The organism is Chlamydia sp. 17-3921 (assembly GCF_902705545.1).
In the GTDB taxonomy this organism is placed as follows: Bacteria; Chlamydiota; Chlamydiia; order Chlamydiales; family Chlamydiaceae; genus Chlamydia.
In genome coordinates, this window is sequence record NZ_CACSHH010000006.1 from 1 (window position 1) to 42,449 (window position 42,449).

The window sequence follows — 42,449 nt, forward strand, 5'->3', positions numbered from 1 at the left end:
GATAAAACTTTCTTCTATAAATTTTTTATTTTTTCTTAGAATATTGTCAGTTTGTTTTTTAAGAAAATACGATTTTATTTTTGATTAAAAAATAAAAAAAACATGTTAATGTTAATAAAAAATAATATTGTCAATAAGTATTCAAGCATTATCATGATAAATAGCACTTCTATTTCAACGCTCTATAGAAAACTTCCTATTAATCTTCCTACATTAGTTCCTGTACAACAACCTCGACAATTGTTAGAGCAAATATTTCAATATGAAAAAACTACAATAGAACGTTTTGTTGTTTATCGATTATTGCAACTGTTAGAGCAAAAATCTGAAGAGCAGTATCGCCGTCTTCAAGAAAAATTACATAAATATGAAACTGAGCTACGAACTGTAACGAAGTTTACTCGAGCTATCCCACAACGCGAAAAACCTTTATCTTCCTCCCATTCAGCAATTTCTGCAACAGCGACAACTTCAACAGCAGGAACGTCTACTGATTCTGCTTCAGAAGTTACGTACTACAACGGAGCAAAACAGAACTGGGCAAAGAACCTTGTAGCTAACATAAACTTAGTTATGATACAGATCATGGCTCAAGTGAACTCTGCTTCTCCAAATAACAAAGAAACCTTTAATACTATAAATACAGAAGTGCAACGCTTAGTTGGTTTAGGAGTACATTTTACTGAAGAGGATTTTCAATCTCTTTATAATCTTCCTGAAAAGATTTTTACCGCTATACAAAGAGCTGATACCTTCCCTGGAGGTGTAAAAGCTCAGTTTACTAATGATTTATCTGAAAAATATGGTAATGAAGATTCTTTAGTACAGACTTTTGCAGATATTCGTATAGAAGGTCTTCGAGATATTTTAGCAGAAATAAAAACTAGGCTTACTACAGAACAATTTAAAATATTTCTCGATATAGAACGCAATTTGCTTACTTTATCAGATCATATGGCAAGTTTTTCAGATACAGATCTTCAATTAATAAAAGCTACTGGAGAAAGTTTAGCTGCTTTAATCAATGAATCAGAACTATCAAGGAATAATAAGACCTTTTTCTGTGAAGACATAACTGACTTATATAAGGATCAAGTAAATGCTCTTACCTCTTTTGATTCTGTAGTTGCTGCAAGCGTTTATGTGAACCAACACCAGGGAAGTGTATTTTCTCTTATAACAGATCTTATGGCGTCACTAATGGGTGCTTTTGCTCCCATTGACTTAAGTACTGCCTCTGTAGATGTTAGTAGTGCTTCTATTTCTGGAGTTTTGCAAACAGTTCGAGCTATTAATGCTCGTTTTAATGAATTAACTCCTCAGCAACAAGCATTGGTAAATGATGCGGTTAATTCTTTAAAAAGCTTTAAAACTGAGGAATATTTAGGTGCTGTTTGGGCTTATTTCATAGCGTCTACAGTTATAGCAATGAATGCTTCAGCAAGTATGGCAGAGGTCGGAGAAGCAATTAAAGCATCAGCAGCGGAATTAGATGGTTCGGCATTTGGCTTAGCTGCAAATATGAAAAAAACAATGGAAAACATTGTTACAGCAAACGGTCAATTTAAAGTCTCAGGATCTACGGATACATACACTATTTATAAGCAAATTCCAAAGGGAGTAGAACTTAATCAAATTTTGTTAAATTATGGAAACGTTGGATTTTTGCCAAATATCACTAAAGCAGCGCAAAATAATGCAGAAACTTCTGCTCGAGCTTATTTTGCATATAAAGCTTTAGCAGCTGTAGAGTCTGAAAAACTTCTTTCTAAAGTTGAAGAATTACAAAATGAGCAACGACAGTTTAACTCATTGAAAAAGGATGTTTATGCTCAACAGCTTGTTGCTCAAGCTAGTGAAGTGCGTGCTATGCCCCTTCCTTCAGCTGTTGCTTCAGTACTTATAGATCGCTATATGCCAAAAGAAGTCGAATTTTTGAATAGTATTTATGGAGAACTCTATTACAGTAATTTTGGTTCTACAATTGGCAATGCTATGATTGAGGCTATAGCCCAGTATGTTAATGGAGCTACCTATTTTAATTTTGCAAGTTACGTAGGACAACAACCAGCAGTTGGTGCCGGAGGTAAAGATACTTTTCCTGGATCTAAGGATAGTGCTCAAGCGAAATTAGATAGAGAAAGAGAACAAGCAGCTTTATATTTAACTGCGACAAGAAAAGCTATTAAAGTACTTCAAGAACAGAGAGCTAAAACTCTTGCTGATAATAAAATTACCAATGAGCAACGTTCTAAAATTTTAGATTCCTTACAATTGTATCAAGACAATTTAAATACAATATCAGGTTCTTTGGTGCTTTTACAAAACTATTTAGCGCCTCTAGAAATAGAATCCGGAACTATTGCTGGAACTTTTGTTGTTAAGAATGGACAAGATCAATGGCAATCGCGACTAGAAACATTAGAAGATGCTTTGGTTTCCGGTTTAGTCGGAAATGCTATTAATGGAGGAATGTTCGTATTACAAGCAACAGTGCAGGCTGATCAGCAAGGATTCGCAGATTTGGGTCAAAATTTCCAACTAGAGTTGCAGATGCATCTAACTTCTATGCAACAGGAGTGGACTGTTGTTGCGACGTCTTTGCAAGTCCTTAATCAAATGTATCTGAGTTTAGCACGAAGTCTTGTAGGTTAGTTTCTTTTTTTTTTGAGTTTTCAGACAATAAAAATTTTTGAAAATCGAAAAAATTGGCATAATTTTTGCTTCTTTTCTTTAAGAAAAGTTTCTTGGAGAATTTCTATGCATCCTTCGCCTCAAATACAACAGCAACTGGCCCGTTTAGAGTTTATTAACGATCAACTACGTACAGAATTAGAATATGTTAATGAACTTCTATGTACTTTAGGCTTTCCAGAAGGGGTTTCTACAATAAAGGCAATAGCACAAGAAGTTCTTTCTGATGAAGATTTTATAGATTAAGAGACTTCTAAATCTTGAATCGAAGCTTAATAAGAAAAAGAATCTCCTAGGTAATGTTGTTTTACCATGGGATTGGTAATCATTTGAGATGAAGATCCTTCGAAAAAGATTTTTCCGTCAATTATTAAATAACACCTGTCTGCTATTGAAAGTAATTCTTTAGCATTGTGGTCTGTGATAAGAATTCCTATGCCTCGACTAGCTAGAATTTTTATGAGATATTTAACATTTTGAATAACTAAAGGATCCACATTCGCAAAAGGTTCGTCAAGAAGAAGAACACTTGGATTTAAGGCTAAAACACAGGCAATTTCTAATCGGCGACGTTCTCCTCCAGATAAAGTGCCTGCTTTTTTATGAAGACATGAGGATAATTGTAAATCATCAACAAGAGTGTTCAAAAGATGAGATTGTTGTTTTCTAGCTTTATAGATAATTTCAAGAATGCAAACTAGGTTTTCCTTAATGGTAAGATCTTTAAAAATCGTTGGTTCTTGAGCGAGGTAGCCTATTCCTAATCTTGCTCGATAATCCATAGTTCTTCTTGTGACATCAACGTTTTTAAAAAGAATTTTTCCTGAATCAGGTCGTATTAATCCAACAGTAAGATAAAAAGCTGTCGTTTTTCCAGCTCCATTAGGCCCTAAAAGTCCGACGACTTCTCCTGGATTCACCTGAAAAGAGATGTCATTTGTTACAGGTTTTTTATTATATTTTTTAACAAGATTGCATACAGATAGTATGGGCATAGGTGTTTACTTTCTTAACAAAGATAAGGAAAGGGTTTTCATTCCTCCAGAAGCACTATCTTCTAAATTCGTAGATTTGTCTATTGGGTCTATACGAAACCGACAATCATATACATTTAATAGTCCATCTCGATAATTCAAAAGGCCAGAACTACCTTGAAATTTCATGATCTTATTTAAATCTTGAGTATAAATGTCTCCAGAAATTTTAGATAAAAGTTCTCTACAGGAATAATTGGAAGGGGTTAAATAAAGCTCCATACAGGATTTATCTACTCTGCAGCTGAAAAATTGCCGCTCTTCAGAACAAATTTGTTTATAAACTCCTAATTTCTTTATTTTTAAGAATGGAGGAGCTTCTTCAAAGTGTTTGTTTATACAGGAAATATTACAAATACGATCGACTTTGATAATAGCGAAGACAGTGCAACAAATTATAATAAGAATTCCTAAAGAGCAAAGAAAGCCATGAAATAAAAATTTTGTCATACAGAGATAAGATCCAAAGATTTCACACAAGTAAATAATTGATCCCAGATAGGTAATAAGGCTGCAAAAGTTTCAAGATCTAACATGGAAGCAGCATCACTTTTCGCTATAGCAGGTTGAGGATGTGTTTCTATGAACAAGCCGTGTATACCTGTTGCTAAGGCGGCTCTAGTAAGTGTTGGTATGAACTCTGTTTGTCCTCCACTTTGCGTCGTAAGAGCTCCAGGAAGTTGTACTGCATGAGTCCCATCAAAGATAACAGGAAATCCAGTTTTCCTTAAAACAGCTAAGGAACGCATATCTACGATAAGATTATTATAACCAAAGGAGCACCCTCTTTCTGTTAGCATAATTTTATCATTCCCTGTAGAAAGAATTTTATCTATAGGGCCATGCATGTCCCAAGGAGAAAGGAATTGCCCTTTTTTTAAATTTACAATTGCTCCAGTTCGTCCTGCTGCCAGAAGAAGATCTGTTTGTCTACAGAGAAAAGCAGGAATTTGTATGATATCACAAATTTCTGCGGCTTGTCGTGCTTCTTGAGAAGAGTGGACATCTGTGAGTATTTCTACTCGGAAAGAATCCTTAACTTTTGCAAGAATTTTCAATCCTTCTCGAATGCCAGGACCACGATATGAAGATAAGGAAGAGCGGTTAGCTTTGTCGTAGCTGCTTTTAAAAATCCAACGAATACGGTCTGCGTAGGGTATCAAAAGATCGTGAATTCGAGAAGCTGTTTCTAGAACTGCTTCTTCGCTCTCAATAACACAAGGACCAGCTATTAGGATCATTTTCTCTTCGAGCATGGTTTTCTCCATTTGCTACATCTAGAGGGGTACTATAGGTGTTTTTTAGAAACAAGTCTAATTTTTTAACGAGAGGAGAAAGGATAGAGAAAGAAAAAAGCTCCTTGAGGAACATTATGAATTATGAGATTCATCATAATTGACTTTTTTGTAGACAGGTTTATACTTGGCGGTAAAGTTTTTCCCTGTCTCATATAAGAACATGCTTTAGGTTATAAGTTTCCTTAGATCTGGACCGATAGCTCAGTGGATAGAGCATTCGCCTTCTAAGCGAATGGCCGCAGGTTCGAATCCTGCTCGGTCCGAAATTTTCCCTATATCTTTAATAATGATAGGAGAGAGAAAAGTTACTTTTCTTCCATAATTTCTAAGCTAACCTTAACATTGTTTCTACTCGCAACAGAAACTAATAAAGTTCGGATAGCTTTGATAGTTCGTCCCTCTTTCCCAATGATTTTTCCAATGTCAGGTTTAGCAACGTTGAGCTCGTAGATAATTGTATGCGTGCCTTGGACTTCTTTAATGTGAACTTCATCTGGACGATCGACAAGATTTTTGATTATGTAGGCTAAAAATTCTTTCATAAGGCAATCCTATAACTAAATTCGCGTTGTCTTTAGGAGAACGGTTAAAAAATCGAACTCAATAAATTAATTTTAATGTGTTTTTAAAAATAAAGAAACCGTTTCGCATGTTATTTTAAAAGTAAATCTAAGAATTTTTTATTTATAATAGTACTGTCTTGGAACTCTTTCAATATCAAGGTCTTCATATCATTGGGTGGAGCGACAGTTAGTTTAAGTGGTTTACGTGTTTCTGGGTGGATAAAATCCAAGCTATAGGCGTGCAGCTGTTGTTTGTCAAGGCCATAACCTCGGTTTGATGTAGAGGAACCGTAAACGGGATCTCCAAGGATAGGAGTGCATAAATGCTTCATGTGCACTCGGAGTTGATGAGTCCTTCCTGTTTCTGGAGATAGAAGAGTAAGGCTTAGTTTTCCATTATAAGCGAGGACTTGGCAGTGTGTGATGGCTTCTTTCCCTTCCGTTGTTACTGAGATCTCTTTGCGATGATATTGATGGCGGGCTAAGTTAGTAGAAATGGTCGTGTTTGGAGGCTTCCCAACACAAATGGCTAGGTATGTTTTCTTTAAGAGTTTTTTAGAGAAAAGTTCACCATAAATCTTTTTTGCTTGGCGAGTTTTTGCAGTAATGAGGAGTCCTGATGTATCTTTGTCTAAACGATGAATGATTCCTGGTCTCCAAGGTTCTTCTGGAAATTCTTCTTTTATTCGTTCTCCAATTTCATACAAAAGAGCATGAACAATTGTTCCACTGTAATGTCCTGGTGCGGGATGAACAACGATACCTTGAGGCTTATTTATCACTAGGATCATGGCATCTTCATAAATCTTTTGTAAAGGAATCGCTTCAGGAGTTAGATTCAACAAATCTTCTTGTTGCTGGATATGTATAGTAACAATATCGCCTTCAAGTAAGCGAGAAGATACTTTTGTATGAATGTTACCATTAATTAGTACCTTTTTATCTAAAATATGTTTTTGATAAAAGGCTCTGGAATATTCTGGATGAATGGTTGCTAAGTACTTATCTAGACGCATTGAAGAAGTTTCTTCAACAGTGAAAGAATATATTGATTCAGATTTCATTACGTATGTAATGCTTTTTTCTTAGTATATTTTAGTATTGTGAAAGTTTAGGTTTTAGAAACATTTTATAAGAGTAGATTTTTCTAGAAAATAAAATATATTAGTTTTTTATGGTTTCTTTCTTAAAAAGTTCTTCTAAAGATAGTATTTGAAATTGAGAACAAGCTAAAAGAAGAATAGGAGGATTTTGAGGATATAAAAAAGTTTGTACAAGAAGGCTTTTCATATTTCTTGTTGTTTGTTGCCATTGCTCAATAGGTAGGGGGAATGTGGGTAGCTCTTTTACTAAATAGATTGTTTGATTGTAGAGAAGAAGAAAAAGATATAGATCATTGTTGATAAATGATGCCCACCGTTTGGGAGAACAAAGAAAATGTTTAAGTATGGTTGACTGTAGAGAAGAGGCTAGAAAATAAGTAATTTGCATAATTATTCTTTATAAACAGCTCGCATTTTTTTAGATGCTTTTTGAGCCCGATCCATATCTTTATGAACAGTCCCAAAGCAAGAAATTAAAATAGAGTTAAGAAAATTGTCGTACATTTCTTGGCCTTTTTCTGCTCCCATTTTTTGAATAAGGGCTTGACGCAATTGATCAAGAGTTTTCACAGGTCCTTCGAAGGTCATGTGTGTTGGTACAAGATCATCAGGCATTTTTTGCTGAGCTTTATGTGCTGCCATAGTTTCTTTTTGTTTTGCATTGATGAAATGTGGTTCCATTACTTTGATCTCTCTTGATTCGATATAAATTTATTTTACTTAGAAAAGAAATATTTTTCTATCTTCGTTAGATGTCGTGATGTTTGTAATAATCTTTAAATTATTAAAGCTGTTTTCTTTTGTTTTTTAATTTTGTTATTTGTGTTTTTCGTTTTCCTAGAGCTCCATAGCGACTCAAGAGGTCTTTGAGATATTTAATGGTGTACTCTTTTATTCTTCCTAAGTCTTTTCTTACGGCTATTTGTTTTTTTTCTAAAGCCTTAAGTTCTTTAGCATAAACCTCTTCGCGAAAGCAAAGAATCTTACGAATAGTTAGAGAGCCTAATTGTGCGATATCCGCTTTTGTTGGTGTTGGTAAATCAGAGATCCAAGGAGATAAAACTGAGAGAATTGTTTTATGAATATTTTCTTGAGAGATTTTATTTTCTTGAGATAGTTTTTTTCTTACAAGGTCATAAAGTTTATGTTTAATAAAAAAATATTCTAGAGTTTTATGAAAATGTTCTTGTTCTAGTTGATCTGATAAAAGTTGTAGTTCTTTTTGCAGATATCCTTGTAAAGCTTCTGTGTGTAATTTCAATATTGTCGAAATAGTGCACTCTATAGGCTTATTATTGTAAATTGCTGTTGGTCTAGAAAAAAGCTCTACCTGACATTCTGTGTGTTCAAATAGTAAAGGAAGAATATCTTTTGCATGTACGCCTTTTGGTAATTTAATTTCTATGTGGGGAAGATCTGTAGAGAAGTCCTGAATGTTATCTATTTTAAAAACGCCTCGTTTTGCTGCATTTTCTATAGAGTGAATGAGAGATTCTGTTGTTGTTGAAGGACAGATTTCCTGAATCAACAAAGTTTTATCATCGATAATATTAATCGTTGCACGAAGAAGCACAGAACCTAGGCCATCTTGATAATTTGTTGGATCCATAGATCCTCCAGAAAGGAAATCTGGAAAAAGGGTAAAAGGACAATTTTTTAATATTTTAATTTGGGCTTGAAGTAATTCTACAAAGTTATGAGGAAAGATTTTTGTCGTCATTCCAACAGCAATGCCATCGACACCATGTAGTAATAATAGGGGAAGTTTTGATGGAAGAATATCCGGCTCTTTTTCTCTGCCATCATAAGAGTCGTGGACAGTCATTAAATCTGTATTGAAAAGGGTTTCTTTTGCAATAGGGCTAAGACGAGCCTCTATATAACGAGCTGCTGCATGGGGATCTCCTGTTAGAGGGTTCCCGAAATTTCCTTGAGTCTCGATGAGATAGCCCTTATTTGCAAGAACAACAAGAGCTTCTATAATGGGGGCATCTCCATGAGGATGAAGAGCCATTGTTCTCCCTGCAATATTAGCAACTTTATGCATTTTGCCATCATCCATGCGAAATAGAGTCCACAATAATCGGCGTTGTACAGGCTTTAGTCCATCGAGTACGTGAGGAATAGCTCTTTCTAAAATTACGTATGAAGCGTAATGCATAAAATGAATTTTAAAAAGTTGAGAGATGTCGCACATGTTTATAAATCTGTGATGAGGTTATCTAAAATGAACTGTTTTCTCTCTTTTGTATTTTTTCCCATGTAAAATTGTAGCATGGAAGAGAGTCCTTCTGGTTCTGTTATGGTGACGGGAGCTAGGCGTATGTCAGATCCTATGAAAGCTTTAAATTCTTTAGGAGAGATTTCTCCAAGACCTTTGAATCTTGTGATTTCTAGAGATTCTTTTTTTTCAAGGCATTGTATAGCGTTTGCTTTTTCTTGTTCTGAGTAACAGTAAAGAGTTTTTTCTTTATTACGCACTTTAAATAAGGGTGTTTCTAGAATAAAAAGATGTTGATCTTCTATAAGATGAAGGAAGGTTTTTAAGAAAAAGGTGATTAAAAGATTGCGGATATGCATTCCGTCTACGTCGGCATCTGTTGCTAGAATAATTTTATTATAACGCAATTGTTGAGGGCCATTTTTAGTAAAACCTAAAGCTGTTGCAAGATAGAATAGCTCGTCATTTTTATACATTTTTGCTTCTTCCAAAGAGAAGACGTTCATAGGTTTTCCTCGGAGGGAAAACACAGCTTGGGTATGAGGATCCCTAGAAGCTAGAATAGATGCTGAAGCGGATTCTCCTTCTGTTACAAATATAGATGTTGCATCTCTGTAAAGAGACATCTCATTATAATGGAATTTGCAATCTCGTAACTTTGGGATTTTATAATGAACCTTTTTTTGTTTCTCTTTTAACTCTTGTTTGATGAATTGAAGGCTTTTTCGTATTTTTTCATTAGTTTTTATTTTTTCTAACAATAACTTTGCGGTAAGTTTATTCTGACGTAGGGATGATACGATTCCTTCTTTGATTTCTTTGATCAAAGATGTTCGTATTTGGGTATTACTGAGTTTGTTTTTTGTTTGAGATTCAAAAATAGGAGAGGCAATTTTTATAGCTATGCATCCAGTAAGTCCTTCTCGAATGTCATTTGTTGTAAAGGTTTTTCCGAAAAATTCATTAATACCTTTCACAACAGCTTCTTTAAATGCACTTAAATGAGTCCCTCCATCTAGAGTTTCTTGACCGTTGACGAAAGAAAAATAACGTTCTCCATTATTTAAGTGTGTGAAAAGAAAGGAAAGGTTATCTCGTTGAAAAAAAATAGGAGAATATAGTGCTCCTTGAGGAACCTCTTCTTTAAAAAGGTCTTTAAGTCCTTCTTTGGAAGAAAAAGACTCATGATTGAAACTAATTTCTAATCCTGGGTTTAGGTAAGTATACTGACGAACCTTTTTTCTTAAAAAATCGTGATTAAAATGGAAATGTTCAAAGATACTTATATCTGGAGTAAAAGATATCTCAGTTCCATCAGGATCTTTTGTAGTCCCTTGTTGGGATTCCTGAAGAATCCCTTTGTGAAACCTTACGGAGTGATATTTTTTCTTGCGGACAGAACGAATAAAAAATTTATCTGCTAGAGCATTAACCGCTTTAAGACCTACTCCATTTAATCCTACAGAATAATGGAAAACATCCTGAGTATATTTTGCTCCTGTATTGATTTTAGAAACACAATCTATGAGCTTCCCTAGAGGGATTCCACGCCCTTGGTCTCGAATTGTAACACTATGCTCATTACAAACAATTTCTAAAGATTTTCCATAACCCATGATGAATTCATCAATAGCATTGTCAACAACTTCCTTAAACAGTGTGTAAATACCATCTTCTGGTTGAGACCCATCTCCTAATCTACCAATATACATCCCTGCTCGTAAGCGAATGTGATCTAAGGAGGCTAGAGAGATAATACTAGCTTCTGTGTATGCTGTCATGATTGTCTATGTTGGTCTTTTTGGAAATGTAATGTAAATGGTTAGATTTTGTATTTAAAAGATCGAAATGTTCTAACGTTTTGTTCTTAAGAATGAAGTGTCTTAGGCGAATCCTACTATATTTCCTTTTTCCGGTTCAAGTATTGAAGGCTAGAGTTTTCCCTGTCTGAAGAAGATCTTTTTGAAAGCATGAGTGCAATTTAATAGCATCTAATGTTCTATTCGTCTATATAGCAGTGGAGTTTTTGTTCGTAAGTTTTCTGTCTCTTAGTTTTTTAAAAACATCTAAATAGTGCTTATGGTATTGGGGGTTGTTGGAGTCAGTTATCGTGAGGCTGAATTAAAAGATCGAGAACGTGTTATTTTATTATTAGAAGCTTTAGAAACAGATCCTTGTTTGTTGCAAAGAGTTTTCGGTCCAAATAGTGCATTTATACTCTTGCTAACTTGTCATAGAGCAGAAATTTATTATTACTCTGAAAATCCTGAATTATCATTATCTGCTTTTCTTTTTCAGTATACAGTGTTAGGAGTTTCTCCTTATAGTTATCAGGGATGTGCATGTTTTGAACACCTTTTTCGAGTCACAAGTGGTGTCGATAGTTTGATCTTAGGAGAAACTGAAATTCAAGGTCAGGTAAAACGAGCATATCTTAAAGCTGCTTCTTCGCGTCAACTTCCTTTTGATTTACATTTTTTATTTCAAAAAGCGCTTAAAGAAGGAAAAACTTTGCGTTCTCGCGTATCTTTTCCTTCGTCAGAAGCTTCCATGGAATCTGTTGTTTTGGAAATTATACGTATGTATGGCAAATCCAAAAAATCAACATTACTATTTGTTGGGTATTCTGAAATTAATCGGAAAATTGCTACTAGTTTGTACAACATGGGTTTTCTTCAAATCACATTTTGTTCTCGTCAAATAGTGAAGCCGCCTTATGCTACAATCTCTCATTCGGATCTTTCTTTTCGAGATTCTTATGAAATAATTTTCTTTGGTTCTGCAAAATTACCAAAGTATTTCTGTAACTTTTCTTTAGAAAGTTTGTCTTCAATTCCTAATCGTTTGATCTTTGATTTCAATGTACCTCGCACATTTTTGTGGCAAGATAATCTTAAGGAAATCATATATTTCGATATGGACTTTATCAGTAAGGGTATTCAAAAAAAATTACAGAAGAACAAGCTTTGTATAGATGCAAAAAAATTTTCATTAGATTTAACTGCAAAGAAACAATGGGAAATTTATCAGAAAAAAAGTTTTCATATATTTCAGAATAAGATTTTTCATTCTCATCAGAATTCTGTTGTAAGCCATTGATTCTTTAACTTCTAATTCATCTCTTGACATATACGGCTATCGAAAATACTCTAGGCTTTCATTGGGGGATCTGCAGTTTCTCCAATAAATATGAGCAAAGCTTTGAAAAGCTAGAGTCATTAGTTTGCACATAAAGTCAGTTTATTTTTTCTTAGAGCTGTTCTTTATAGTGAAAAGGATGAAAAAAAATTCTTAATGTTGTTTATAGAAACAAGAAATCGTTTTTATTTTTAAAGCTTGGATTGGCTTAACTTGGTTTAAGAAATAAAGAAGCGGTCTCTATAAAAGAGCCTGCTGATTCCTGCACAAAAAAAGACGACAGGCTATGCTGGAGAAATTGATAAAAAACTTTGCCACGTATATGGGTATAACGTCAACCCTCGAGTTTGATGCAGATGGAGCCTATGTCTTACCCTTGGGTGAAGTTATCAAAGTTCGTGTTCAGCAGAATACAGACAGTGAAATAGTTTTAAGTTCTTCATTAGGGGTTCTTTCTCTTTCTGTAGATGTTAAAAAAGTCTATTTACAAATGATGGTGGCAAATTTCTTTGGGAGAGAGACCGGGGGTAGTGCTTTGGGACTAGATCCAGAAGGACAGGTCATGATGATTCGTAAATTTTCTGGAGATGTTTCTCCCGAAGACTTTGCGCAGCACATAGAAAGCTTTATGAATTTTTCAGAAGCTTGGCTGGAAGACTTGGGATTAAATCCACAACAAAAGTAGTAGATAGTAAAGGTACATAAACATGGCAGCACGGTTAATTATTGACAAAGGCCCTCTGTCTGGTGTGATTTTTGTTTTGGATGAAGGGACAAGTTGGTCCATAGGTAAAGATCCAAAATCTAACGATATTCCTATAGAGGATCCCACAGTTGCACTCTTGCAAGCAGTCATTGATAAAACAGGTAATAGCTACTTTATTACTAATATTGACGATGCTTTTCCTATACTAGTGAATGGACAAGAAATAACAGAAACAGTGCCTTTAAAAAATGCAGATATTCTTGCTTTTGGAAGTAATGAATATTCATTTTTTGTAGAGGCATTTGATTCTGAAGATGTTGTTTATGATTTTGCTTTTCCTGAGCAAAATTCTTCTAATGCTTTGGGAATTTCTGCCGATAATAATGAACAACAAAACACGATGTCGCCCACTGTAGAGCAAAAGTCTGTAAAAGAGGCTTCTCTTTCAAAGAAAAAAGCATCGTCTAAGGAAGAAAAAGTTACGCCCACTACAAAAGACCAAAAGCTTGCAGAAGCTTTTCTTTCATCAGCACAAACCAGTGATACAAAGGCTAACAAAAAAAAAATAGATCTTAAGAAAACAAAAACTTCTCAAAAAGAAAAAGAACAAACCCAGGAACCTAAAAAGATTATGGAAGATAACGGAGCTTCGTCTAATTCAAAATTGCCGCTGCCAGCTTCCACGACACCTCCCTCTTCAAAAACAGATAATTTGAAGACAGATGAAGTCGCTGATACAACAGATCAAATAGCTTCTTCAGAAAATCTTGAGAAAAAACAATCTGGCGAGGAGGATTCTATAGATGAAATAGATGAAACTGAGGAAGAGGACTCTAAAAAAGAAACATCAGAAGACACAGAATCTGATGCTAAGATAGACCTCAGTGACGATCAAGATGGTGAAAAAGAAGAAGAGATAAGTGATTCCGATAAATCTGAAAAGAAAAATGTTCTTGCTCCTTTTAATGTTCAAGATTTGTTTCGGTTTGATCAGGGAATTTTTCTTGCAGAAGTTAATGATGGCGCTCACAACAATGTTTCCATAGATTTTTCTCAACCTCCAAGATTTTTACTTAAAGTTCTTGCCGGAGCGAATATTGGTGCAGAGTATTATCTAGAATCTGGGAAGTCTTATATTTTAGGGGCGGATCCCGCAGTTTGCGATATAGTCTTCAGTGATTTAAGTGTTTCTCATAAGCATGCAAAAATTACTGTTGGATCAGATGAGGCTGTTCTTATAGAAGATCTGGGTAGTAAAAACGGGGTTATTGTTGAAAGTAGGAAAATAGAGCACTCTTCTACGTTAACGTCGAATCAAGTTGTTGCCTTGGGAACAACTTTATTTTTATTAATAGATCATCAGGCTCCGGCAGATACAATTGTCGCAGCTTTTGCTTCTGAAGATTATGGTTTGTTTGGTCGCCCTCAGGATGCTGAAGCTATAGCAAAACAAGCTGCTCAAGAAGAGGAAGAAAAACAAAAACGAGCAACGCTTCCTACAGGATCGTTTATATTAACGTTATTTATAGGTGGCTTAGCGATTCTTTTTGGTGTGGGAACTGCATCACTGTTTCATACTAAAGAAATTATTCCTTTGGAAAATATCAATTATCAAGAAGACCTTGAAAGGATAACACATCAATTCCCTTCAGTTCGTTGTACATTTAATGATGGAAATGGTCAGCTTTTTTTAATAGGACATGTGAAAAATAGCATAGACAAAAGCGAGCTCCTTTACAAAGTAGATACTTTAGCTTTTGTTAAAGCTGTAGATGATAATGTTATTGATGACGAGGCTGTTTGGCAAGAAATGAATATACTATTGTCAAAACGTCCGGAGTTTAAGGGGATCAATATGAGTTCTCCAGAACCTGGAAAGTTTGTGATTACCGGTTACGTTAAAACGACAGAACAAGCTGGTTGTCTTATAGATTATTTAAATCTTCATTTTAACTATCTTTCTCTTCTAGAAAACAAGGTAATTGTAGAAACACAGATGTTAAAAGCTATAGCAGGCCAGTTACTTCAAAATGGTTTTGCAAATATCCAAGTAGCTTTTGTAAACGGTGAGGTTATTCTTACTGGCTATGTTAATAATGATGCTGCAGAAAAATTTCGTACTGTAGTGGAAGAATTATCAAATATTCCTGGTGTTCGTTTGGTGAAAAACTTTGCTGTGTTATTGCCAGCAGAAGAAGGCATAATAGATTTAAATCTTCGCCATCCTAATCGTTATCGTGTTACAGGATATTCTAAATATGGAGATGTAAGTATCAATGTAGTCGTTAATGGTAAAATTTTAACTCGTGGAGACCTTATAGATGGTATGACGGTAACTAGCATTCAACCAAATACTATCTTTTTAGAAAGGGAAGGGTTGAAATATAAAATAGACTACAATAAATAGTTAATTATCAAGACTTATTAATTTTTTATATTTGGGAAAGTATTTTATGTTTAATATGGAAAATTTTTCAGCAAAAGAAGAAAAACCTTCTCAGGTGCTGTTCGATTTAGAAAAAGATATGCAAGATTTGAGCAAAGCTCAAGAAATAAAGGCGAGTGTGCAAGATAAAGTCCAAAGATTAAACTCCTCGTTACGAGAAGGTTCTGATAAAGAATCTTTCGAAAAGCAACAAGCCTTGTTAGCAGGATATCTGGCCCTACAAAAGGTTTTAGGGCGGATTAACCGTAAAATGATGTAAGAGAATAAAGTAAGGGGAGAGTCTATATGGCTACTACTGGTAACAGTTGTTCAGCATTTAATTTCAATGAAATGCTAAATGGCGTATGTAAATACGTTCAGGGTGTACAACAATATTTAACGGAATTAGAAACGTCAACGCAAGGTACTGTTGATTTAGGAACAATGTTTAATTTGCAATTTCGTATGCAAATTTTATCACAGTACATGGAATCCGTTTCCAATATCTTAACTGCTGTGAATACAGAAATGATCACAATGGCAAGAGCCGTTAAAGGAAGTTAATAATATAAGGAAAAGATTATGGCAGACTTGGAATTATTTGAAACAGATTTTGCTTTGTTGTTCGAAGCAGGCCTTTTGGCTATTAAACAAGGGGATGAAGATAGTGCAAAAAAACTTTTTCAAAGTTTGCATATTCTTAATCCTAATCACTATGGCCATGATTTGGGTTTAGCTTTGATTGCTTTGCACAAAATGGATCTTTTTAGTGCTGAATCTCAACTGCGTGCATTGGAAGAAAAAGAAGGAGAAAATTGGAGTGTAAAAGCTTTTCTTTCCCTAACTCATATGATGATCGTTTTGCACCAAGGAAGCTCCTTCGAAGTTCGTAGAGAAAGTTTGGAAAATTGTTTAAAACTTTCTGATCAAGTTTTAGCAAATTGTGAAATAGAATCAACAAGAAATTTAGCTCAATCTGTATTGGATTGGCATGACACTTTAGTAGCAAAAAGTGCGGGACCTTTGGGTTAATTCTTTTTATCTGTTGATGAATTGTACAAGGCGGTTTTTGTTTTATGATAGATCCTATAAAGTGTCTTCCCAATCTTGATGGAGACGCAGAAGCACAATCTCTGAAAGAATCTTCAGGGACTCCTTTAGCAAGTGAGTTACGAAAAGATATAGCCCCATTTGCTCTAGGTGATGTATCTGGGTCTTCTTATGAAACTGTTTCTCAGGATCTTCGTCCTAATCTTATGACAATGATGCAAGATAAAAATTCAGAGTTAGTAGATCCTGAATTACAAGACGCTTTGGATTCTGAAGAGTTAAAAGAGCAAATTAATAATCTTAAAGAACGTCTTGGAGATTTTCGATCGTCTTTAGAAAGAGAAGAGGCTCCTGAAAAGTTAGAAGAGAAACATTTTAAATCTGTCGGAGTCATCATTGATTTAATCAATGAGGATCTTAGTGCTATAGCAGAAAATACTCAACAACAGTTGCAGGACTCTAATGACACTAGTGACTCTGTCACAAGAAAAGTTATTAATTGGGTTTCTTCTGGAGAAGAAATTTTAAATCGTGCTCTTCTTTATTTTTCTGATCGAAATGGTGAAAGAGAAAATTTAGCAAATTTTTTGAAAGTACAATATGCTGTACAACGAGCCACTCAGAGAGCTGAACTATTTGCTAGTATTGTTGGGACTTCAGTAAGTAGTATAAAAACAATTATGACAACACAGTTAGGTTAACATGGACCAGTTAACGACAGATTTTAACTGTTTAATGTCTCAATTAAGCGGTGTAAATCTTACGACTATTGTCGGGCGTATTGTTGAAGTCGTTGGAATGTTGATAAAGGCTGTTGTTCCAAGTGTTCGCGTGGGAGAAGTCTGTTTAGTAAAGCGTCATGGTTTGGAGCCCTTAGTCACTGAAGTTGTGGGTTTCACTCAAAATTTTGCTTTCCTTTCCCCCTTGGGTGAGCTTGCCGGTGTAAGTCCTTCTTCGGAGGTGATTCCTACAGGATTGCCCTTGCATATTCGTGCTGGAGATGGATTGTTAGGACGAGTTTTGAATGGTTTAGGAGAACCTATTGATGTAGAAACAAAAGGTCCTTTAGTTAATGTTAACGAAACATATCCCATTTTCTGCCCTCCACCAGACCCCCTTCATCGAGAAAAATTAAGAACTATTCTATCTACAGGAGTTCGTTGTATTGATGGAATGCTTACTGTTGCTCGAGGTCAGAGAATTGGAATCTTCGCTGGTGCTGGAGTAGGAAAATCTTCTCTTTTAGGAATGATTGCAAGAAATGCTGAAGAGGCAGATGTCAATGTAATTGCATTAATTGGTGAACGGGGACGTGAAGTTCGTGAATTTATCGAGGGGGATCTAGGAGAAGAAGGTATGAAACGATCGGTTGTTGTCGTTTCTACATCAGATCAATCATCACAATTACGATTAAACGCTGCTTATGTAGGGACTGCTATTGCAGAATATTTTCGAAATCAAGGAAAAACTGTTGTTTTGATGATGGATTCGGTAACAAGGTTTGCCCGCGCTTTGCGGGAAGTCGGATTAGCCGCTGGAGAACCTCCCGCTAGAGCCGGATACACCCCTTCTGTTTTCTCAACTCTTCCAAGATTATTGGAGCGTTCAGGAGCTTCGGATAAAGGGACTATCACAGCATTCTATACCGTTCTTGTTGCAGGAGATGATATGAATGAGCCTGTTGCAGATGAAGTGAAATCTATCTTAGATGGACACATTGTCCTTTCTAATGCTTTAGCTCAAGCCTACCATTATCCTGCTATTGATGTGTTAGCCTCTATTAGCCGACTTCTTACTGCTATTGTTCCTGAAGAACAGCGTCGTATTATAGGAAAAGCCCGAGAGGTTTTAGCAAAATATAAAGCTAATGAAATGCTCATCCGTATTGGGGAGTATCGACGAGGATCAGATCGAGAGGTAGATTTTGCCATCGATCATATCGATAAATTGAATAGATTTTTAAAGCAAGATATCCAGGAAAAAACAAATTATGAGGAAGCTGCACAACAGCTACGAGCGATTTTTCGTTAATAAAGAGTAGGATGCTGTGGCAAAATATCCGCTAGAACCTGTCCTTCTTATTAAAAAAGATCGTGTAGATAGAGCTGAAAAAGTAGTTAAAGAAAAGCGTCGTCTTTTAGAAATCGAGCAAGAAAAGCTTCGGGAAAAAGAAGCGGAGCGAGATAAAGTAAAAAACCATTATATGCAAAAAATCCAACAACTACGAGAATTGTTGGATGAAGGAACAACAAGTGATGCGATTTTACAAATAAAATCTTATATAAAAGTTGTTGCTATACAGCTTGCAGAAGAAGAAGAAAAAGTTAATAAACAAAAGGACGTTGTCCTTGCAGCTGCTAAAGAACTTGAAAAAGCAGAAGTAAATTTAGCTAAAAGAAGAAAAGAAGAAGAAAAGACGCGTTTACATAAAGAAGAGTGGATGAAAGAAGCTCTTAAAGAAGAAGCTCGAACAGAAGAAAAAGAGCAAGATGAGATGGGACAATTGCTTCATCTGCTGCGTCAAAAAAAACAACGTGAATTGGGGGAGAGTTAGTTCATGGAATTAAATAAAACATCAGAGTCTTTATATAGTTGTAAAACAGAAAGTCGTGTATCACAAGATAATGTGGTTCCAGGGCCTCAAGATAATCGCGAAGTTAAGGTTTTCTCTTTAGAAGGAAAACAACAGTCTCAAGAAAAAACAACAACAAAAACTCAATCTCGATCAGAGAGCCGTGGTACAGAGGATAGTAGGCGTCTAGAAGAAAAAACCTCTTCTGTTGCTTCCAAAGAAGAGGAAACTACAGATCAAGAAGAATCCCAGCTCCTTATGGGTGAGAATGCTGCCGCAGGTTTGGCTCTTGTAGATCTCATCAGCGCTTCAACTGTACAAGAAGTCCAAGCAACATCTTCAACTGTATCTGTTGCTTCAGTAGATCTAGAGTGGGTAGAAAATATTATTATGTCTACAGTAGAATCGATGATGATCTCAGAAGTAGATGGTCAGCAATTCATAGAGCTCGTTTTAGATTCTACAAATAGTGTGCCAGAAGCTTTTTGTGGAGTCAATTTAACGTTAATGCAATCTGGTGATGAACTTTCTGTTAAGTTTTCTAATTTTGTAGATAACGCTCAGGCTTCAAATGCTGTGGAACTTGTTTCTAATAATTCTGTTCAGCTGACATCTTTAGTAGGTGCTTTACAAGCTCGTAACTTGAAATTATCTCAATTTGTTGTTGGATCTCAAGTTGTTCAACTGCCTAAATTAGAAGAAATTCAAACTCCTTTACATATGATTGCCGCGACAATACGTCAAAATGAAGAAAAAGAACAAGAACGTGAAGGCAAAGATCAGAAACAACAGGATCAAGAACAGCATCCTTATAAAGTTGAGGAAGCACGTTTATAAAGGTAATTTTTTATGGCAGTGGCTGCGGAACCTAGTGCAAGCTGGATAAAACATCGTAATGATTTTCTCTGCTCTTTAGGGGCTCCGGAAGAACGAGTTTCTATTCCTCGATTTCCTAAAGAAGAATGTCAACAAAAGTTAAAAGAAAAATTTCGATTAGAAGATGTCGAGGTTTCTGTAGGCTTTCGCGGTCCGTTAACTGCAGCTCAAGCAACCTCTGAATTTGGTGTGCATTTATTAGTGCAACCTATGTTGGCTCAACCTTGGAAACAAGGAGAATTCTTCTTTCTCACTTCCGAAGAAGATCTTCAAAAGCTCATGGTTGCAGTTTTTAATGACACCAGCCTAGCTTCTTATTTCTACGAAAAAGATAGACTACTAGGTTTTCATTACTATTTTGTCGCAGAAATTTGTAAGCTTTTTGAAGAATTAGAATGGGTTCCATCTTTGTCGATAAAAGTTGCTGAAGATGCTGCTTTCTCTGCTAAAAACCTGCCAGAGATAATGCAAGTTGTCGAGGTCTCTTGTCGTCTTGATGGAAATTCTTTTCGTTTTCGATTATTACTTCCAGAAGCAACTTTCCAAAGTTGTCAAGAATTTTTCTCCGGATTAAATCAAGAATTCGATATTAAGAATATAGATCTGACTCGACTACTTTCTCTTTGTGTAGAGGTTGGTTATTGTCAGCTCAATCAAGAAGAATGGGAGCAAGTTGTAATAGGATCATTTATTACGTTAGATAGTTGTTTGTATGATCCAGAAACAGAAGAAAGTGGAGCTATGCTCTCTATTCAAAAACAACAGTTTTTCGGTGGACGTTTTTTAGATGCCAAATCTGGTGACTTTAAAATCACAAGTTATCCTAGCTTAAATCCTGAAGAAACTCCGCTTTCCGAAGATCAAAACGTTTCAGCAGCGCCTTTTCCAGGAAACTGTAAGCTTGTCGTTGAAGTTGCTAGATATCAATTAGCTATTGATGAATTTTTAAAACTTGCTCCAGGAAGTATTCTGAATTTAGGGGTACATCCTGTTCGCGGTGTGAATATAATTCTTAATGGAGAAAAAGTTGGTCGAGGAGAAATTATTTCTTTAGGAGATGTATTAGGAATTCGTGTCCTAGAGGTATAAGATCTTGGTTATGGATTGTCGAACCGACTTCTCTTCAGAGATTTTGACAATAGGAGGCTATCCTATTAAAAAAATCTTAAGTCAGAAAGTAGGGAGTTTAGTATATCAGGGAGAACATCCTGAATATTCTTTACCAGTTGCGATAAAAGTTCTTTCTCCACCTTTTGTTTTTGACTCTCGTCATGTTCAAGGATTTTTAAAAGAAGCTCAAATTATTCGTCAGGCCTCACATTCAAATATCGTTAAATTTTATAACTACGGTAAATGGAAAAATAGTCTGTATATGGTTATGGAATATGTCGAAGGGTTTTCCTTAAGACATTGTATTTTATCACAGTTTATAGCTTTGCCTAGAGCTATCAATATACTTCTAGCAATTGTCGAAGCGGTACAATATCTCCATAGCCAAGGTATATTTCATAAAGATATTAAACCTGAAAATATCTTAGTGACTTTGCAAGGACAGATAAAACTCATAGATTTCAGCTTGTCCGCTTGGGAATCAGAGACAGCATCAGTTCATCCTGCAGTATTAGGAACTCCTTATTATATGAGTCCTGAACAGCGTCAGGGAGAACCTTTCTCTTCATCTTCTGACATTTACTCTTTGGGAGTACTAGCTTACGAGTTAATTTTAGGCAATCTGTCTTTTGGGAAAATTCATCTAGCGTTGATTCCAGAGAGAATTGGAAAAATTCTTGCCAAAGCTTTACAACCATCTTCAAAAGATCGATATCGTTCTGTTGAAGAGTTTCTACAATGCTTACAAGAGTATTATGTTTCTGGAGATATGACTAAAGATCTTCATAAAAAAGATCACTTGATAACTTCTTGTGATCAGTTACAAGAACAGAGTGTTTGGCTTGCTCCTAAAGAGTTAAGTTTCCCTTCGTTTGTGTCTGGAACTTTATACCGGATAGGATATTCCTTACATCCTTATGCTCACTACGATACATTTTTTTCTAAAGATATTCTAAATATATGGCTAGTTTATAGCCTTTCGATTAACGCAACTTTAGCTTTATCTGCTATAAAGAGTTTAGTCTCTCAGCAAAATCCTCAGTTGTCGTCGCTAGAAAAAGTTCGAGAGATAAATGAACAATTAAATAAAATGAATACTCCTGTAGGTGATCTCGGCATTTCTTTAATGTACCTAACAATTCTTAAAGAAACGAATGAACTTTCTTGGATTTCTTGTGGAAAAACTATTTTCTGGTTAAGACAGCAAGGAAGGGCTTTTCAAGATTTTGAAACTTTTTCTCCAGGGCTAGGGAAAATTAATTCTTTACAAATTCAAGAAAGCAAGGTTGCATGGGAAATAGGCGATGAAGCAGTAATATGTACTTTACAGGCAGAAGAATTTAGCTCTTCTTTAAAAGCATTATCATTCGTAGAGTTGAAAGATAGAAGACAAACCGCTATATTCTGCCCTATAGAGCAAGTGCGCTACGGGACTTCAGGAAATGTCAACGAAAGCTCTTCTCCTTCAACGCTCATTAGCTTAAAAAGAATCCGGTGAAAATTGTGATATCGAACATTGGAAGAAAGATTTTTCAGATTGTCAGTAGAAAAAAAAGGAAGATCGGAGTTTTCAGTGCTTTACTTTTTTTAGACTTGACCCTGCTTAGTGTGAATTCTCAGACGTTATCAGGAGCTTTAGAAGAAACCCCTTCTAAAGTGAGAGAGATTCATAATGAAAAGCTTCTTTCCGCATGTCCTAAAAATACAGTAAAAGCTTCCTCTAAAAAATCTATTAATACTCGAATAGAAAAGAATTCTGTAGCTGTCAAGCCGACAGCTTCTGCGTATCAGGTGAAAAACACCAAAAAAGCTGTTAATGCTCCAGCGACTAACTCTATTAGACCTTCTTTTAATAATATTAAAGGGAGAGAACGAAAATTTTCTTTGGAGGAAAACTTATCAACTTCGTCTTCTATGAAAAGGAGTACGCGTTTATTACCTCGAGAAGAAACTCAAAATGTTCTTGAACTTTCTGAAGAAGACCAAAAAGAAAGACAAGTTTGGGAAGAAAAACAAAATTATGCTCGTAAAGCTGTAAATTTAAGCGTTAAAAAGCAATTGGGAGAAAGCCAAAAGATTCATAGCAAAGACTCTCAATTCCATGTAGAAACAGAGATTTCCGATGTTATAGACAAAGCTGCGACGACTCATCAAAAAGAAGAAGGTAATGAGAAAGAAGCTCAGGTTATAGAGACTTTAAAGAAAAGAGAACTTACTTGCGAAGATTTAAGGGATAACGGTTATACCGTAAACTTTGAAGATATTTCTGTCCTTGAGTTACTTCAATTTGTTAGTAAGATTTCAGGAACTAATTTTGTTTTTGATAGCAATGATTTGTTGTTTAATGTAACGATTGTCTCTCATGATCCCACTTCTGTTGAAGATTTATCGACTATTCTTCTTCAAGTTTTGAAAATGCACGATCTGAAAGTTGTCGAACAAGGGAATAATGTCCTTATCTATCGCAACCCACATCTTTCAAAACTTTCTACTGTAGTGACTGATGGGACAACCAAGGATACTTGTGAAGCTGTCGTTGTAACTCGGGTATTTCGTTTATATAGCGTTAGCCCTTCTTCTGCTGTTGCTATTGTTAAACCTCTTCTTTCCCATGATGCTATTGTAAGCGCATCAGACTCGACTCGTCATGTTATTGTTTCAGATATTGCTGGAAACGTAGAGAAAGTTGGAGAGCTATTGAGTGCTTTGGATGGCCCTGGGACTTCTATAGATATGTCGGAATATGAAGTTCAGTATGCGAATCCTTCAGCACTTGTAAGTTATTGCCAGGATGTCTTGGGAACTTTAGCAGAAGAAGAAACTTTTCAAATATTTGTTCAACCAGGAACAAATAAAATTTTTATCGTATCTTCTCCTCGGCTTACAGGAAAAGCTGTTCAGCTTTTGAAATCCTTAGATGTCCCTGAAATGGCGCACACGCTTGATGATGTTTCCAGTCCATCTTTAGCTTTGGGATCTTCTGGTGCTGCAAGTCCTAAGCGTCTTCGATTTTTCATGTATAAGTTAAAATATCAAAATGGTGCTGCAATTGCTCAAGCTATTCAAGATATTGGATATAACTTATATATCACAACCGCAATGGATGAGGATTTTGTTAACACTTTAAACAGTATACAGTGGTTAGATGTTAATAACTCTATAGTCGTTGTCGGAAATCAAGGAAATGTAGATAGAGTTGTTAGTTTACTCAACGGCTTAGATTTACCTCCAAAACAGGTGTACATTGAAGTTTTAATCTTAGATACAAGTTTAGAAAAATCTTGGGATTTTGGAGTTCAATGGGTTGCTTTAGGAGATGAACAAAGTAAAGTTGCTTACGCCTCAGGGTTATTGAGTAACTCTGCAATAGCGGCTCCTTCAAGAGCTGCAATACCCCCAAGTTTACCTACTGCAGGCTCGATTCCTTTGCCAACTCCAAGTCAGTTGACGGGATTTTCTGATATGATGTCTTCATCTTCAGCTTTTGGATTGGGGATCATTGGTAATGTACTTAGCCATAAAGGAAAATCTTTTTTAACCCTTGGAGGGTTGTTAAGTGCTTTAGATCAGGATGGCGATACTGTCATAGTTCTCAATCCCAGAATCATGACGCAAGACACTCAACAGGCTTCTTTCTTTGTAGGACAGAATATCCCGTATCAAACAACTAGCACTGTTATTCAAGAAACTGGATCTGTAACTCAAAATATCGAATACGAAGATATCGGAGTAAATCTTGTAGTTACTTCTACGGTAGCTCCTAATAACGTAGTCACTTTACAAATAGAACAGACGATTTCAGAACTTCATTCCGCTCAAGGTACATTAACTCCTGTAACGGATAAAACATATGCAGCTACGAGAGTACAAGTCCCTGATGGCTGTTTCTTAGTAATGAGTGGACATATTCGGGATAAAACTACAAAAATTGTTTCCGGAGTCCCTCTGCTTAATTCGATACCTTTAATTCGAGGTTTATTTAGCCGTACTATAGATCAAAGGCAAAAACGTAACATTATGATGTTCATCAAGCCTAAGGTTATCAGTAGCTTTGAAGAAGGATCAGCAGTTACTAATAAAGAAGGTTATAGATACAATTGGGAAGCAGATGTTGGTTCTATGCAAGTAGCCCCTCGGCATGCTCCAGAATGTCAACGCCCTCCACAATTACGGGCTGAAAGTGATTTTAAAATACTAGAAATGGAAGCCGAATGATGTTATAAAGAGATACACTTCTAACTCTGTTGCATTCGGAGGGAAAGCCAAGAAGAGAGGAGTCGGCCGTATGACTTTTTCGTTTTCTTGGCTTTTTTATTTTTTGGCTTGCAAAATGCCTAAATAGCTCAGTTGGTAGAGCAACACATTCGTAACGTGTAGGTCGTCGGTTCGATCCCGGCTTTGGGCAAAAATTTCTTTATCAGAGATCTAAAAGCCTTCTGGAATAAGATCAGCAGCAAGCATTTTAAGCAAGTTTGCTCGTAGTTGTGTAATTGTTTCTTTTTTTAGATCTCGAGATTCTTCAGGTTGTTGTAAGGCTAAATGTGCTCTACGAACCTGCCAAAATAATAAATTCCCTATAGAATGATTTTTAGGATTTCTAATCCATCCTAGTTCTATTCCCAGTTGTAACCAACTTAATGCATCTAATGTTTCCTTTAGTTCCAAGTGATAAGAGTGTGTAAGAAGACCTAAAGAACGAAGTATATGATTTTTCAATTCTCCAGAAGACTCTTCAGAATAACATTTTTTTGCTGAAGATTCGGCAACTGAAATTTTGGAAGCCCAAATTCTTAGAGAAGATATGATTTGTTCTTCTGTAAGTCCTAAAGAGCATCTATTGGACAAAACTATTACATTTCCAGAAAGATCTGTAGTCGAGGGTAATAAAGCTGAACTTACAATTTCTGCATCTTCATTTAGTATATTGGCTAGCCCCTTAGAGTATACAAGAGCCGGAGTATGTAGAAAACAATGGCCCTTTAATGCTGTACCACAGTGTTTTGGATTCGTTGTGAGAAATCCAAATTCTGAAGAAAATGCAAAGGATAACTTGTTATGCAAGTAATTATCCAGTTGTATGAGTTTGTCTAAGGCTTTTTCAGGTTCTGAATCAAAATCAATAATATGTAGAATCAAATGATCTTGGAAGTTTATGGCGATCAGAATATCTCCTGTCCGATTTACAATTAAGGCTTCTCCACCAGGATTTCCAATGAGATCATAAGGAAAGACAAAATGTTCTAGCAAAAGCTCTTTTTGCCATAAAAGAGAGTCTTTAAGAGAGAGAATAAAGAATTCATCTAAGCTCATGCTATCATTGAAATAAGACGTAATGAGCTGCAAAAGTTCTAGTTTTTTTTCTTTAGATAAGCAGGGAAGAAATTTCATAACAGAGAGATTTCTAGACAAAGAAAATGTTGTTATCGGCCAGATTTTATTTCCTTGTAGAGATTTTTTCTTATCCACAAAGCTTTGAAATAAATCACTAGGAATTGTCATGGGTATCTTGATCTTGCGTTTTTAAATTGTTAATTTGATCTCGAATTATTGCTGCTTGTTCGTAATCTTCTCGTTTTAATGTGTCTTGAAGAGCTTCGTTAAGAGCTATCAACTTCAATAGAGGATTAGCACTATTGATTTTTCCTGGAGAGCGGCCTATATGTAAAAATCCTCGATTTTTTTCTAAAGAAAATGAAGAAGAAATGGCTTTGTTTTGATTCAGTTTCGTAAGGAGTTGGCTTTTAAAATTCGTATAACATTGATGACAGCCTAGCAACTGATCTCCATCTTGGCGAAAACTCCATGTTGTCTTACAGTTTCCGCATTCTAAGGTGACGGAATCCCTTTGAGGACATAAGAGAGTATTTTCATGTCTGTAGTAATAACTTGGGTAGGGACAGCTTGAGCAGACATAGGAACGCAGTACTTTTTCTGTATTTATTTCTGTGTAGCAGACAGTCGCCTGTTGTTGACACTGATAGCAACGTGCTGTTGGGGGAATTGTCATGAGAATCTCCTTAAAGCCTAGCTTTCTCTATCCATAACAAAAACAAAGAAAGTAGAAAAAGACTTTTATAGAAATAAAAAGGAGATTGCCTAATCAAGAATAACTAATTGGGTCTTGAAGGATTTGAACCTTCGACCCCCTCATTAAAAGTGAGGTGCTCTAACCGCTGAGCTAAAGACCCATAAATATCTTGTTAGATTTATATACTTTGACCCCAAGGGGATTCGAACCCCTGTTACCGGAATGAAAATCCGATGTCCTGGGCCAGGCTAGACGATGGGGCCAAGACGATACAATTTTACAGGTTTTCTCTCTTTAGAGCAATCTTTTCTCTTTGTAAGATTTCTAAAACTATAGAGAGAAAAGTTCTCAAAAAGAAAAACTTTATAACGAAGCAATATCTGTTTCTTTTTGCTTTGTAAGCTCGTCTATTTGCTTACAAAACTTATCAGTAAGATCTTGGATTTTTTTCTCTTTATTTTTCACAACATCTTCTGTTAGGTCTGAGTCTTTTTTTAGCTTATCGTTAGTTTCTCTACGAATGTTACGAATTTGAATTTTTGCTTCTTCACATTTACGTCGTAACTGTTTAATCATATCCTGCCTCAGCTCTGCAGTTGGCTCAGGAACACGAATACGAATAATAGAACCCTCAACTTCTGGTTGAAGATTTAAATTTGCTGCAATCACTCCTTTAGCAATTGCTGAAGTGTTGTTTGCATCGTAGGGAGATATAACGAGTTGACGAGTATCTGCAACAGATATCGATGCAATATCTGATAGTCGCATTGACATTCCATAAACATCTACAGTTACAGTTTCTATTAGAGCTGGATGAGCTTTTCCTGTTCTAAAAGTTTTAACTTCTTTTTGAAAAAATTCAAAAGAAGCCAACATTTTTTTTTCTGTATCACGTAGTATGGGCATGATCTACCTCTTCGCCGATTAAAGTCCCAATTGTTGGATCAAAAACAGATTTTTCTAAAGAGTGTTGAACAAAGCTAAATACACGAATAGGAATATGGGAATCCATACAAAGAGAGATAGCGGAAGCGTCCATGACTCCTAGTTGTTGAGAAAGGCAATCTTTATAAGATATAAAATCATACTTTACAGCGTCTAGAAAAACACGAGGATCTTTGTTGTAGACACCATCTACGTGCATGGTAGCTTTGATGAGGATATCAGCTTTAAGTTCACAAGCTCGTAAAGCTGCCCCAGTATCCGTCGTTAGATAAGGAGAGCCGGCTCCTGTTGTACAGATAAGAACTTTTCCTTGATTTAAAGCTTCTACAGATTTTTGTGGCGTATAAAGTTCTGCAAGCTGAGGACAGGAAAGAGTTGATGTTAGTAGGCAAGGGATATCATCAGCTTTAAGAGCATCTGTAACGGCCATCCCATTAATTAATGTGGCAAGCATTCCCATTTGATCTGCAGATACACGATTGATTTGCAATTCTTTTTGTTCTGCAAGACCTCGTAAAATATTTCCTCCACCGATAACAAGTGCAATTTCAATATCACAATTACGCACGGCTCGAATCTCTGATACGAGTCTAGACAAACGCATTTCATCTATTCTAGTACCAACATCTTTAGATAAAGCTTCTCCAGAAATCTTAAATAAGACGCGTTTAATTTGCTTAGGCATGGATCTACTAAGCTCCTATTTTCCATAAAATAAATTGCTTTACTTCAACAGGGGCCCCTTGGCTTTTTGAAAAACTTTCAATTAAACTTTGAATTGTCAAATCTGGATTTTTAATAAAAGGCTGATCTAATAAGCAGACTTCCTTGAAAAATGTACTGAGTTTTCCGGAAATGATTTTATCGATAACTGTTTGGGGTTTTCCTTGTGCTTGAGAAGATATAACTTCTGTTTCTCTCATAATAATGTCTTCTGGGACATCTTTTTTACTTATGAATTGGGGCCGCTCAGCGACTACATGCATGGCAATATCTTTTGCTAGAGTTTCCCCTTCAGGTGATCCAGAAAGAATAGCTATTGAGATAGTTTTTCCGTTGCCATGAGAATAGATACCAACACTATCTGTTGATGCTGTGGGAAGATAAGACACTCGGTTAATACGGATATTTTCACCAACGGTTTGCATTGTGATGGCCCGCAACTCATCAATAGAAAGAGAAGGGTCTTGAGAGGATGGTAATTGAGTCAGAGCTTCAACGTTGTCCACTTTGTGATTTAAGACATCTTCAACAAGTCCTTCTACAAAATTTCGAAACACGGCGTTATTTGCTACGAAGTCTGTTTCAACATTAACTTCTACAATAGCGGCTCCTCTAGAATCTGCTTTTGCAGAAATGATACCTTCTTTTGTTTCTCGATGTTCCTTTTTGCCAGCAGAAGCTAAACCTAGTTTTCGTAGAAATACAATAGCTTCTTCAAGATTTCCTTCACTAGCTTCTAAGGCTTCTTTACATTTGGTTAACCCGACACCAGTGCGTTGTCTTAAAGTTTTCAAGGTGTCCATAGAAAAATCTTTCATTAGTTCGTCTCATCAAATTTTTTTGCTAACAAATCTTCATGTCGATCTGCATCAGTTTTTTCTTCTTCATCAGGTGATTCTTCTTCTGATAATAGAAGATTACTTTCTAAAGATTTAATTGGAGAAACGATTTCTAGACCGAGTTTTCGCTTTGTTTGAATAATATTTTCTTTAATAACATTGATGATTAAACGAATGCTTTTTAAAGAGTCATCATTACAAGGAATAACATGATTGATAGGTGTTGGATCACAGTTAGTATCTACTAGAGCTAGTACAGGAATTCCTAATTTCTTAGCTTCAGCAACAGCAATCTTTTCGTAGCTAGGATCTACAACTACCAGGAGACCTGGCAGTTTTTTCATGAAACGAATGCCCTCTAGGTTTTTCAAAAGTTTTTGATGTCTTTTGGCAAGAAGGGCCATTTCTTTTTTAGTAAGATGGAATTGATTCCGAGCTAAATTTTTTTCGATTTTATCTAAAGTTTTGATGGAATTGCGAATTGTTGCCATGTTAGTTAGCATTCCACCTAGCCAGCGTTCTGCAACAAAAAATTCTCCTGCTTCAATTGCTGCTTCTCTAATGACACACTTTGCTTGTTTTTTTGTCCCAACAAAAAGGATGGTTTTATTTTCTTCAATAACGCGACATACATGAGGAACGGCGCACCGTAATTGTTGTAAAGTCTTTGCTAAATTAATGATATATAATCCATTTTTCTCTTCGAAGATGTAAAGTTTCATTTTAGGATTCCATCTTCGTGTTTGGTGCCCAAAATGAGCGCCAGCCTTTATAAGGTCTTTTATGGAAAGATTGTAGAGCTGAGAGTCCAAGCTTTGTACCTCTATTTCAGATTAGAATATATTAACAATGGCATCCTAGCTTTGAGCTAAGATTTCAGTCTTGGTTGGTGGTTTTAGAAAGCGCCCGATCAGAATCGAACTGACACCGGTAGCTTGGAAGGCTACAGCTCTACCATTGAGCTACGGGCGCAAAACCAAATGTAACAAAGATGGTAATGTAGTAAAGCTTTTAACGCAAGATGGTAATCTTTATAAAAGAGGAGTTTTTTTGATTAATAAATAATTTATTTGAGAATGAGAAGATGGATGAAAGAAATAAAAAATAAAAAACCCAGAAGCCTTAGCTTCCGGGTTAGAAACCAGAACTACGAGAGTCCTAGTAGCAACAAAAAGTTAAGATTGCCTAAGCAAACCTTAGAATCTGCATTGAGCAGAAATGTGAGCAGCTCTTTCATTGATCAAGCGAGCTTCACCATTGATTGCCCATTTATCAGCATCGATTAGAGTTGCTCCAATAGCGATACCACAAGCTTTTCTAGATTTCATTTTGTTAATCTGAACAGAAACAATTTGTAGGAAATCTCCATACTTGTTGGTGCTGTCAAGAGCTGTAGCTTCCCCTAATAATGTTGGGTTCCATGTTGTCAAGTTCATGACTGGTGTAGCTAGTTTTGGCTGAGCAATTTGGATCGTATCAGCATCAAAAGAGGCTCTTGACCACTGAACACCAATATAAGGAACGAGCATATTGAGTCTATAAGACAATGCTGCTCCGACCTGCCATTCGTGATAATCTAGTGTTGCATTTTTTAAATCTGTTGCAGCTTTTGTTCCTGCGTTTTGAGGGAGGGGAAGAGAAACTCCTTTATAACCCTGTGGTCTATGTATAGTGAACCGAGCAGCGTTAGATAGAACGTTCAATTCTTGAATACGAGGTTTGGACTGAGCGTATTGGAATTCTGCTCCCAATGTAGCACAACCACATTCCCATAAAGCTCCTCGAGCTCCAACGCTCCAAGAGAAAGTTGTATCTGTATATAATTCTACTATACCATTAGTGATCGTTACGTTAGGCAACTCTGTAGCACCTATAGTTCCTCCAGCAACACCAATTAAGCCAATCATATTAAAAGATTCAGAATTTCCTTTAATGTAGCCAGATGTTGCTCCTAAAGTACAGAAAACATCAAAACGGTCCCAGATGTTTAGAGCTATATAACCAGCATTTGTGAATAATTCTGCATCGTGTAAATGCTTGTTGTAAGCAGGGTTAGGTCTTTCTGTTGATGTGGTAAAATTGGATTCAGTATTTCCTGTTGGCGCTGCTCCCATTGAAAATGTTTTTGCAACATCTGTTTTGAGAACTCGATCGAAAACATAATCTCCATAAAATCCTGTACGTAGACTGATCGCATCACACCAAGTTGCACAAGGATCGCATGGATCTCCCGTTACACCTTCCCATATAGTGCCGTCAATTAATAAACTTGGTTCTGCTGGGTTCCCTACAGGCAAGGCATGTAAGGAGGCGCTACCAGCTACAAATACGGCGGATAACAACGCCGACTTTAAGAGTTTTTTCATACTCACCTCTAAAGATTATGCTTAATATCTTTTCTTTTTGTGCTCGCTATATTTTCTTGTTTTCTGGCGGCACCCACGTCCAAGTTAAAGCCAGACAAGATATCCTGTTAGGCAACTAATGACTTTTAGGAGAGTCTTGCAAGTGAAAACAGCCTTAAGCATGAACATACAGCTCATTAATCGAAAACATAACAAACTTTTCTTATTATAGTAAAGACGATAAGAGAAAAGAGTGTTTTCAGACATCATTTTCGGACAAGAATTTCTAAGAATAGCTATTTAAGAATACGCAATTTTTTGTACACGATTTTTATATATACCTTGGCCTAAGTTAGAAATCACTTTAAGGAGTCTTTTTTAGAAGGTTTCTTCTTATTAGATTTTTTAGTGTTTTTATTTTTATTTGAAATCGTTTTGTCGATAGCAAATGTGTTCACATATTTCAATTTTCTTTCAGAATTTAATTTATAAAAGCTTCCTATTAGATCTCTAAAGTTTTAGTAAGGCGAAGAGGCTTATCTTGCCAGACAAAAATTTAGTTCATAATATCGGTTTTATGAAATCGCTAAAAAAGAGTTCTAAACGCCTTACAGTTTCTGAAAAGACGAATAAACTTTTGTCTGGAATTATCGTAGCTTTGGCTGTTATCGTGCTGCGTTTATGGCATCTTGCTGTAATAGAGCATGATCAGAAACTAGAAGAGGCTTTCAAACCTCAAAAAAGGGTAATTCCTGAATATGTTGAAAGAGCTACGATTTGTGATCGCTTTGGGAAAATCTTAGCAACTAATCAACTGCAGTATGATGTCAGTATTGCCTATAGTGCGATTCGGGAGATACCTTCTCGTGCTTGGCGAGAGAATAGTCAAGGAATTAAAGAGCTAATCCCCGTTCGCAAATACTATATTCGGCGTTTAGCAGAACTTCTTTCCCGGGAATTACATCTAGATCAAGATTTTATTGAAGATGTTATTCACTCAAAAGCTTCTGTTTTGGGTGTTGTGCCCTATCTTTTACAATCAAATATTTCTGAGCAGGTATATTTAAAACTTAAGATGATAGCAAAAGATTGGCCAGGTCTACATGTTGATTCTGTTGTGCGTCGTTACTATCCTCAAGGGAAAATTGCTGCAGATGTTATTGGTTATGTTGGGCCGATTAATACAGGGGAATACAAAAGAATCACCCAGGAACTGAGTAAGTTACGCGAGTGTATACGTGCTTATGAAGAAGGGGAGAATCCTAATTTTCCAGAGGGTTTAGCTAGTATCGATCAAGTTCGAGCTTTACTCGAGTCTTTGGAAAACAGAGCGTATAGTTTGAATGCTTTAGTCGGAAAGTCTGGAATAGAAGCTCTTTATGATAGTCAGTTACGGGGAAAAATAGGAAAAAGTACTGTTTTAGTAGATCGAAGAGGCAACTTTATTCAAGACGTAGAAGAGGCTGTTCCTGTAGTTCCAGGAACAAGACTCCAGCTTTCTTTATCGGCTGATTTGCAGGCATTTGCAGAAAAATTACTTTTAGAGCATGAGCAGGCAGAATCTTTTCGTAGTGTGAATTCTATGAAAAAGAGGGAGTTATTACCACCTCTATTTCCTTGGATAAAAGGTGGAGCTATTATAGCTCTTAATCCTAATAATGGAGAGATTTTAGCAATGGCTTCCTCTCCTCGTTATTGTAATAATGACTTTGTAAAAATGCGAGTAGCAGAGGATCCTATAGCAACTCGTTCTGAAATTTATCGCTGGCTTGAAGGAAAAGAACATATTGCTGAGCTCTATGATAGAAAAACTTCTCTGCGGAGAGAACGGAAAGATTTTTCAAGTGGAGAAAATTTTGATGAACAGCTATCTCTAACTTTTGAGAATTATCTAGATTTACTGTTTCCAAATAATTCTGTCGTGAAGCTTCTTCTAAAGAAGCAGGATACTATAGGTTCAGCTATAAGAATCCAAAATCGAGTTAACGATTTATTAACACTATTTTGCTATGACAAAAGAAAATGTTCTTGTTCTGCGATTTTTGATGTCGTTTTCCCTAGAGAAGAGGGTCATATTCTCACCAAAAAAATTACTTCTGTAAGCCAGCAAGAGTGGCTAGCACAGTGTTTGAAACAGCACTTTGCTAGTATAGAAAAAGTAAAAAAAGATCTTTTAGAAGCTTTTGAAAAGCTCCCTGCAAATTATGATAAGATCTTGTATGTAGATCTTTTACGCTTGGTTATAGATCCAACAAAAGTTAGTCCGAATTTGTTTTTAAAAATTCATAACTTATCCTTACTAGAGTTCGCTGAACTTCAGGGACGCTATATAGCTTTGCGTGAAGCTTTTTCAAAAATTATAGAAGAAATTTTTACAGAAACTGAGTTTAAAACTTGGAGACACGAGCATTTTGCACAGTTTCTCGCAAATAAGCGTAAGGAAGAAGAGATTAAAAAACAGCGATTTCCAACGCCTTATGTAGATTATTTAGAAAAAGAAAGAAAGAAGCAGTATTGGGCTTTTCGAAAACAATATTTAGACTCGTTTCTTGCATACTTAATTTCTGGAGATCCCTTTAAAAAAGAATTTTTAAATCCTTATTACAATACTCTTTCTTTATGGCGAGAAGAGTTAAGTCGAGGAGCACATAAAGCATTACCTTGGTATGAGCATTATCTGTTTTTGGCAGAACATCTTACCCCTTTATCTAAAGAGCTACAGTTGTTATTTAATGCTTTTCGAGGATTTGATGATTTGCAACGACATTTGTTAGGCGAGTATCCTTTGACTATTGTTAAAAACTCACCGCAAAAAGAACAAGATTTGGCAGCTGCATTTTATCCTACTTATGGTTATGGGTATTTGCGGTCTCATTCTTTTGGTCAGGCTGCAACTTTAGGATCTATCTTCAAGTTGGTTTCTGCATATTCTGTTTTATCTCAACGATTTTTAAATATGCCTGGAGAGGAATTAACAAAATTTTTCGTGCTTATAGATAAAAATTCTTTTGGATACACAGCTTCTAAGCCTCATGTGGGTTTTTTTAAAGATGGCTCACCTATTCCTATCTTTTTCCGTGGAGGTAGTTTACCTGGAAATGATTTTTCAGGACGTGGATACATTGATATGATCTCTGCTTTGGAAATGTCTAGTAATACTTATTTTTCTTTGCTTGTAGGTGAGTATCTTTCAGATCCAGAGGATTTGTATGATGCTGCAGTCTTGTTTGGATTTGGAGAAAAAACTGGAATAGGTTTGCCTGGAGAATATGCAGGAAAACTTCCTAAAGATATTTCCTACAATAGATCTGGGTTATACGCAACTGCAATAGGGCAACATACGTTAGTCGTAACTCCTTTACAAGTTGCCACTATGTTGGCAGCTTTTGTGAATGGGGGGACATTGTATGTTCCTAGTTTATTACTCAGAGAAGGAAACTTACCTGTTGGTCTTTCCCCTATAAAAAAACATCAAATTTTCATGCCAGAGCCCGTCGTAAAAGTCTTAAAGCAAGGGATGCATCAAGTGATTTGGGGTAATTTTGGTACAGCTCGTGCTATACGAGAACAGTTTTCCCCTGATATTTTATCTCGTATAATTGGGAAAACCAGTACAGCAGAGTCTATAATGCGCGTAGGATTAGATCGAGAATACGGCACAATGAAAATGAAAGATGTGTGGTTTGCTGCTGTGAGTTTTACTGATCGAGAATTATCACAACCGGAGTTGGTTGTCGTTGTTTATTTACGTTTAGGAGAATTTGGAAGAGATGCTGCTCCGATTGCTGTGAGAATGATAGAAATGTGGGAAAAAATACAGAGAGGTGCAATTTTTCTTAATTGAATTACTTTTGGCACGATTTTTGCTCTTAGAAAGGTGAGTCAATGAATCGTATGCCAGGAGAAAATTCGTGGAAGAAGCTGCAAAACATCTAGCGAAAGAATTTCTTTGTTCAGGAATAAATTTTTTTTTGAGTGGAGAATATGATCATGCTGAAAAAAGATTAAAAGAAACGTTAGAGCTCGATCCTTCTGCAGCATTGGCTTATTGCTATCTAGGAATAATAGCTTTAGAGTCTGGACGAGTTCATGAAGCATTATCTTGGTGTGCAAGAGGTTTAGAAACAGAGCCAGGAGACAGCTATTTGCGTTATTGTTATGGTGCTGCTTTAGATCGAGATAATCGTTGTGAAGAAGCTATCGAACAATATCGCGCTTATGTTGCTTTACATCCAGATGATGTAGAGTGTTGGTTTAGTTTGGGAGGTGTATACCATCGTCTTAAACAATTTCAAGAGGCTATTAGCTGCTTTAACACGGTTCTTGAATTAGATCCTTGGAATCCTCAAAGTTTATATAACAAAGCTGTAGTCCTTTCTGATATGGCTGAAGAATCAGAAGCAATGAAAGTTTTAGAGTCTACAGTAAGTAAAAATCCTCTTTATTGGAAAGCATGGGTAAAGCTGGGATTTTTACTTTCTAAAAATAAAAAATGGAATAAAGCAACAGAAGCTTATGAGCGGGTAGTGCAACTTCGTCCTGATTTAGCAGATGGGCATTATAATTTAGGTTTGTGTTACCTCACCTTGGACAAAACGAGACTAGCTTTAAAAGCTTTTCATGAAGCTTTGTTTTTAAATGAGGAAGATGCTGACGCTCATTTTTATGTAGGACTTGCTTATATGGATTTAAAGCAGTCTTCACAAGCACATGAGGCTTTTCATCGTGCATTATCTATTAATTTAGAACATGAGCGTTCGCATTATTTATTAGGTTATTTGTATCATATGCAAGGCCAAGGAGAAAAAGCTATTAGAGAACATAAATTCTTAGTAGAGAAAGAGTCTATTTTTGCTGCTCTTTTAGAAAAGGCGATAGCTTCGGATCCTTCTTCTTTAGAGCTGTCTCGTAAACTGGATACAATCCCTTAGTAAGGATTTTACTATTTTGTGTTGCGATGAGTGCGAAAAATATATTCAATATAAAAAAAAGAAGACAAAAAATACTTTTTTGTATTAGATTTGACGAGTGTTAAAAAGTTTTTACACTTTTTCTTCACAAAAGTGTGATCTCTAAAGGAAGAGGGGAAAAATTTCCCCTCTTCCTTTCCCATGGGCTTGATGAATAGAACAAAAGTTCTCTTTTCAAGCCTTCTTTATTATTCGGAAAAAACGATTAATGTGTTACCTTTACCCAGTTTGCATATCTTGAAGATGAAAAACGGAAGAGCCATGGATCAAGTACTAGATGCTTTTTTAGAGGAAAGAAAAGAATATCCCTATGGTTTTGTTACTCCTATAGAATCTGATGGTTTAAAAGGGCTTTCAGAAGATACTATAGAGCAAATAGTGGCTCGGCGTAATGAGCCTTCTTTCATTTTAGATTTTCGTTTAAAAGCTTTTCGATATTGGCAAAGTTTGCAAAGCCCTACGTGGGCACGAGTACAAATGAAGCCCATTGATTATGATGATATTGCATATTTTTCTGCCCCCAAACAAAAAAATCCTATAGGAAAATTAGAAGAAGCGGATCCAGAAATTTTAGAAACTTTTAGAAAGCTTGGTTTACCTTTAGATGAGCAAAAGCGACTTTTAAATGTTCAAAATGTTGCTGTAGATCTCGTTTTTGACTCTGTTTCTTTAGGAACTACTTTTAAAGAGGCATTAGATAAAGCTGGGGTAATTTTTTGCTCTTTAAGCGAAGCTATACAAAAGTACCCCGATCTTATAAAAAAATATTTAGGAAGTGTTGTCTCTTATCGGGATAATTTCTTTGCCGCATTGAATGCGGCAGTGTTCAGTGATGGATCCTTTGTTTATGTTCCTAAGGGAGTTCGTTGTCCCATGGATATTTCAACATATTTTAGGATTAATAATAAAGAAGCGGGTCAGTTTGAGCGTACTTTGATCATCGTTGAGGATGGTGGTTATGTAAGTTATCTAGAAGGATGCACGGCTCCTGCCTTTTCTTCTCATCAGCTTCATGCTGCTGTTGTAGAACTAGTAGCAAAAAATCACTCGGTTATATGTTATTCTACGGTTCAAAATTGGTATACTGGAGATAAGAAAACAGGAGCAGGTGGTATTTACAACTTTGTAACAAAAAGAGGGTTGTGTGCAGGACGCCAATCTAAGATTTCTTGGTCTCAAGTTGAAGTCGGAGCCGCCATTACTTGGAAGTATCCTAGTTGTATCTTAAAGGGGGATGAGAGCGTCGGAGAGTTTTATTCTATAGCTCTTACGAATGGTAAGATGCAGGCGGATACGGGTACGAAAATGATTCATATTGGATCTAAAACTTCTTCTACTATTGTATCTAAAGGAATTTCTTCTGATTGTTCTCATAATACATTTAGAAGTTTAGTTTCTATGAGTGACAAAGCTGAGAAAAGCCGTAATTATACGCAATGTGATTCCATGCTTATAGGGAAATCTTGTGGAGCCTATACTGATCCCAAAATTGTAGTAGGGAACTCTTCTTCTTCTGTGGAGCATGAGGCCACCACATCAAAATTGCGAGAAGATCAGTTGTTATATTTGCGTAGTCGGGGATTAAGTACAGAAGAAGCTGTTAGTTTAGTTGTACATGGGTTTTGTAGAGAAATCATAGAGCAATTGCCCCTAGAATTTGCTCAAGAAGCGTCTAAGCTTTTGTTTGTTAAGTTAGAAAATAGCGTAGGTTAATACAATGTTACGTATAGAAAATCTGCATGTAAATTGTGATGATGTAAAAATTTTAGATGATCTAAATCTTCATATTAATTCTGGAGAGCTGCATGTAATTATGGGGCCTAATGGAGCAGGAAAATCAACTTTGGCAAAAGTTTTATCTGGAGACGAGAGTGTCTTTGTTTCTTCAGGGCGCGTCAGCTTATGTGATCAGGATGTGCTTACTATGACTCCAGAAGCTCGCGCACAAGCTGGTTTATTTATCGGATTTCAGCACCCCCCAGAAATTCCTGGTGTGAATAATAAGATGTTTTTACGAGATGCATATAATGCATGTCGTCGTTCTCTTCAGGTGGAAGAAATTTCAAAAGATGAGTTTGATGCTCTACTTTCTACTATTATAGATACATATGAATTCGATACTATCAATGATTTTTTAGATAGAAATGTAAATGAAGGTTTTTCAGGCGGAGAAAGAAAAAAAAATGAACTTTGCCAAATGTTAGTCTTAGAGCCAAAAATGGTTCTTCTTGATGAACTAGATTCAGGTTTAGATGTTGATGCTTTACGCTTAATTTGTAGAACTTTAGAGAGGTATCGTGATTTACATCCAGATGCTTCGATATGCATAGTTACACATAATCCACAACTGGGGAACCTTTTACAACCAAAGTTTGTTCATGTTCTTTTAGATGGTAGAATAGTGTTTTCTGGAGATGTCTCTTTGATGCATGATCTTGAAAGTAAAAGTTACCAAGAAGTCATAGGCTCAGTTCTCCGAGGATAATATGTTAGCTTTTGTAGAAAATTTTTCTTCGATAATTCCTGGTTCCTCTGTACATAAAGCTGTACAAGAGTGTTATGAATTGCATAGTCAAAACGAGTCTTTTAGAGAGATTTTTCGTAATTTTTCTTGGATAAAAGATCTTGCAGAAGCTCCAGAGAACTATGGGTATGCCCATGGAAGTTCTGAGATGATGAAGCAACAATTATTGCATAAGCACTCGCTAGCTTTTGAATGTGTCTTAATTAATGGAAAATTTGAGCCCTCCCTTTCTCAGTTACCAGAAGGTGTTTTTGCTTATCCTTTAGAAGAAGCTAGCTCTTCTTTTTCTACATTTATGAGACAATTTAATGTGGAAGAGCACCCTTTAGCATTTATAAATGCTGAAGGCTCCCTTCAAGGAGGAGTAGTTTTTTACATCCCTGAGGGAGAAATTATAGATGAACAAATTTTTATCCGTCATATTACATTTCCTTCGGCTGGAAAACAAAAAATTCTCTTTTTACCTAAAATTATTATCGTTTTAGGTTGTAAAGCTTGTGCTCGTATTCATGTTTCTCATCATGTAGAGTCAGATAATAGAACTCCAAGAGAAACCATAGTTAATGGTGTAACAGAGGTTTTTGTCTCAAAAAACGCCGAAATTATTCTATCCATGGCATCAGAGTATGCGAAAGAAGATCAATTTTGTTGGTCTCATATAGCGACTATTGAAGAACAAGGATCCTGTATGATCATGGAGAATTTGCTAAAAGATATTTCCGGTTCCGGTTTATTTAACAATACATTTTATATGGTAGGAGATCAGGCTCACTCAGAGTCTTTAGTAACAATTAAATCCCCGAAAAAGACGTGGGTAAAAAATCTTATGTATCATGATGCTATAGAGACAACTTCACGACAAAACATTAAGTCGATACTGTGTTCTGGTGAATTTTTCTTTGAGGGTAGTATATCAATAACCCCACAAGGAAAGCTATCCGATGCTTATCAAAAACATGATACTCTTTTGCTTAGTGATTCTGCAAAAGTTTCAACATTTCCTCGTTTAGAAATTCTAACAGATGATGTTAAAGCTTCTCATGGTGCAACTGTAGGTCCTTTGGATCCTAATCAGATATTTTATATGCGTTCTCGAGGAATGACTTTAGAAGAAGCTCAAGCTAAGCTTATTAAAGGATTTTTTGCTGCCCAACCTCCTGTGGATGCATTTCCTCAACTTTCTACTTTGTTTAATTTTTGAATAATTAGAAAAAACTAGATCTGGTTTTTATGCACGGAATAAAAAAGGATTTTCCTATATTTGCTTCTAAAGAGAAAGAAGGGGAACCTTTTATTTATTTAGATTCTGCAGCAACGACGCATAAACCTCAAAGTGTTATAGACTCTATTATAAATTTTTATAGTTCTTCTTACGCTACCGTAGGTCGAGCTGTTTACAGTTCTTCAAGGAAAACTTCTGAAGATTTTTCTCAAGTGCGAGAAATCGTTCGAGAATGGATAGGAGCTACTTGTGAAAATGAAATAGTTTTTACAGCAGGAACGACTGCAGGGTTAAATTTATTAGCTATTGCTGCGCATGATGTCTGGATTCCTCAAGGTGGAGTAGTTTTAGTTTCTGAATCCGAGCATCACGCTAATGTTTTGTCTTGGGAGATAGCTTGTCGTCGTCAAGGATCTATTGTTAAGAAAATAGCTGTTCTTGATTCAGGGCTAGTTGATCTGGATCATTTAGAAAGTCTTCTTAAAGAAGGCGCTAATATTGTTAGTGTTCCTCATATTAGTAATGTTTCAGGTTGTATACAGCCTATACAAGAGATCTCTATGCTTACTCATCGTTATGGTGCTCTCATTGTTGTAGATGGAGCTCAGGGCGTTGCTCACAGTCTTATAGATGTTAGCGCTTGGGATATAGATTTTTATGTATTTTCCTCTCATAAGATTTATGGTCCTACAGGTCTTGGAATTTTGTTTGGGAAAAAAGAACTTTTGGAACAAATGCCTCCAGTTCAAGGTGGAGGAGGAATGGTTTCAATTTATGATAGTCAGGATCCTGAATATTTAACGGCTCCGTTGAAGTTTGAGGCAGGAACACCTCACATTGCGGGTGTTTTGGGGTTAGGAGCTGCGTTAAATTACCTGCATGAATTATCTATAAATCGTGTGTATAACTATGAAACAGCTTTAATAACGTATATGCACGAGAAATTATTACAGATTCCTGGAATGCGTATTCTTGGTCCTGAGCTCGGCCTTCCTAGAGGAGCATTAATTAGCATGAAAATAGAAGGAGCTCATCCTTTAGATTTAGGATATCTTTTGGATCTTCAAGGAATTGCTGTGCGTACGGGACATCAATGTTCTCAGCCTTCTATGAGGCGATGGGAAGTTGGCCATGTTTTAAGAGCTTCTTTAGGAGTATATAATGATCAAAGCGATATTGAAAGTTTTGTTCATGCTTTACATGATGCTGTATGCCAAATTCGCAAGTAAAAACTTTTTATTTGTTTAAGTGTTTTTTTCTTAAAATAGTTTTTTTTTGATATAGATTTGTTGTTTGCCAACGGAGTGTTAACCAGTTTTTTAGATAATTAGGGCTTAGCCAAAACTTCGGTAATGTGTAGAGATTTGATTTCATCTCTAAACGAAAGATTCTATGAGTCCTCTTCTTTATGTTTACTGTATTACCCAAAATGAAAGAATAATCATAGTGTCGAGCAACGTATTTTTGGCTTTCAGCATCATATTTCCCAAAAGGATAAAAAAAAGCTTTTGGAAATTGTCCTGTCATGGCTTTTATATAGTGTTTTGAAAGGAAGACCTCAGTTGCTAAATAAGGAGGAGAATGTTGTAAATTACGTACGGCAAAACCAGATGATGCTACTTGGATTAAAGGAGAAGAAGCCATAGTAAGGATTTCTTCTTGTGAACAGAAAGGCATGTGGTTTAAGAACACTTCGTCTTGGAATGCTAGAGTATCTGAAGGTTCTAAGCGATGAGCTAGAGAAAGAGCTTTCGCAGTATTTGGAGAAACATAACGCCATGCGATGCCAATGACAGCAGGAATTTGATGTTGTTGTAAAAATGGAAATACAGACGTGTAAAAGTCTATAGAAGCAAAATCAAATGTTAAAATTAAAGATATTCTACGAAGAGGATCTCCGGGTAAGATAATAGGATAGTGTTGTTTTAAAAGAAGCAGATAGCGTTTTAATGCTTCCAGGTGACTTGGAATTCGAGAGAAAGCTATATGGCGAAAAGCGAAAGCTATCAACATAATAATATTAATAATTTAAGAAGAGCTTTCTTGAAAATATAGAGTAAGAG

General features: G+C 36.0%; 38 protein-coding genes and 5 tRNA genes. 23 read left to right on the top strand and 20 right to left on the bottom strand.

Translation table 11 applies throughout. The annotated features are described in order from the left end of the window. Nucleotides 1-153: 153 nt before the first annotated feature. Entirely contained in the window at nucleotides 154-2,655 is a 2,502-nt protein-coding gene (locus tag JMS40_RS01440; RefSeq protein WP_201456509.1) for a CT620/CT621 family type III secretion system effector, read from the top strand. 105 nt (nucleotides 2,656-2,760) lie between these two features. Then, nucleotides 2,761-2,940: a hypothetical protein gene (locus JMS40_RS01445; protein ID WP_201456510.1), complete on the top strand. Its 180-nt coding sequence runs from the start codon at nucleotides 2,761-2,763 to the stop codon at nucleotides 2,938-2,940. Between the two features lie 26 nt (nucleotides 2,941-2,966). On the opposite strand, the gene lptB is transcribed toward JMS40_RS01445, so the two are convergent. The 3 genes from lptB to kdsA are packed head-to-tail and all read right to left on the bottom strand — an operon-like array spanning nucleotide 2,967 to nucleotide 4,984. Next, nucleotides 2,967-3,689, bottom strand: coding sequence for an LPS export ABC transporter ATP-binding protein (lptB, locus tag JMS40_RS01450; protein WP_201456511.1), 723 nt, complete (start codon nucleotides 3,687-3,689; stop codon nucleotides 2,967-2,969). Nucleotides 3,690-3,695: 6 nt separating this feature from the next. Continuing rightward, nucleotides 3,696-4,178 carry a DUF1137 domain-containing protein gene (locus JMS40_RS01455; RefSeq protein ID WP_201456512.1) on the bottom strand — a complete coding sequence of 161 codons (483 nt, stop codon included), beginning with the start codon at nucleotides 4,176-4,178 and terminating at the stop codon, nucleotides 3,696-3,698. Continuing rightward, the gene (kdsA, locus tag JMS40_RS01460) at nucleotides 4,175-4,984 is read right to left on the bottom strand and encodes a 3-deoxy-8-phosphooctulonate synthase (protein WP_201456513.1); all 810 of its coding nucleotides are present in this window, start codon (nucleotides 4,982-4,984) and stop codon (nucleotides 4,175-4,177) included. The genes JMS40_RS01455 and kdsA overlap by 4 nt, the downstream gene beginning before the upstream one ends. 232 nt (nucleotides 4,985-5,216) lie before the next feature. Here kdsA and JMS40_RS01465 point away from each other — a divergent pair. Continuing rightward, a tRNA-Arg gene (locus JMS40_RS01465) sits at nucleotides 5,217-5,289 on the top strand. 42 nt (nucleotides 5,290-5,331) lie between these two features. Here JMS40_RS01465 and JMS40_RS01470 read toward each other — a convergent pair. The 6 genes from JMS40_RS01470 to JMS40_RS01495 form a co-directional block, all read right to left on the bottom strand. Continuing rightward, nucleotides 5,332-5,568, bottom strand: coding sequence for a KH domain-containing protein (locus JMS40_RS01470; protein ID WP_201456514.1), 237 nt, complete (start codon nucleotides 5,566-5,568; stop codon nucleotides 5,332-5,334). Nucleotides 5,569-5,678: 110 nt separating this feature from the next. After that, nucleotides 5,679-6,653 carry an RluA family pseudouridine synthase gene (locus JMS40_RS01475; RefSeq protein ID WP_201456515.1) on the bottom strand — a complete coding sequence of 325 codons (975 nt, stop codon included), beginning with the start codon at nucleotides 6,651-6,653 and terminating at the stop codon, nucleotides 5,679-5,681. Between the two features lie 100 nt (nucleotides 6,654-6,753). Then, nucleotides 6,754-7,080: a hypothetical protein gene (locus JMS40_RS01480; protein ID WP_201456516.1), complete on the bottom strand. Its 327-nt coding sequence runs from the start codon at nucleotides 7,078-7,080 to the stop codon at nucleotides 6,754-6,756. Between the two features lie 2 nt (nucleotides 7,081-7,082). Then, nucleotides 7,083-7,334: a hypothetical protein gene (locus JMS40_RS01485; RefSeq protein ID WP_236558930.1), complete on the bottom strand. Its 252-nt coding sequence runs from the start codon at nucleotides 7,332-7,334 to the stop codon at nucleotides 7,083-7,085. Between the two features lie 142 nt (nucleotides 7,335-7,476). After that, nucleotides 7,477-8,889, bottom strand: a complete 1,413-nt coding sequence (locus JMS40_RS01490; protein ID WP_201456518.1) for a DNA gyrase subunit A — start codon at nucleotides 8,887-8,889, stop codon at nucleotides 7,477-7,479. A gap of 2 nt (nucleotides 8,890-8,891) precedes the next feature. Next, nucleotides 8,892-10,694, bottom strand: a complete 1,803-nt coding sequence (locus JMS40_RS01495) for a toprim domain-containing protein (RefSeq protein WP_201456519.1) — start codon at nucleotides 10,692-10,694, stop codon at nucleotides 8,892-8,894. 298 nt (nucleotides 10,695-10,992) lie between these two features. Here JMS40_RS01495 and hemA point away from each other — a divergent pair, with 298 nt between their 5' ends. From hemA to JMS40_RS01565, 14 genes are all read left to right on the top strand, one after another. Further along, nucleotides 10,993-12,012 carry a glutamyl-tRNA reductase gene (hemA, locus tag JMS40_RS01500; RefSeq protein ID WP_201456520.1) on the top strand — a complete coding sequence of 340 codons (1,020 nt, stop codon included), beginning with the start codon at nucleotides 10,993-10,995 and terminating at the stop codon, nucleotides 12,010-12,012. Between the two features lie 325 nt (nucleotides 12,013-12,337). Continuing rightward, nucleotides 12,338-12,736, top strand: a complete 399-nt coding sequence (locus JMS40_RS01505; RefSeq protein ID WP_201456521.1) for a type III secretion system chaperone — start codon at nucleotides 12,338-12,340, stop codon at nucleotides 12,734-12,736. Nucleotides 12,737-12,758: 22 nt separating this feature from the next. Beyond that, nucleotides 12,759-15,164 carry a type III secretion system inner membrane ring subunit SctD gene (sctD, locus tag JMS40_RS01510; protein ID WP_201456522.1) on the top strand — a complete coding sequence of 802 codons (2,406 nt, stop codon included), beginning with the start codon at nucleotides 12,759-12,761 and terminating at the stop codon, nucleotides 15,162-15,164. Between the two features lie 46 nt (nucleotides 15,165-15,210). Then, nucleotides 15,211-15,462, top strand: coding sequence for a DUF5398 family protein (locus JMS40_RS01515; RefSeq protein WP_201456523.1), 252 nt, complete (start codon nucleotides 15,211-15,213; stop codon nucleotides 15,460-15,462). A 26-nt stretch (nucleotides 15,463-15,488) separates the two neighbouring features. Then, nucleotides 15,489-15,746: a type III secretion system protein CdsF gene (cdsF, locus tag JMS40_RS01520; protein WP_201456524.1), complete on the top strand. Its 258-nt coding sequence runs from the start codon at nucleotides 15,489-15,491 to the stop codon at nucleotides 15,744-15,746. 18 nt (nucleotides 15,747-15,764) lie between these two features. Then, a complete protein-coding gene (locus JMS40_RS01525) occupies nucleotides 15,765-16,214 on the top strand; it encodes a hypothetical protein (protein WP_201456525.1) in 450 nt (149 codons plus the stop codon). Between the two features lie 44 nt (nucleotides 16,215-16,258). Next, on the top strand, nucleotides 16,259-16,933 hold the full coding sequence (locus JMS40_RS01530) for a hypothetical protein (protein WP_201456526.1): 675 nt from the start codon (nucleotides 16,259-16,261) through the stop codon (nucleotides 16,931-16,933). A 1-nt stretch (nucleotide 16,934) separates the two neighbouring features. Beyond that, nucleotides 16,935-18,263 (top strand): type III secretion system ATPase SctN, encoded by a 1,329-nt coding sequence (gene sctN, locus JMS40_RS01535; protein ID WP_201456527.1) that lies wholly within the window; start codon nucleotides 16,935-16,937, stop codon nucleotides 18,261-18,263. 16 nt (nucleotides 18,264-18,279) lie between these two features. Next, complete coding sequence (locus JMS40_RS01540; protein ID WP_201456528.1) at nucleotides 18,280-18,786, top strand: type III secretion T3S chaperone; 507 nt, start codon at nucleotides 18,280-18,282, stop codon at nucleotides 18,784-18,786. Nucleotides 18,787-18,789: 3 nt separating this feature from the next. Then, entirely contained in the window at nucleotides 18,790-19,641 is an 852-nt protein-coding gene (locus JMS40_RS01545) for a DUF5421 family protein (RefSeq protein ID WP_201456529.1), read from the top strand. 12 nt (nucleotides 19,642-19,653) lie between these two features. Beyond that, the gene (sctQ, locus tag JMS40_RS01550; protein WP_201456530.1) at nucleotides 19,654-20,769 is read left to right on the top strand and encodes a type III secretion system cytoplasmic ring protein SctQ; all 1,116 of its coding nucleotides are present in this window, start codon (nucleotides 19,654-19,656) and stop codon (nucleotides 20,767-20,769) included. A 10-nt stretch (nucleotides 20,770-20,779) separates the two neighbouring features. Next, nucleotides 20,780-22,288 carry a serine/threonine-protein kinase gene (locus tag JMS40_RS01555; protein ID WP_201456531.1) on the top strand — a complete coding sequence of 503 codons (1,509 nt, stop codon included), beginning with the start codon at nucleotides 20,780-20,782 and terminating at the stop codon, nucleotides 22,286-22,288. Continuing rightward, a complete protein-coding gene (locus JMS40_RS01560; protein WP_201456532.1) occupies nucleotides 22,285-25,005 on the top strand; it encodes a secretin N-terminal domain-containing protein in 2,721 nt (906 codons plus the stop codon). The genes JMS40_RS01555 and JMS40_RS01560 overlap by 4 nt, the downstream gene beginning before the upstream one ends. Nucleotides 25,006-25,122: 117 nt before the next feature. Beyond that, a tRNA-Thr gene (locus tag JMS40_RS01565) sits at nucleotides 25,123-25,195 on the top strand. A 20-nt stretch (nucleotides 25,196-25,215) separates the two neighbouring features. On the opposite strand, the gene JMS40_RS01570 is transcribed toward JMS40_RS01565, so the two are convergent. The 10 genes from JMS40_RS01570 to JMS40_RS01615 form a co-directional block, all read right to left on the bottom strand. Further along, nucleotides 25,216-26,289 carry a protein arginine kinase gene (locus JMS40_RS01570; RefSeq protein WP_201456533.1) on the bottom strand — a complete coding sequence of 358 codons (1,074 nt, stop codon included), beginning with the start codon at nucleotides 26,287-26,289 and terminating at the stop codon, nucleotides 25,216-25,218. After that, nucleotides 26,276-26,797, bottom strand: coding sequence for a UvrB/UvrC motif-containing protein (locus JMS40_RS01575; protein ID WP_201456534.1), 522 nt, complete (start codon nucleotides 26,795-26,797; stop codon nucleotides 26,276-26,278). The genes JMS40_RS01570 and JMS40_RS01575 overlap by 14 nt, the downstream gene beginning before the upstream one ends. A gap of 108 nt (nucleotides 26,798-26,905) precedes the next feature. Further along, a tRNA-Lys gene (locus tag JMS40_RS01580) sits at nucleotides 26,906-26,978 on the bottom strand. 28 nt (nucleotides 26,979-27,006) lie between these two features. Further along, nucleotides 27,007-27,081, bottom strand: a tRNA-Glu gene (locus JMS40_RS01585). A gap of 100 nt (nucleotides 27,082-27,181) precedes the next feature. Continuing rightward, nucleotides 27,182-27,724, bottom strand: a complete 543-nt coding sequence (gene frr, locus JMS40_RS01590; RefSeq protein WP_201456535.1) for a ribosome recycling factor — start codon at nucleotides 27,722-27,724, stop codon at nucleotides 27,182-27,184. Further along, nucleotides 27,708-28,448 (bottom strand): UMP kinase, encoded by a 741-nt coding sequence (gene pyrH, locus JMS40_RS01595; protein WP_201456536.1) that lies wholly within the window; start codon nucleotides 28,446-28,448, stop codon nucleotides 27,708-27,710. Before pyrH ends, frr begins: the two co-directional genes overlap by 17 nt. Nucleotides 28,449-28,455: 7 nt before the next feature. Further along, a complete protein-coding gene (tsf, locus tag JMS40_RS01600) occupies nucleotides 28,456-29,304 on the bottom strand; it encodes a translation elongation factor Ts (protein ID WP_201456537.1) in 849 nt (282 codons plus the stop codon). Next, nucleotides 29,304-30,137: a 30S ribosomal protein S2 gene (rpsB, locus tag JMS40_RS01605; protein ID WP_201456538.1), complete on the bottom strand. Its 834-nt coding sequence runs from the start codon at nucleotides 30,135-30,137 to the stop codon at nucleotides 29,304-29,306. Before rpsB ends, tsf begins: the two co-directional genes overlap by 1 nt. Before the next feature lie 89 nt (nucleotides 30,138-30,226). Then, nucleotides 30,227-30,297 (bottom strand) — tRNA-Gly (locus tag JMS40_RS01610). 224 nt (nucleotides 30,298-30,521) lie between these two features. Continuing rightward, on the bottom strand, nucleotides 30,522-31,691 hold the full coding sequence (locus JMS40_RS01615; RefSeq protein ID WP_201456539.1) for a porin: 1,170 nt from the start codon (nucleotides 31,689-31,691) through the stop codon (nucleotides 30,522-30,524). A 556-nt stretch (nucleotides 31,692-32,247) separates the two neighbouring features. Between JMS40_RS01615 and JMS40_RS01620 the strand changes: the two genes are divergently transcribed. The 6 genes from JMS40_RS01620 to JMS40_RS01645 all read left to right on the top strand — a co-directional run bounded on the left by JMS40_RS01620 (nucleotide 32,248) and on the right by JMS40_RS01645 (nucleotide 41,615). Continuing rightward, nucleotides 32,248-35,514 (top strand): penicillin-binding transpeptidase domain-containing protein, encoded by a 3,267-nt coding sequence (locus JMS40_RS01620; protein ID WP_201456540.1) that lies wholly within the window; start codon nucleotides 32,248-32,250, stop codon nucleotides 35,512-35,514. Nucleotides 35,515-35,581: 67 nt separating this feature from the next. Next, nucleotides 35,582-36,601, top strand: a complete 1,020-nt coding sequence (locus tag JMS40_RS01625) for a tetratricopeptide repeat protein (RefSeq protein WP_201456541.1) — start codon at nucleotides 35,582-35,584, stop codon at nucleotides 36,599-36,601. A 300-nt stretch (nucleotides 36,602-36,901) separates the two neighbouring features. Beyond that, a complete protein-coding gene (gene sufB, locus JMS40_RS01630; protein WP_201456542.1) occupies nucleotides 36,902-38,353 on the top strand; it encodes a Fe-S cluster assembly protein SufB in 1,452 nt (483 codons plus the stop codon). Nucleotides 38,354-38,357: 4 nt separating this feature from the next. Further along, nucleotides 38,358-39,125, top strand: a complete 768-nt coding sequence (sufC, locus tag JMS40_RS01635; protein ID WP_201456543.1) for a Fe-S cluster assembly ATPase SufC — start codon at nucleotides 38,358-38,360, stop codon at nucleotides 39,123-39,125. 1 nt (nucleotide 39,126) lies between these two features. Further along, nucleotides 39,127-40,365 (top strand): SufD family Fe-S cluster assembly protein, encoded by a 1,239-nt coding sequence (locus JMS40_RS01640; protein ID WP_201456544.1) that lies wholly within the window; start codon nucleotides 39,127-39,129, stop codon nucleotides 40,363-40,365. Nucleotides 40,366-40,394: 29 nt separating this feature from the next. Further along, nucleotides 40,395-41,615, top strand: a complete 1,221-nt coding sequence (locus JMS40_RS01645) for a SufS family cysteine desulfurase (RefSeq protein ID WP_201456545.1) — start codon at nucleotides 40,395-40,397, stop codon at nucleotides 41,613-41,615. 7 nt (nucleotides 41,616-41,622) lie between these two features. Here JMS40_RS01645 and JMS40_RS01650 read toward each other — a convergent pair whose 3' ends face one another. Next, on the bottom strand, nucleotides 41,623-42,399 hold the full coding sequence (locus JMS40_RS01650) for a polysaccharide deacetylase family protein (RefSeq protein WP_201456546.1): 777 nt from the start codon (nucleotides 42,397-42,399) through the stop codon (nucleotides 41,623-41,625). Nucleotides 42,400-42,449: the final 50 nt, after the last annotated feature.

Bases quoted from the DNA above. Each gene is read 5' to 3' on its own strand.
- JMS40_RS01440 (WP_201456509.1), top strand. From the start codon at position 154: ATGATAAATAGCACTTCTATTTCAACGCTCTATAGAAAACTTCCTATT.
- JMS40_RS01445 (WP_201456510.1), top strand. From the start codon at position 2,761: ATGCATCCTTCGCCTCAAATACAACAGCAACTGGCCCGTTTAGAGTTT.
- lptB (WP_201456511.1), bottom strand. From the start codon at position 3,689: ATGCCCATACTATCTGTATGCAATCTTGTTAAAAAATATAATAAAAAA.
- JMS40_RS01455 (WP_201456512.1), bottom strand. From the start codon at position 4,178: ATGACAAAATTTTTATTTCATGGCTTTCTTTGCTCTTTAGGAATTCTT.
- kdsA (WP_201456513.1), bottom strand. From the start codon at position 4,984: ATGCTCGAAGAGAAAATGATCCTAATAGCTGGTCCTTGTGTTATTGAG.
- JMS40_RS01470 (WP_201456514.1), bottom strand. From the start codon at position 5,568: ATGAAAGAATTTTTAGCCTACATAATCAAAAATCTTGTCGATCGTCCA.
- JMS40_RS01475 (WP_201456515.1), bottom strand. From the start codon at position 6,653: ATGAAATCTGAATCAATATATTCTTTCACTGTTGAAGAAACTTCTTCA.
- JMS40_RS01480 (WP_201456516.1), bottom strand. From the start codon at position 7,080: ATGCAAATTACTTATTTTCTAGCCTCTTCTCTACAGTCAACCATACTT.
- JMS40_RS01485 (WP_236558930.1), bottom strand. From the start codon at position 7,334: ATGGCAGCACATAAAGCTCAGCAAAAAATGCCTGATGATCTTGTACCA.
- JMS40_RS01490 (WP_201456518.1), bottom strand. From the start codon at position 8,889: ATGTGCGACATCTCTCAACTTTTTAAAATTCATTTTATGCATTACGCT.
- JMS40_RS01495 (WP_201456519.1), bottom strand. From the start codon at position 10,694: ATGACAGCATACACAGAAGCTAGTATTATCTCTCTAGCCTCCTTAGAT.
- hemA (WP_201456520.1), top strand. From the start codon at position 10,993: ATGGTATTGGGGGTTGTTGGAGTCAGTTATCGTGAGGCTGAATTAAAA.
- JMS40_RS01505 (WP_201456521.1), top strand. From the start codon at position 12,338: ATGCTGGAGAAATTGATAAAAAACTTTGCCACGTATATGGGTATAACG.
- sctD (WP_201456522.1), top strand. From the start codon at position 12,759: ATGGCAGCACGGTTAATTATTGACAAAGGCCCTCTGTCTGGTGTGATT.
- JMS40_RS01515 (WP_201456523.1), top strand. From the start codon at position 15,211: ATGTTTAATATGGAAAATTTTTCAGCAAAAGAAGAAAAACCTTCTCAG.
- cdsF (WP_201456524.1), top strand. From the start codon at position 15,489: ATGGCTACTACTGGTAACAGTTGTTCAGCATTTAATTTCAATGAAATG.
- JMS40_RS01525 (WP_201456525.1), top strand. From the start codon at position 15,765: ATGGCAGACTTGGAATTATTTGAAACAGATTTTGCTTTGTTGTTCGAA.
- JMS40_RS01530 (WP_201456526.1), top strand. From the start codon at position 16,259: ATGATAGATCCTATAAAGTGTCTTCCCAATCTTGATGGAGACGCAGAA.
- sctN (WP_201456527.1), top strand. From the start codon at position 16,935: ATGGACCAGTTAACGACAGATTTTAACTGTTTAATGTCTCAATTAAGC.
- JMS40_RS01545 (WP_201456529.1), top strand. From the start codon at position 18,790: ATGGAATTAAATAAAACATCAGAGTCTTTATATAGTTGTAAAACAGAA.
- sctQ (WP_201456530.1), top strand. From the start codon at position 19,654: ATGGCAGTGGCTGCGGAACCTAGTGCAAGCTGGATAAAACATCGTAAT.
- JMS40_RS01555 (WP_201456531.1), top strand. From the start codon at position 20,780: ATGGATTGTCGAACCGACTTCTCTTCAGAGATTTTGACAATAGGAGGC.
- JMS40_RS01570 (WP_201456533.1), bottom strand. From the start codon at position 26,289: ATGACAATTCCTAGTGATTTATTTCAAAGCTTTGTGGATAAGAAAAAA.
- JMS40_RS01575 (WP_201456534.1), bottom strand. From the start codon at position 26,797: ATGACAATTCCCCCAACAGCACGTTGCTATCAGTGTCAACAACAGGCG.
- frr (WP_201456535.1), bottom strand. From the start codon at position 27,724: ATGCCCATACTACGTGATACAGAAAAAAAAATGTTGGCTTCTTTTGAA.
- pyrH (WP_201456536.1), bottom strand. From the start codon at position 28,448: ATGCCTAAGCAAATTAAACGCGTCTTATTTAAGATTTCTGGAGAAGCT.
- tsf (WP_201456537.1), bottom strand. From the start codon at position 29,304: ATGAAAGATTTTTCTATGGACACCTTGAAAACTTTAAGACAACGCACT.
- JMS40_RS01615 (WP_201456539.1), bottom strand. From the start codon at position 31,691: ATGAAAAAACTCTTAAAGTCGGCGTTGTTATCCGCCGTATTTGTAGCT.
- JMS40_RS01620 (WP_201456540.1), top strand. From the start codon at position 32,248: ATGAAATCGCTAAAAAAGAGTTCTAAACGCCTTACAGTTTCTGAAAAG.
- sufB (WP_201456542.1), top strand. From the start codon at position 36,902: ATGGATCAAGTACTAGATGCTTTTTTAGAGGAAAGAAAAGAATATCCC.
- sufC (WP_201456543.1), top strand. From the start codon at position 38,358: ATGTTACGTATAGAAAATCTGCATGTAAATTGTGATGATGTAAAAATT.
- JMS40_RS01640 (WP_201456544.1), top strand. From the start codon at position 39,127: ATGTTAGCTTTTGTAGAAAATTTTTCTTCGATAATTCCTGGTTCCTCT.
- JMS40_RS01645 (WP_201456545.1), top strand. From the start codon at position 40,395: ATGCACGGAATAAAAAAGGATTTTCCTATATTTGCTTCTAAAGAGAAA.
- JMS40_RS01650 (WP_201456546.1), bottom strand. From the start codon at position 42,399: ATGTTGATAGCTTTCGCTTTTCGCCATATAGCTTTCTCTCGAATTCCA.